The organism is Kitasatospora sp. NPDC101447 (assembly GCF_044767225.1).
GTDB lineage: Bacteria > Actinomycetota > Actinomycetes > Streptomycetales > Streptomycetaceae > Kitasatospora.
Genome location: NZ_JBIWNL010000008.1, coordinates 280,042 through 320,696 on the forward strand (window position 1 = coordinate 280,042; position 40,655 = coordinate 320,696).

Below are 40,655 nucleotides of genomic sequence, written 5' to 3' on the forward strand. Positions count from 1 at the left end.
TGCTGCCCGGCCGAGGAGGTGCCGCGGTTGCGGGCGATCGCGCTGGCCGTGGGGGTGCCCGGGGTGCTGTGGCTGCGCCCGGCCGATCACACCATCCGGCCGGACCGGGTGCGGGAGCTGGTCCACGGCGCGGCGCCGTACCAGCTTCCCCGACTGGTGTACGAGGCGCGCCTGACCGAATCCCCGGACGGCCTGCACCGCAATCTGGCGCTGGTCTGGGATTCTCCTGACGGGCATCCGGAGACCCTCGGGCTGGGCGACCCGCCGGACTGATCCGGCGGCGCGGGCGGGTCGGCGCCGGCCGGGCGAGGACGAGGCACGGACCGATACACGGACGAGGCACGGACGAGGCACGGACCGAGGCACGAACGAGGAGAGGGCGACGATGAGCGGAGCGACGGGACCGGAGCCGGCCACCGCGGCACAGGACGACGGCGGGGACGGTTGGCGGATCTACCGGGGCGACGACGCGGTGGTGCGCGACGAGCCGCTGCCCGCCGCCCCGCCGTGGCGCCGCTTCGGCGCCCTGCCCGGCCCGCGGCCCGCCCCGGCGTACCGGATCGGCCCGCAGGAGGCCGACGTGGTCAACGCCGCACTGCACCTGCGCCGCCCGCTGCTGGTCACCGGGCGTCCCGGCACCGGCAAGTCCTCGCTGGCGGCTTCGTTGGCGCGCGAGCTCGGGCTCGGCCCGGTGCTGCGCTGGCCGGTGAACAGCCGCACCACGCTGCAGGACGGCCTCTACCGCTACGACGCCGTCGGGCGGCTGCGCGACACCGGCCGGTCCCGCGAACTGGCCGCCCCGGAGCCGGACATGGGCAGCTACCTGCGGCTCGGCCCGCTCGGCACCGCGCTCGCCACCGGGCGCCCCGGCCGGCCGCGGGTGCTGCTGGTCGACGAGCTGGACAAGGGCGACCTGGACCTGCCCAACGACCTGCTGGTGGTGTTCGAGGAGGGCGAGTTCGAGATCCCCGAGCTGAGTCGGCTGCCCGACGACCACCCGGACGTACGGGTGATGCTGACCGGCACCCGGGAGCGCCATCCGGTGCACCACGGCCTGATCGGCTGCCAGGAGTTCCCCGTCACCGTCCTGACCAGCAACGGCGAGCGGGACTTCCCGCCGGCGTTCCTGCGCAGGTGTGTGCGTCTCGACCTGCCCGAGCCGGACGAGGCACGGCTGCGCGACATCGTCCGGGCCCACCTGGGCGAGGACGGGCTGCAGGCCGGGGAGGATCTGATCGAGGCCTTCCTGCACCGGCGCGACCACGACCGCGGCGCGCTGGCCACCGACCAGCTGCTCAACGCCGTCCACCTGCGCCTCAGTGGCGTGGAGTTGGGCCGCGAGGGCCTGCTCGGCGCGGTGCTGCGCCCGCTGGAGGAGCCGGAGCCCGGGCTCGGATGATCGACCGACTGCGGACGGTGCTGCAGCCCGCCGCCACCCACCTCACCCCGACCGAGCTGGCCGAGATCCTGTGGCTGGCCCGGCGCATCCCGCCCGGCGGCCTGGCCGGTGCGCCCGGTGCCCCGGCCGCGGCACGGCCCGCCGACGACGGCCGGGAGCGGCCGGGCGGCGCTGCCGGTGCCACGCTGCCCGACGCGACCGAACCCCCCACCCCGGCCGGGCTGTACGCCCACACCCGCGCGGCCTCGCCCGGCACCGCGGCGCGGCCGGTCCTGGTGCCCGCCGGACGCGCGCTGCCGGGCTCGCTGCCGATCGGCCGCGCCCTGCGCCCGCTCCGCCGCACCACCGCGTCGGCGCACCGGCAGCGGCTGGACGAGGCGGCCACCGCCGAACTGATCGCCGAGACCGGGGTGCTGGACGTGGTCCTGCGCCCGGGCCGGGAACGCTGGCTCAGCGCCGCGCTGGTCGTCGACGACGGCCTGTCGATGGAGCTGTGGCAGGAGACCGCCGCCGGCGTCCGGGAGGTGATGGAGCACGTCGGCCACTTCCGCACGGTGCGGTGCTTCGGGCTGGACAGCCGCACCGACGGGCCGCCGGTCCTGCGTGCCCGGCCGTTCACCCGCAGCGCGCCGGTGGTCGCACCGGCGTCGCTGTGCCCGGCCGACGGCCGCGGCACCGTACTGGTGCTCTCCGACGCGATCGGCGCGGGCTGGCACCGGGGACGGGTCGCGCCGCTGCTCGCGTACTGGGCCCGGCGCTGTCCGACCGCCGTCGTCCAGCCGTTGCCGCAGCGGCTCTGGTCGGGCAGCGCGCTGACGGTGGAGCGGCTGCTGCTGCGCGGAAACCGGCCCGGGGCGGCCAATGTCGAGCTCACCGCCACCGACCCGGTGCTGCCCGAACTCCCCGTCCCGGGCACACCGGTGCCGGTGCTGGACCTTCAGCCGGGAGCGTTCGCCGGCTGGGCCGCCCTCGTGGCCGCAGGGCGGCCGACGATCCTGCCCGCCCTCGCCCTGGCCCCGCACGGGGCCGCCGACGACCTCCCTCCGGACGGCCACGGACGCGACGACGCGCCCGCCCACCTGACCGGACGGCTGGCGCACTTCCGCCGGGCCGCCTCCCCGGAGGCGTACCGGCTGGCGGGCCACCTGGCCGCGGTGCGGCCGTTGACCCTGGCGCTGATGCGCCTGGTGCAACGCGCCGTGAACGGCCGGGTCGATCCGGCCCCGCTCGCCGAGGTCCTCCTCGGCGGGCTGCTGCGGCGCCAGCCGGGCCTGGGCGGGCCGGGCCCCGCCGTGTACGACTTCCGTCCGGGGCTGCGCGACCTGCTGCTGGAGACGGTGCCGGTCGGCGACCTCCTCGCCACCACCGACCTGGTCGGCGCCGTGCTGCGCGCCTCGGCGCCGGGCTCCGGCCGGGCGCCCGCGCTGCAGGCCGACCTCGCCGGGCGCAGCGCCCTGGCCCCGGGGGCGAGCGCCTTCGCCCTGTCCGCCGAGCCGCTGCTGCGCCACTTCACCGCCCCGGCTGACCGGCCCTCCCCCGGCCCGGGCACCCCGGACGGCTTCGACCCGCTGGCCGGGCAGGACCGGCGGCTGGCCGCGCTGGTCGCGGCCGGCCGGTGGCGGGCCGCGGTGGAGCGCGGCGAGGAGGTGCTGGACCGGCTGGTCCGGCACCACGGCCCGGACAGCCTGCGGGTGCTGGCCGGCCGCCGGGACCTGGCGGAGTGGATCGGCCGGGCCGGCGCCCCGCAGACCGCGCACCGGCTGGCCCGGGAACTGCACCTGGAGCTGGCACGGCTGCTCGGCCCCGGGGACGACCGCACGCTGGCGACCGCGGCCACCGTCGCCGAATGGGCCGGACGCTCGGGCCGCCCGGCCGAGGCGGTCGACCGCTACCGCTCGGTGCTCGACCACCAGGAGCCCCGGCTCGGCCCCGACCACGCCGACACGGTGGCCTCCTACGGCCGGTTCGCCTACTGGACCGGGGAACTGGGCGACCCGGAGCGCGCGGTCCGGTGCTACGACGAACTCCTCGCCCGGCAACGGCGGCTGCTCGGCGAGGAGCACGTCGCGGTGCTCAACACCCGGGCGAACATCGGGTCCTGGCACGGCCAGGCGGGCCGGACCGGGCTGGCCCTGGAACTGTCCGAGGAACTGCTGCGCGACGTACGGCGGCACGCCCCGGAGGACCACCCGCTGCGCCCGATCACCGAGGCCGAGCACGCCCACTGGAAGGGCGCCGCCGGGGCCCCGGCGGAGGCCGCGGCGACCCTGCGGCTGGTCCTGCCGAGGGTGACCGCCGCACTCGGCCCGGCGCACTCCTACCCGTTCGCGGTGCGCTCGCGCATCGCCCGCTGGACCGGCGCGGCGGGCCACCCGGCACAGGCCCTGGAGCTGATGCGCAGCCTGCTGACGGACGTCAGCTCGGTGCTGATCCCCGAACACGCGATCTTCCTGACCTGCCGGGTCGAGTACGCCCACTGGACGCTGGCGACGGGCGACGTGGAGCAGGCCCGCGCCCTGCTGGCCGAGCTGGCCCCCGAGGTGGAGACGGTACTGGGGCCCGGACACCCGGAGGCCGTACGGGCCCGCGAGCTGCTGGCCGGCCTGCCCGGCCCCGAGGCGGGAAGCGAGCGGTGAGCGGCCACTCCCCGGCGCGGGCCCCGGGGTCGACCGGGGCGCTCGGCACGCGCGGGCTGCCCCCGGCGTTCTGGTGGCTGTGGGCCGGCACCCTGGTGAACCGCCTGGGCACCTTCGCCGTCCCGTTCCTGACGCTCTACCTGACCGTGGAGCGCGGCCGCTCGGCGGCCTTCGCCGGGCTGGTCGCGGCCGCCTTCGCCGTCGGCGGCACGGTCGGCGCGCTGGCCGGCGGCGCGGCGGCGGACCGCTTCGGCTGCCACCGGGCCCTGGTCGGCGCCCATCTGAGCACCGCCGCGGCGACGGCCGTGCTCGGCCTGACCACCGGCGGGTCGGCGCTGTTCGCGGCGGCGTCCGCCCTCGGCTGCACCACCGGCGCGGCCCGACCCGCCACCGCGGCCCTGATGTCCGCACTGCTCGGCCCCGAGGACCGGGTGCGCGCCTTCTCCCTCGACTACTGGGCGATGAACCTGGGCTTCTCGATCTCGGTGCTGCTCGCCGGCCTGGCCGCCCGGACCGGCTACCCGGTGCTCTTCCTGGCCGACGCCACGGCGACCCTGTGCTGCGCGCTGGTGGTGCTCCTGCGCGTCCCGGCCCCGTCCGGCGCCGACGCGGCGGACTGCGCGGCGGGCGCCGTGGGCGGCACCGACGGCGGGCCCGCCCCCGGGGAGGCGTCGGCGCGCGGCCGCCGGGCGCTGCTCGCCGACCGGCCGTTCCTGTGCTGCGTGCTGCTCTTCGCCCTGGTCGCCGCCGTGCTGCAGCAGATGACCACCATGCTGCCGGTCGCGATGGCCGACGACGGTCTGAGCCCGGCGGCCTGCGGCGCCGTCATCGCGCTGAACGGCGTCATCGTCTGCCTGGCCCAGCTCCCGGCGGGGCGCCTGCTCGACGGCCGTTCCCCGTTCCGCCTGCTGGCCCTGGCCGCGGCGCTGTGCGGCACCGGTTTCGGCCTCACCTCCTTCGCCGGCTCCGCGCCCGCGTACGCGCTGACGGTGGTGGTCTGGACGGCCGGCGAGGTGATCAGCGGCCCGGTCAGCCTGGATCTGACCGCCCGCTTCGCCAAGGCCCGAGCCGCCGGCCGCTACCAGGGGGCGAGTGCCTTCGCCTGGTCGGCCGGTGGCGTCCTGGCCGCCGCCGCGGGCGGCTGGACGTACGACCGGCTCGGCTCCGCCGCCCTCTGGTGCGCCTGCGCCCTGACCGGCCTGGCCGCCGCCGCCGGCTTCCTCGCCCTCGCCCGGCACGCCCCGGACTGACGGACGTCGTCGCCCCCGCCGGCCCCCGCCGTCGCCTGCCGGGGCGGCGGGGGCCGACGGGGGCGGCGGGGGCGGCGGGGGTGGCGGGGGCGTGCCCGGTGGGGCCGTCAGTGGTGGAAGCCGACGCGGTCGCGGTCGTGGGGGCGGCCCTGGTCGAGGATCTTGATGGCCCGGCGCATGTCGTCGGCGAGCAGCTCGATCTCGTCGCGGTCGACGCCGTGGCGGACCAGGACGCGCTGGATGACGGTCTCCTGGCGGTCCGGCGGCAGCGGGTAGGAGGGGACCTGCCAGCCGCGCATGCGGAGTTGGTCGGAGAGGTCGTAGAGGCTCCAGCCGACCGAGTCGGGGTCGGTGAGGGTGTACGAGACGGCGGGCAGGGCGCCGACCCCGTCGTAGAGCAGGGTGAAGGGGCCCATCTCGGTGATCTGCCGGCCGAGGTGCTGCGCGGTGTCGGCGCAGGCCTGGTACACCCGGCGGTACCCCTCGCGGCCCAGGCGCAGGAACATGAAGTACTGGGTGACGACCTGGCCGCCCGGGCGGGAGAAGTTGAGGGCGAGGGTCGGCATGTCGCCGCCGAGGTAGTCGACGTGGAAGACCAGCCCGTCCGGCAGCGCGGCCTGGTCCCGCCACAGCGCCCAGCCGACGCCCAGCGGGGCCATCCCGTACTTGTGACCGGAGGCGTTGATCGAGGCGACCCGCGGCAGGCGGAAGTCCCAGACCAGGTCGCGGTGGAGGAACGGCGCGATGAACCCGCCCGACGCCGCGTCCACGTGCAGCGGCACGTCGAGGCCGGTCTCCACCTGCAGGCGGTCCAGCTCGGCCGCGATCTCCCCCACCGGCTCGTAGGTGCAGGTGTACGTCACCCCGAGGATCGCGACCACGCCGATGGTGTTCTCGTCGACGTACTCGCGCAGCTGGTGCGGTTGCAGTCCGGTCGCCCCGGGCTCCACCGGCACCTGGCGCAGCTCCACGTCGAAGTACCGGGCGAACTTCTCCCAGCACACCTGGACCGGGCCGCACACCAGGTTCGGCCGCTCCGTGGACTGGCCCGCCGCCTTCCGGCGGTCCCGCCAGCGCCACTTCAGGGCGAGGCCGCACAGCATCGCCGCCTCGCTGGAGCCGGTGGTCGAGCAGCCGACCGCGTTGGACTCGCCGGAGCCGACCGGGGCGTGCCAGAGGTCGGCGAGGATGTTCACGCACCGCGACTCGATCTCGGCGGTCTGCGGGTACTCGTCCTTGTCGACGATGTTCTTGTCCAGGCAGAGGTCCATCAGCCGGCGGACCTCGTCGTCCGTCCAGGTCGTGCAGAAGGTGGCGAGGTTCTGCGCGGCGTTGCCGTCCAGCAGGAGCTCGTTGCGCAGCAGCTGGAAGACCACCTGCGGCGGCGCCGGGAAGTCCGGCATGGCCCGCTTGGGCAGGGGGTGTTCGCTCAGTGGTGAGGCGAAGATGTCGACGGCCGCATCGGACGCCGGCTCCTGTGCGTTGTGGAGAGCCACCGGTCACCTCTCGTGTCGTCCTCGGATCCTCCGAATCGGACAATACGGGCAGAACCGAGGTCCCGGCCTGCGGGCGTACGCCGTCCGCCGCATCCGCCGCATCCCCTGGGCGACGACCGCCCCCGGTCCGGACTCAGGCCGCGGGCGCTTTCGGCTGCGCCGGCGGCTGCGCGTCCGGCGGCGCCGGAGCGGCGGGGAGCCGGGCGAGCCGGAGCGTGCCGACGTACGAGACCACCACCGCGACGATCACCAGCGGCATCACGGTCAGGCCGGCCTGGCCGAGCAGCAGCGTGGCCAGCAGGACGGCGGTCATCGGCAGCTTCAGCATGGCCACCGTCATCGCGCCGATCCCCACGGCGAATCCGGCGGTGGTGCCCAGGCCGGGAAGGTGGCTGAGGGCGAGGCCGCCGACCGCGCCCGCGAAGACGGCCGGAAAGACCGGGCCGCCGCGGAAGGCGCTCATGGAGGCGCAGTAGGCCAGCGACTTGCACACCAGCAGCACGACGAGGGTGGCGGCCGTGTAGCCCGAGGCGCCGTCCAGCAGCGGCCCGAGCGCGTCCTGCCCGGAGAACAGGACGCCGCTGACCGGCCGGTCGGTGATCTCCGCGTACGCGAAGGCGATCACGCCGACGGCGACGCCCATCAGCACGGTGAGCGGCAGCCGGCGCCGGTCCACCACGCCCTGCAGGGTGAGCGCGGAGCGCCGGATCGCCTCGCCGAGCAGCGCGGCGGCCACCCCCGCGACGACCGCCCAGGCGAACTCGCCGAGGGTCGGCCGGCCCGCGGCCGGCACCTGGTTCAGCGCCAGCGAGTACGTGCCCAGGCCCGTCCAGCTGCCGAGTCCGGTGAGGATCAGCGACCCGACGCCCGCCGAGAGCAGGCCGGGGACCAGCACCACGCCCAGCATCGGCCCGCCCAGCCCGGACGCCTCCATCAGGAGGAAGGCACCGATGAGGGGGGAGCCCAGCAGTTCGCTGATGGCCGCGAAGCTGCCGGCCGCGCCGATCACGGAGACGGCGCTGGGCGGGGCGTCCCGCTTCAGCGCGCGGACGGCACCGACCGCGAGCCCGCCGCCGAGCGCGATCAGCGGGGCCTCCGGGCCGAGGACGACCCCCAGGCTGAGTGAGACGACCGCGGCGATCAGCACTCCGGGCACCGAGGCGAACGACGGCGTGCCACCGGTCTTGAGCCCTTCGGCCGGCCTGTGGCCGCCGCCGCCCGGCAGGTACCGGATCGTCAGGGCGACCAGCACGCCCGCCACCGCGAGCAGCGGGATCGGCCACCAGTCGGGGGTGCCGGCGAAGCCGAGACTCTTCGGCAGGTCGGTGTAGACCAGCGACTGGAGTTCGGTGACCAGCGCGAGGAAGCCGAACGCGCCGGCCGAGACCGGGACACCGAGCAGTGCGGAGATCACCAGCACCGCCACGTACCCGCGGTTGCGGACGATCTCGTACGGGTTCTGCGGCGCTGCCGCGTCCTCGGTCGGCGGTCCGGACGGCATGGGCAATCCCCTCGGGGTCCGGCCCGCCCGGGAAGTCCGGGTCGTACGGGCCTGGGTCTGGTGGCGGCGCGGGCCGGGCCGAGCGGCGGCCGGTGGCCGGTGCGCATCCGTCCTCCGATCATGGCGGGCGCGAGCGGATCCGTCCGGCTGCGGCACGCTCGGACTCGTGGGCTGCGGCTGCGGCTGGGCTGCCGGTCCCGGCGGACGGCCGTCCGCGGTACGGCGTTGCGCTCGGCGGACGGTCCGTCGGGCGGTCTAGTCTCGGCTCGTGGGACGACAGCCCGAGCAGCGCGCCGAAGGCGCGGGACCGTTCACCACCCGGCTCACCTGGCACCCGCCCGGCGGCGGCACCGCCGTGTGGGAGTCACGGCCCGCACGGCGTCGCGGCATCCTCGCCGTCCACCCGCCCGGCGCGACCGCACCCCGGCCCACCAGCGCCGACGACACCGCCCTCGCCCGGCTGCGCCGGCTCAACGCCATCGCCGCCACCGCCTTCGTCATCGGCGGCGCGCTCTTCGCCGCAGGCGCCGCCGTCGCGCAGTTCGGCTCCGGCGACGCGACCACCTGCGCCTCGATCTACTTCGCCGGCGGGCTCTTCTTCAACACCGGCGGCTTCGTCTCGCTCCTCCAGGTCGTCAACGCCCCCCGCCACGTGCCGGGCGGCGAAGGCCGACTGGTCACCCGCCCGTGGCGCTGGTGGAGCTACGAGCCGACGCGGGTCGACTGGCTGAGCGCGTTCGTGCTGTTCACCGGCACCCTCGTGTTCGGCGTCAACCTGGTCTTCTCCTTCCTGCAGGGGCTGAGCGTCCGGCAGGTCAACCGGCTGATCTGGACGCCCGACGTCATCGGCTGCCTGCTCTTCCTGATCGCCGGCCACCTCGCCTTCGCCGAGATCTGCCACGGCCGGCCCTGCATCCGCCGCCGCAGCCTCGGCTGGTGGATCGTCGCCGTGAACCAGCTCGGCTCCGTGCTCTTCATGGTCTCGGCACTCGCCGCCTACACCCGCCCGGCCACCGACAGCCTGGTCAACTCCGACATCGCCAACTGGGGCACCCTCACCGGCGCGCTCTGCTTCTCCCTCGGCGGTGTCCTGCAGTACGTCGAGCGCCCCTGACGCGGCCGGAGCGGAGAAGGGCCGCCCAGGTCGGGCGCCCCGACCGGAGTACCGGCGACGCGTCCGCGCCGGCGGTTTGAGACGTCTCCAGTTCACGTCCAGCGCCGTCCCAAACCGCAGGTCGTCGACGTGAGACACCGTCTCCGGAGGCCGGGCACCGAGCAGAGCCGGCATCAATCGCGCCCGGCGCACGTACATTTGTGCCCATCTCGACGGCCCGTCCGCGTCATCACGGCACGGACACCCGACGAGACGTTCGACAGCCCCCCGCCTGAGCCCTCCCCCTTCACCCGGTCGACGAACGTGTACATGATGACAGCCCTTGGGCGCCACACCGTACCCGACCCCGATCGGAAACTCCCCTGGCAGCCGCCCTACTCCCCGGGCCGGCGGCGCCGGACGAAGGCCAGCAGCAGCGGTACCCATCAATGAGGAAGAACTCATGAAGAAGATCACGGCCGCTCTCGGCCTCGCCGTAACGCTCATTGCCTCCACGCTCGCGCTCGCGCCGACGGCCTCCGCGGCCTCCTGCCCCTGGCCGTACGTGTGCTTCGAGGACGCGAACGGCAACATCCTCACCATGTACAAGGACCAGGGCTGGCAGACCACCGGCTCGCTGACCCGGTCCGCCGCCTACGTCACCAACGCCCGCCACGACGACTGCGCCCTGGTGAAGTACTCCTCCAACTTCATCGACCGGCTCTACCCCGGTCAGGGCTGGTCGCTGGGCTCGCAGGTCGTCGCGATCGACATCCTCAGCGGCTGCTGAGCCGTCGGCCCCAGGGCCGTGACGCACGGACCCGGTTCCACGATCCCGTGGCAGCCGGGTCCGTCTTCGCGTTGCCGTCGACCACGGCGGACCGACGCCTCCGCCCCTTCTCCCCGGACCCCGGCCCCCGGTCCCCCGGTCCGCCGTCGCGCGGGTGAACCGGAGCCTGCGCACCCCACGTGTGGCGTACGAGTGTCCACGAAGCCATCCGCACAGCCCTGGGAGAACACGGTGTCCGTCGTCGACCGGTCGGCCTTCTCGTGGCACCAGCAGTACGCGGCCCCGCAGCTGGTGCACGCCCTGACCGAGTGCACCGACGCCGAGCGGGCCCGGCAGATCGCCGAACAGGCGGCACCGGGCGTCGCCGCGATCGAGAACCCGTACCTGCGGGCCCACGCGCTGGCCGTCCCTGTGGTCGCCCTGGCCGCCCTCGGCGACCCGGCGGGCGCCCGGCGGCTCGTCGCGCAGGGCGAGCCGATCGCCCACGCCGTCGACCACGGCGGCAACCGCGCGACCGCCCTCGCCGGCCTCGGCGCGGCGCTGGCCGCCGCCGGTGACCCGGCCGGCGCCCGACGCCTGCTGGACCTCGCCGAGCGGGCCGCCCTGGCCGCCACCGACTCGGAGGAGCAGGTGAACGCCCTGAACGAGGTGATCACGGCGCTCGCCCGCGTCGGCGACACCGACGCCGCCCTGCGGGTGGCCGCAACGGCCGAACGGATCCTGGCCGGCGAACCGGACGACATCTACCAGTCCCGGGCGCTCTGCGGGCTGTCGGCCGCGCTCGTCGACCTCGGCGAGCTCGCCCGGGCCGAGGACCTGGTGGCCACCGCGCGCCACTCCTACTACCGCTACGGCGCCCACGAGCACCTGGCGCTCGCGCTGGCGAGCCGCGGGCGGGTCGAGCACGCCCGCCGGGTCGTCCGGAGCATCGGCGACCCGGAGCTGACCGAGACCGCGAACCGGGCGCTGGACAAGGCGCTGGCCACCGGCACGTTCCGCGTCGTCCCGCCCATCCCCGGCCTCGACGAGCCGAAGCCGGGCCCCGTTTCCGCCGCGTCCCTCGTCCCCGCCGAGCCCGTGCTCCCGGCACACCCCGTCGTCGAGGCCAGCGCGGCCGTCAAGCCGCGCCCCGCCATCGCCGCCCGGCCGCCCGTACCGCTCGCCGGCCCGGAGTCCGACCGGCACTGAGGACCGACACACCCGGCCCGGCGAGGAGTGACCGTTTGGGCCGGGCCTGTCGGTGGTGGTGGTGTCGCGCTGGGGCCGTCGGCGCCGGGGGCTCAGTGCCGGGGCAGCAGGCCGCGGACGAAGGCCGCCTGGCCGACGTGCTGGAGGTCGTCGGAGATCACGCTGATCAGACGCACCCCCAGGGTGACCGGGGGCTGCCAGGCCTCGTCGACGATCCGGACGAGGGAGCGGTTGTCGAGGCCGCGCACGTAGTCGACGGTCCGTGCGTGGACGGCCTCGTGGTAGCCCAGGAGGAGGTCGGCGGTGGCGATGACCTTCGCGACCTGTGCGGGTCGGTGCCCGTAGCCGGTGGACGCCGCGGCGAACGGCAGCTCGAACCGGCCCGCCCAGCCGTCGGCGGTCCACACCTGTTCGCGGTCGGTCGCGTCGGCGAGGTGGTCGTCCTGCACCCGGGTGAGGTGCCAGACCAGCCAGGCGATCGAGTTGGCCGAGTCCTGCACCCGGAACGCCAGCTGCTCGGGGGTCAGGCCGTCGACCACGTCGGCGACCGTGTCACGGATCCTGTCGAACGCGTCCACGAGTAGATCGGCGCTGGTCACACCGGTCACTGTCGCCTCCTGGTCGAGTACGTCGTCCCACCGGCGGCGTGGCGGGCCACGCGCCGCCCCGACGATTGTGTCCCGCCCGTCGGGCCCCGGCCACCCGGGCCCGGCGGTGTCGGTGCTGGCGCGGGTGCCCCGGCGATCCGATCATGGCCCTGGCGTGGTCGGGACCACCCCGGGTGTGGACTGACGCCTTCGCCCACCAGGGGGTCCGCCGCCCCACCCCGCCGCCCCACCCCGCCGCCCCACCCGTGCCGTCCACACCAGAAGGGCCCCGCCATGGCCGTCTCCCGGACACTCCCCGCCGACCGCCGCCGTTCGGCACTCCGTCGCATGAGCGTGGCCCTCGCGCTCGGCGCCGCCGTCACCCTGACCGGTGCGGGCCCCGCCCCGGTCGGGGCACGGGCGGGCGACGGACCGTTCCCGGTGCCGGTGACGACCGGCCCGGCCGACCAGGTGATCACGGTCAAGGCGGACGGCACCCGCGCCACCGTGACCCTATGGGCCCGCCAGGACGGCCTCTGGCGGTCCCTCGACTCCACCGCCGACGCGCGCATCGGCTCCGGCGGCCTGCACGACGGCGCCACCCGCGTCCAGGGGACCGGCACCACACCGACCGGCACGTACACCCTCACCCAGGCCTTCGGCATCGCCCCGGACCCGGGCACGAGGATGCCCTACCACCACGTCACCCCGCACGACTGGTGGGTCCAGGACCCGTCCTCCGCCTACTACAACCGCATGCGCACCGACACCGAGGGCGGCTTCCACCTCACCGAACAGGGGCCTCTCGGCAGCGAACACCTCGTCAACTACCCCGTCCAGTACGACAACGCCCTGGTCATCGACTTCAACACCGCCCCGGTGGTGAAGGGCCGCGGTGCCGGCATCTTCCTCCACGACCTCGGCCCGCAGGCCGGCGCCACGGCCGGCTGCGTCGCCGTCCCCGCCGCCTTCATGGCCCGGACGATGCAGTGGATCGATCCCGCCGACCACCCCGTCATCGCGATCGGCTAGGCACCCCCGGGGCCGGTTCCCGGAGCGCCGCCGGTACCGCCCCTGCAGGGCCGTGCGCGTCGGCGGGGCCGTGTGCTGTGGCGGCGGGGCCGTGCGAGCCGGTCAGTGCTCTCGGCGGGTCATGTGCATGTGCCAGTTGCTGATCCAGGTCCGGCCGTCGTCCACGGAGAACGCCTGCTCCCAGTGGGCGGCGGTGGCGGTGATCCCGGACCAGATGAAGCGGACCTTCACCTTCCGGCCGTCGTACTCGTCGTCGCCGTGGAAGAGGCCGGTGCCGTCCGGACCGAACCGGCCGGTGACGGGCGGGAGGAGGACGCCGGTGCGCTTGTTCGCCCAGTACAGGGACCACGCGTCGGCGGCCGGGTCGTAGAGCCGCAGGGTCAGGCCCGCGAAGCCCTTGGTCGGGAAGTCGATCTCGTCGAAGCTGGCCCGCCCGTCGAAGTGGGCCGAGGCGCGGCTGAGGCCCGGGAACTCCTCCCAGCGGTCGTCGCCCTCGGCAGGGTCGAGGAAGTCCTTGCGCCAACGATTGACGACGTCGTAGGTGCCGGTGAAAAAGCCGAAGCCGGTGCTGTTGTCCATGCGCCGCAGGCTAGGGGCGCTCCACTGACATCTCCTGTCAGTGGAGTTCTACGGGTTTCCCGCGGGCGCGGAGCGTCCTCAGCCTCGGAGCGTCCTCACCCTTCCCGCAGGTCGCGGACCAGGCGGCTGACGGACTGGTGGAGGGCGAGGCCGTCGTCGCAGAAGTCCGGGATGTAGTACTCGCGGATGGTGCGGGCCACGTCGTAGCCGGCGTCGGCGTCGAAGAGTTCCCAGCGCAGCACCCGCTCGTGGGGAACGATGCGGATCGGGAAGAGCTTGCGGGTCCCGCTCTCGCGCTCGGCCCGTACGGCCCGGCCGATCTCGGTGGCCACCCAGTTGCTGGCCATGCTGGCCTCGGACAGCACGAGGATCATCCGACCGCGCCGCTGGATCTCCTCGGTGACCTGCTCCAGGATCGTGCGGCCGCCGCGGATGTCGTGCGGGGCGAACCAGGTGTCCACACCGTTGGCCTCCAGCTGGTCGCGCAGCTCGGTGGCGAAGGACTCGTCGGCCGCGCTGTAGCTGATGAAGACGCTGGGGCGGGCCGGCTCGCGGGCGCCGCGGGCGGTGTCGCGGTAGGCGCGCACGGTGTCCGGGTCGGCCCCGGCCCGGACGAAGAACCGTTCCAGCCCGGCGAGGTCGCGCGTCAGCTCCCGGGCCGCCCGGTCGTCGTGAAGTTGCTCGCGGGCCACGTCCAGGGCCCGGCTGTTGAGGATGAAGGAGGTGGAGATGGTGCGCTCGTCGATCCGGCAGAGCCCGTCGACGACCACCGGGTCCAGGGTGGTGGCGACGAGTTTGGCGTCGGAGAAGACGTTGAACCCGAAGTGGGCGTCGTCGAAACGGGCGCCGAGGAAGGTGACCTCGTCGAAGACGGCCTGGACGAAGAAGGCCTCGCGGTAGTTGCCGCCGAAGCTCCCGCCGCGGAAGGTGGCCTTGAAGAAGTCGGCGGTGCGGAAGGCCGCCTCTTCGAGGTCGCAGTGCAGGAACCGGGCCTCGATGAAGGAGGCCTGGATGGCGTTGATGCGGCGCAGGCGGCAGCCCCGGAACTCGCAGCGGTCGAAGGCACCCAGGGCGAGGATGCAGTCGTCGAACTCGCAGTCGACGAAGACGGCGTCGCTGAGGTTCTCCTGGCCGAGGCGCAGCCCGGTGAACGTCCGGCCGGTGAACTCGCGGGCTCCGGCGGCGTATTCGGCGAGCAGGGCTCGGGTGGCCTGCTCGCGGGCGCGGTCGGCAGCGTCGCGGTCGGTGTCGGCATCGCGGTCGGCGCCGGCGTCGGTCATGGGTGGCCCCCGAGGTTCCTGCGGACTGCGAGCCGGACAGCTTGAACATAGCACCGGGGCAAGGCAGTTCGGCACGGATCGGGTCGACCGGGAGCGGGCCCTCGACCGTTCCCGCGGAACCGGGCCCCGGGCGCGGGCGTCCGTCCGTCACGACGGCGGCCGGTAGTCCGCCCCCAGGCCCATCCGGTCCATCAGGTCCCGCATCAGCATCTCGAACATCGGCTCCTGGTCGACGATCAGCGGCGCGAAGTGCGCGAAGACCTCCAGCGCCACCTGGCCGTAGATCGAACGCCAGCAGGAGAGCATCACGACCAGCGCGCCGAGCGGCATGTCCACTCCGGTCGCCGCGCGGTACGCCGCCATCTGCTGCCGCAGCAGCGGCTCCAGTTCGTCGTCGGCCAGGACCGGATAGGGGCGGGCGTTCCAGAGCTGCACGAACACCGGGCCCCAGACATCGGAGAGCCGACGGACCCAGTCGCTGCTCATCTCCGTCTGCGCGTCCGCCGCCGCGGCCGTCGGCGTCCCGAACAGCAGGTTGAACTCCTGGCGGTGGGCCAGTGCCCAGTGGCGGAAAGCCCGGGTGGGGCCGATCAGCCGGGCCGCGAAGTCGGTCTCGGACTCCGCGTCGACCGCCGCCTGCAGATCGAGCGCGAGGTCGGCGACGATGTCACGGGCCGCGTGCCGGACGACGTCCGCCAGGTTCTCGAAGTGCCGGTAGAGCGCCGCCGGGGTGACGCTCACCCGTCGCGCGATCTCCGCGAGACTGAGGGCGTCCACCCCTCGCGTCGCAATGATGTCCCGGGCAACGGCCCTGACGTCCTCCGACATCTGGAGGCGGAGCCGGTCGCGTCGCGTCAGCGTGTTCATCTTCCCGCTCTTCCCAGGCCCAGACGATTGCACGTTCGAATGCGTCGTATGGTACCGACCCGGGATCGTGTCCACTTCAGCACGGTAGCGGACCCGGGCCCGGGCGCGCCGCCGCCCGGCCCCACCGTCAGGCCAGGTTCACCGCCACGGCACCGGCGGTGACGTAGAAGAGCAGGAACAGCACCGGGATCCACAGCTCCACCAGCGTGAGCGGGAGGTACTGTCGGATCGTCTTCCCGTCCCCGAGCTCCACCCACTCGGCATCGTAGGCGCGGGCCGGAAGCCGCTGCTCCAGTGCACCGATGACCCGGTACTTGGCCCGGTTGAGCTGCCGGTAGGAGGCGATGAGGAGGATCCAGGCCGCACACTGGCCCACTGCCACCAGCCCGGCCACCACCAGCCCCCAGGTCGGCAGCCCGTGCAGGACGTCGGCGCGGACGGTGCCGACCGCAGTCAGCAGGGCCGCGTTGACGGTCAGGAAGAAGGTGTTGGTCAGGCTCCGGCGGGCACTGATCCGGTCCGCCATCTCCACGTACAGTTTGTACTGCTCCAAGACGGCCGCCTGGTACTTCTCGCCCGCCGAAGCGTAGTCCTGCACGCCGACGCGGCTGTTCCACAGCCTCGCGTCCAGCGGGGTCGGGGCGACGGGCGGCGCCTGGCCGGGGATCACCACGCCGACGCCTCCGCCACCGTCCCGCTCTCCGGCGGCAGTTCGCTCTCCACCTCGCGGACCCGGATGTCGGTCCGGCCCGGCTTGGTGCGCGAGGGGCCGACCTCCTCGACGTCGACCACGACCCGACGCCCCTCCGTCACCCGGCCCGCCTCCAGGTCCTCGCGCAGCGACGGCGACATCCGCCGCGCGTGCAGCAGGGCCAGTGTCGGCAGCTCGGGGTGATCGTCCAACGTCACCAGAACGAAGGACTCGTTGACGACGGTGACGGTGGCGCCCTGTCGCTCGCCCGGCCTGGGATAGTCGTCCAGCGACGGGGTCGGTCCCGGAACGGCAGCGGTCGCGGGCTGGTTCGCGGCACCGATCTCGATCCGCTGGCGCACCCGGTCGACCCACCGGATCACCACCGGCACCTCGTCGTTCTCCTTCAGCCCGACCGCTTCGTGCTGTCGCAGCCGGGAGCGGCCGCCGCCGGGCAACTCGACCCAGACGCCCGCGTTGTTCACCAGGTGGACCCGCGCGGTGAACACGGAACCGCGCTGGTAGGTCCGCTCCCAGGTGTCCCAGGGGTCCTCGCCCTCCTGCTGGGTGAAGACCAGCACGTTGTCCCGGTACACGAAGAAGCCGGGGATGTCCCGGCCGACGTGGTAGCGCTGCGACATCTGGTCCGGAATGGTCTCGTGGTAGCCGACGTCCCGCTTGTGCATCTCGGCGATCCGTCGCGGGTTGCGGACGTCGCGGACCCTGATGTGGTCCTCGCCGACCTCCTCGACCTTGGCCCTGGCGCGCTGGCGGTCCTCCGGCATGTACGGCCGCAGGTCCATCTCCGGCTCACGGCGCTGCCGGCGCAGGGCTTCGATCTCCGACTGCAGGCTGGTGCGCAGCTCGAACAGGCCCCGCACGCTCCACTCGTACCACACCACCCGGAACTGCCCCAGTGCGTTGCTGGGGACCAGGGCACCCTTGTGCGCGATCACCACCAACCGCTTGCGCAGGCACAGCGCCCAGGCCAGCTCCATGGCCACGGACGTCGACGGAACGGACAGGTCGGCCACCACGATCCCGGCCCGGTCGATCCCGGACCAGGCGACGTCCATCGCACTCTCGGTGGTCCCGGCGACCTTGTCGGCGCGCTCGGCGCGGAGGTCCCAGTTCCTGATCCAGTCCTCGAAGTGTCCTTCGTACAGGTCGTCGAAGTTCTCCGTGTTGCCGTTGGGCAACTCCTTGTCCCCGTACGGCATCGCGAAGAAGACCATGTCCTCCTCGACAGACCCATGACGTCTCAGGTCCAGCGTCAACGTCCCCTCCTCTTCGGTTTCCTGACGATGAATTACAAAGTAATGGGTATTTACACCCGGCGGCACGGGTCGCGCAATGCGGACGACGGGAGTCCGCTGCACACCGCCCAGCTGCGCGCGGGGGCGCGTGCGCGGGGGCGCGTACGCGGTGGACGAAACCGGGGGACGAAACCGGGGGGCGAGCGCTCCCGGAGTGCGCGGATCCGCCCCTGGCGCCTCGTCAACCTCCCGAACTTGGGCTGTACATGCCGATTGGTGTACGTTCTGGCCAGGCAAGATCCACTGGTTCCGTCCCGGGGGCCCGAAGCCTGGTCGACGGCGGATCTCGACCTTCTTCAGCCCGGCCCCCTCCACCTCCTCCGGCAGTCGGCCGGGGTTGTCGCGTCCGGGTGGAGCTTGCCGACGCCGCCCAGGGCATGCGCCCAAGATCCGCGCATGCCGGCGGTCCTCCCTGTCCGCCTGACACCGAAGGTGATCCTCCGTTTGTCCATGCGCACCCGCACTCTGCCCGTACTCACCGCATCCGCCGTGCTGCTGCTCAGCGCGTGCGACCACACGACACCGGCAGCCCCGCCCGCCGACCCCGCCGCGGCGGCGGCCCCGGCCCTGCTCGCCCCGACCGACGCGGCGGCGCCGCTCTCCCCGTCACCCGCCGATGACCCGAAGGTCACGCTGGTGACCCCGGCCGCCGACCGTGCGTCGGCGGGCCCGTCGGTCGCCCCGGCCACACCCGTCCCGAAGTCGGAACCGAAGTCGGCACCGAAGTCGGCGCCGACGAGCGTCTCGCCACAGAACGGGCCCGCCCCTTCGCCCGCGAGTCCGTCCCCGGCCGGCACGCCGGTCGTGGCCGGTACGGCCGGCGCACCCGTCGTGGCCGGTACGGCCGGCGCGGACGGTGCGCCCGGCCTCAAGCTCGACTCGTACGACAAGGGCACCGGCAAGGCCGTGCTCGCCGTCGCCGACACCGGCAGGAACGCCCCGAGCCCGACCGCCAGTGCCGCCGCCACAGCCGCCGTCCGGGTCGGCCAGGTCATCGACAGCCCGCCGTCGGCCGCCGCGCCGCAGGGTGCGCTGCTGGCGATCACCGAGGTCAAGTCCGTCGGCGCCGGGAAGGTGGCGGTCAGCACCCGCCCGGCCACCATCTCCGAACTCCTCGGCGACACCTGGGCCAACGTCAAGAGCGCCCTCGACCCGCGCAAGATCCAGATCACCCCGCGGGTCAAGGACCTCAAGGCCTCCTACGTCCCGAAGGCCGACGGCGGCCAGGGCTCGGCGTCAGCAGCACTTCAACTGAACGCGAGCGACAGCATCGCGCTGCCCGGTGGGGCCAAGGCCGCCCTGACCGGCTCGATCGAACTCGACCCCAGCGTCGAGTTCTCCTACCAGGGCTCCCGGGGCATCCTCCGCCCCGAGCAGGCCAGGATCGGCTTCGACCTCGGCGCGCACGCGGACTGGCACCTCACGGCGAGCCTCACCGGCTCCACCGGCCCGGTCAGGATGCCGATCGCCACACTCACCGCCGCCCCCACCGTGATGGTCGGCCCGGTCCCGGTCGTGATCACCCTCAATGTCACGGTGTACGCCGCGATCAGCGCCGACGGCAGTGTCACCGTCGACACCACCCAGAGCATCGACGGCGCGTGGGCCGTCCACTCCGACTACACCAGGGCGGGTGGCTGGACCAGCACCACGGAGCCCGTCAGCACCAAGGTCACCCCGGTCAAGGCCACGTTCTCCGGCCGTGCCGACGTCCGCGCCGGCCTGGTCGCCGAGGGCTCGGTCGCCCTCTACGACACGGTGGGCGTGAAGGCCAGCGTCGAACCGTACCTGCGGGCGTCGGTGGACGGTTCGGTCACCGTCGACAGCAGTGGCGCCAAGCCGGTCGTCGAGGGCACGGCCGGCCTCTACGGCGGGCTCGACGTGAACGGAGCCTTGATGGCACGCATCGCCGTCTTCGGCACCCCGCTGCTGGAGAAGGACCTGCCGTTCAAGATCTACCACAACGAATGGCCCATCGCTGCCGGTTCGTACCGCAGCGGCAACCCGATGGGCTGACGTTCGGTCATAGCGCTGGCCCTGGGCGGGGATTGGTCCCCGCCCAGGGTCCGGGCGGAGCGGTCAGGGCGGAGCGGTCAGGGCGGAGCGAGGCCCTTCCGTCGTGGCCCACGGTGCTCACAATGGTGCTCCGTCAGGCCGGGACGTTCTTGATGACGGCATCGGTCAACGGCGAGAGCTGCTGCACCAGTTTGTCGAAGTCCGCGGTCCGGCCGTCGGACCACTGGGCCGAGCCGACGAGCAAGCCGTGCCCGTAGGACGCGAAGTCCTGCACGAAGCCGCTGTCGGCCGGCAGCCGGGGCAGGCCCGAGTCCTTGGGCGGGATGTGGACGCCGACTTCGCGGGCCTCGGGGTGGGCGCCCAGCTGGGTGACCAGGTGCAGGCTGTCGAGCGGGTCCTTCATGGTGAACAGCGCCAGGTTGTACTGGTTGCCCTCGGCGTCCCTGTACAGCACCAGGTTGACGCCGAGACAGCCGTGGCCCTGGGTGATCCACCCGGCGAGGGTCGGCGCCACGGTGTTCGCGCCGGTGCAGGTGGGGTGCGCCACGGCCGCGACCAGCGTGTACCCCTGCACCTGCGCCGGGAAGACGGTCAGCGGGATGGCCGAGGCCGGAGCGTCGGCCGCCGCCGAGGCCGCCGCCAAGGGGGTGACGGTCGGCGGCGGCGTCGCCGACGGTGCCGAGGGCGCGGACGACACCGGGGCGGGCGCAGGCGCGGGTGCGGCCGCGGCCGGCGCCGGGTCCGACGGCCGGAGCAGGTACGCCGCGGTGCCTGCGGCTGCCAGCAGGACGGCGGCCACCGGAAGCAGCAGCCGACGCCGCGAGCGTCGACGCTCCGGCTGCGGGGCCCGTTCGGCGGCGCTCGGCTCCCGCGCGGCCTTGTTCTTCTCGAAGTCCTTGACGAACTCGTCCCACAGATCGTCACCGGATTCACGCATGCTCACAGCTTCCACACCTTAGTGATCATCACCACCGCTGGAAAGGTGAGCCCCTGTGCCGGGGATCACTCGGGGGACCGACGGCCGGAGTGCCGAACGGAGCGGTCGTGGAAGAGGGGACGGACGGCCGGCCCACGATAGGAGTCGGTGCCGGCCGTCCTGTGCCTTCCCGGCCCCGGGCCCTTCAACAAGCCCATATGAGGAAGGCGCTGCACGCCATGCTAGACGAGGGGACCGACACGCTCCCGTTGCCGACGGTCCGAGGGCGGTCCGACGGCGGTCCGACGGCGGTCCGGCCGAGTGCGGCGAGGGCGGCGAGGGCGCCCGGGGCTACGGCTCGCCGGGGGCGCCGTCGTCCCCGGGGCGGACTGCGGTGCCGAACCGCCACGACTCGATGTCGCGGTAGTGGATCGGCCCCGGCCCGCGGCCGATGTTGCTGCCGACCAGGTGGAGGCGCTCGCTGAGCCACGGTCGGCCCACGAAGTCGGTGAGCCCGGCGGCGACCTCGGGCACGCTGGTGGGATCGTCGCGGCGGGCCCGTGCGAGCGTCAGATGGGGCCGCAGCGGTCGCCCGCCGAACTCGATCCCGCAGGACCGGACCAGCTCCCGGACGTCGGCGGCGAGCAGGTGCAGTCCCTCCAGGTCCCCGCCGATGCCGCTCCACAGCAGTCGGTCGTCGAACTGGCCGCCCCCGCGCAGGCTCAGCTGCAGGGCAGGGTGCGAGGCGGCCCGGCCCGCCAGTACCGAACGCAGCAACGGCACTGCGGTGGACGGGAGTTCGCCGAGGAAGGCCAGGGTGATGTGCCAGTCCTCGATCCGGTTCCACCGCAGCCGCGGGTACCTCTCGTACGCGGGCTGCAGGACGCGGGCCAACTCGTCCTTGGCGTCGTCGGGCGGAGCCAGCGCCACGAAGACGCGCAGGGTCGAGGGCTCGGGGTGATCGTCCACCAGGGATTTCTAGCACCCCGTACGCAGCCCGGTGCAGGCGGATCCGTGAGGAACCGCTCCGACCGGGGTTCCGTGAACGGACCGGACCGGACCGGGCTCGACGACGCAGCGACCGGCGCCGGGCGACGGGCGGCCGGCTGCTGGTTGACTGTCCGACGTGACCGAACTGATCGACATACCGGACGCCGAGGACGGCTGGGAGCCCGCGTCATCGACCCGGCCGGACCGACGCAATCCGGCGTGGCAGTCCTCGATGTTCCAGAACGCCACCTGGCCGTTGAATGCGCTGGCCTTGCTCTGGGTGGACCTGGACGCGGTGGCCCGGCGGCTCAGGCTGACCCTCGAAACCTCGTGGGACGGGCACGGGCAGCTGCGGGCGGCGTTCTTCGTGCTGGACGGAACGGACTTCGTCGTCACCCACCACGAGGGCGATGCGCCCGGAACGCACGTCTGGACCAGGAAGGGCGGGCCGACAGGTTCGGCCGAGCGCGTGGCCCGTCTCCTCGCGGCGCTCGGGGTGGGACCGGAGGCGGTCTCGTACTCCACCTGGGGCGCAGGCACCGACCTCTCCCGGCTGCCGGACGCCTGGTGGCGGGGCCGGACGAAGCCGGTGTCCTCGCGACAGGAGTTCTGGGACAGTTTCAAGAAGCGTCCGGGCATGTACGTCGGCCGCGTCTCCTTCGGGACGGTGACCGCGTTCCTCACCGGCTACGACTTCGCCGCCGGAGGAGTCCTGTTGGACGGGTTCCGGGACTGGCTCGCCGGCCGGCTGGGATCGGGGTGGAACGTGGTCTACCCGGCCCTGGTCGTGGACGTGGCCTTTCCCGACGGCCGCCCGGCGGAGCCGTGGTCGGAGGAGGAGGACCAGCACGCCGTGCGTGAACTCTTCCGCCTGCTCGACGAGTTCTTCGAGCACCTCGCCGGAACCCCGCTCGCCGGCCCCGGGCCGGCCGGGTGACCGCGTGGTCGCGTCAGGGCTTCGCCCGGGCGATCGCCTGGATGGTGATCTCGCGCATCCGGTCGAAGGCCTGCTGCGGATCGTCGTAGGAGCGCCAGGGGCCGGCCACCTCGGGGCCCATCAGCCGGAACAGCTCCAGCGCCTGCGCCACCCGGAGGTTCATGGTCAGCGACCAGGCTGCCCAGCCGCGGGCGGACTGGAGCTGCGGGTGCGCCGGGTCGGCCTGCGCCAGGTCGGCCAGCAGGGCGTCCACGGCCGCGGTGAACTCCGGGGTCCGGTAGGCGGCCGCCCCCGTCTTGTCGCGGGTGATCTGTTCGAAGCACGCCCGCACCTTCAGCACGGTGAGCAGGCTGCCGGCCGGTGCGTCGGCGAGCGCGGTGTCGACGAAGGCGTGCATCAGCTCGTCGCTGCCGTGCCACTTGGCGCACCAGTACTGCAGCGCTCCCTCGTGCGCCCGCAGGTGGTGCGGGTCACGGGCCACCACCTCGGCCCAGAGCGCGCGGAAGTCCTCGTGCGACCAGCCCAGCCCCATGGCGACGGCGATCTGCGCCACCCAGGGGTTGGGGTCCCCGGCCGGCGCCAGCTCGACGGCCTCCAGCGCGACCTGCTCGGCCTCGCGCAGGACCCGGTGGAACCCGCGCGCCTGCTCCTGCGACACCTCGGAGGCGTACAGGTCGGAGCGGATCTCCCAGGCGAGCTGCACCAGCGCGTCGGTCTGCACCAGGACGGCCGTCGCGTTGCGCGGCTCCTCCTCGCGCCACGCCCGCAGCCAGTGGTCCTCCTTCGCCGCCGCCGCGCTCAGCGGCGCCATCCGCATCCAGCGCCGGTACGCGTCGCCGTCACCGTCGGCCTCGGCCAGGTACGCGGCCACCGGGCGCCAGTCACCGGCCCCGGCCGCGTCGAGCACGGCCGCCAACTCGGCGGACGGCTGATCGCCGTACAGCACCAGCTGGTCGCGGGGGACGAGGCTGCGCCGCAGCTCGGCCTCCCGGCGGGTCCGCCGGGCCCGGGAGATCCGCGAGGTGACGACCTTGCCCGCGACGAGCGCGAGCACGGCGAGGAGCACGTAGAGCATGAACTGCTTTCCTGGCGTGGGGGGTGAGGGGAGCTCGGGCGAGGCCGGAGGGCCCCACCCCCGGGAAACGGCCTGGTCGGGGGGTGGGGTTCCGGACGACGTGCGGGCTGCAGCCGTACGCGGTGCAGCCGTGCGGGTTGCGGCTAGCCGAGGCCGCGGGCGTCCTGCTTCAACGCGGTGTCGACGGTCAGCGCGGTCGCCACGACGAGGCTGAGCAGCGGGTCGGCGAGCGGGCGGTGGATCTGGAGCACGTAGTTGTCGGCCGTGGTGAACATCGTCTTCGCCAGGCCCTCCCACGTCTTGGTGATCCGGGCGATCTCGGTGTCCGTCTCGTCGACGATGGAGAAGTTCCAGGCCCGCCAGTTCTCCGCCTTGATGGCGCCGACCTTCCGGCCGCCGACCTCCAGCGCGAAGTTGATCTTCCCGATGACGTTCTGCTGGATGATCTGGCCGACCTCCTGGCCGTCCGGACGCTGCACGATCACCCGCGACTTGATGAGCTTCGCCGGGCGGGTGAGCAGCAGCACCGGGGTGCCCTGCGCGTCACGGATCTCCAGCTTGTGGGTCAGGTACTGGTCGAGGGAGGTGAGCAGCCGTATCAGCTTGCGCAGACCGCTCTGACCGACCTGGACCACCGAGCCCAGCGTGCCGCCGTTCTGGTCGAGGACCGCGTACTCGTTGGTCAGCTCGATCAGCTTGGCCTTCTGGTTCACCACCAGGACCGGCTCGGAGAAGAGGGTGCCGCCGCCACCGTGGACCGGTCCGACGCCGGCCTGCTGCTGCACCTGACGCTGGATCCGGGCGGAGTCGCCGGCCGGAGCGCCCGGCTGCCCGGGGAAGCCGGGAGTGTTCGTGTTCTGGGACATGGCGGGCAGGCTAGGGCCAATCCTCGGTTGGTAGCCAGATCGTTTCGGACGGCGCCGGGGCCCGCCCGGGACCTCGCGTTGTGAATGTGGCCTGCAGGTATGGGTTTTGCAAAGAAAAACTGATGGACACTCAATGTGGCGAGTGTGACTGATGTCACAGCTGATGATCGTGCGTAACCGGACATGTCTGACCGCCGCGCATCCGATGCGGCCTCAGGCCGTGGGCGCGCCGGGGGGGGCGGGCGGGGTTTCGGCAGATGGCGGGCGGCGGTTGTGGCGGCCGACCGGGCGGCCGGGTGGGGCGCCGCCCGGTCGGTGCGTCAGTCGTCGAGGTCCTCCTCCGTCAGGTCGTGGTCGGCCAGGAAGGCGGCGAGTTCGTCGCCGGCGCCGCGGGCTCGCAGGGCCTTGGCGATGACGAACAGCTCCTCCCAGGCGTCGTCGGGATCGTCCAGCAGGGCGAGGGCGGCGCGGGCGGCCTCCTCGGCCGCGACCGGGTCACCGAGGTCCAGGTGGACGGCGCCGAGTTCGGTGAGCACGGCGCCCCGCCGGATCCCCGCGTCCGTGCCCGTGTAGGCGTCCCCGTCCGTGCCCGTGCCCGTGTCCGCGTCGTTTTCGGTGTCGACGGCTGCATCCGAGCCGACGCCCGGCGCCGCGAGCGCGTCGAGCAGGGCGCATGCCGTGCGCAGCCGGTCGGCCGCCTCCGCCGGGCGGCCGGTGACGCGCAGTCGGCGGGCGTAGGCGAACAGCAGGCCGACGGTCGCGGTGGCAGGAGCCGCGGAGTCGGCCGGGCCCTCGCCGGGCACACGGCCGAGGGCGGCTTCGGTCTCCTTGAGGATCTCGGCGAGCAGGCCGTCGGCGGCCTCCTGCCCGGCCCACGGAAGCCGGTTCAGGGCCGACGCGAGCGCGGTCAGCGCGTCCTCCTGCCGGGCGGCGGCCTCGAAGCCGCGGGCCGCGGCGAGGAACCGAGCGGCGGCCGCGGGCCCGTAGCCGAGCCAGTCGCCGAGGGTGGATTCGAGCTCCGGGCGCGGCGGCAACGACGCCGGGCCCTCGGTCGACTGCACCAGCGGGCCCTCGGCGGGCCGCCCCCACTCCCCCGAGTCCAGGAGTTCGCCCAGCACCCGGCCGGCCTCCTCCCCCTGACCGTCCGCCCGGTAGGCGCGGGCCAGCAGCCACCGGCACGCGGCGAGGTCCGCCGTCAGGTCGAGCCGGTCGAGTTCGCGGACGGCCTCCTCGGCCGCCTCCACCGCTTCGGCGTGCCGCTCCTCGGCCAACAGCGCCTCCGCGACGGCGGCCCTGGCCCGGGCGGCGGAGGTCAGATCGCCCGCCGCGGTCCGGGCCGCGACCTGCTCGGCCAGGCGGTGGATGCGTTCGCCGCTGCGCGAGCGCAGGTCCCGCTCGAAGACCGACAGCGGCGTGGGCTCGCCGATCGGGCCGGCGGCCATCCACTCCTCCATCCGCGAGCTCTGGAAGGTGTTGCCGTTGCGCGCGTCGAACCGTTCGGCGACGGCCAGGGCGCGCTCGCGCAGCTCCACGGCGAGGTCGGCCACCCGCGCGTCCGGGCGGCGCCTGCCCTCCACGGTGGGGAAGCGCAGGACCGTCCCGGCCTCCTGCTCCCGGGCCCGCGACAGGACGGCGACGGCCGCTGCCGCGAACTCCATCTCCGTCAGCGGTGTACGGGCCCGGTCGAGCCAGGACAGGTGGCGCTCGATCAGGTCGAGCCCGCGGCCGACGTTCCCGCTGCGCACGCAGAACAGCAGGTTCAGCGCCAACTCCCCCAGGTGGTGCGGGTTGTCGCGGATCCGGCGGTAGGCGGTACGGTGCGCCTCGACGGCGCGCGCACCCTGGCCGGTGCGCACGAGGGGCAGCAGCAACTCGGAGTTGATCCACTGCGGCTGCTCGGTGCAACCGGAGCGGACGGCCGGCTCCCCGACCCGGATCGCCTCGTCGTCCCGGCCGAGCGCCACCAGCGTCCGCACCTGGCTGCTGGGCACGCAGCCCGAGCAGTCGGAGAGGCCGTCCCGGCGGGTGAGCGCCATCCGCTCGTAGAAGTCCTGCGCCTCGTCGAGTTCGCCGATGCTCTCCGCGACCAGACCGCGGTGCTGGAGGACGGCGTGCATGCTGTGCCCGCCGCGGCGGTAGCGCCGCTCCATGTCGTCCACCAGGTCCCTCGCCCGCTGCAACGGGATCTCCGGGAACTGGTGGACGTTGTAGACCATCCACTTGAAGTGCCACAGCAGGCTGCGCTCGTGCCCGGGGGCGAAGCGCTCGGGCTCCCGGTCGTAGGCCGCGAGGCACCAGGAGAAGGTGAGGAAGGACTTCGCCGGCGCCCAGCTGTGCTGGTACGTCCGCGTCGCCGACATCCTGACGTCGAAGGCGAACTCGACCAGTCCGAGCGCGTCGGCGTGCCGGATCACCTCCTCCAGGGCGGCGAACTTCGCCGCACCGGTGGGCATCCCATGGGTGCCGGCGAAGAGCTGCCGGAGTTCCTGCTCGGTGCGGCTCATCGTGCGCCTCCCGCGACGGCGCGGCCGATCAGGCCGAGGAAGGACTGGTTGAGGGCCGCGGTGTCGGCCGGGCGCAGCGGGTGGTGGCCGAGCAGCAGCGCCTGGGCGTAGAGCCCCTCCAGACACATCGCCTGGAGCTCCGGATCGGCCAGCGCGAGGACCTGACGGGCGAGCGGGTTGCGGTGGTTGAGCACCAGTCGGGGCCGGGGCGCGGTGGCGGACTGGAAGCTGCCGAGGATCGCCGACCAGGTGTCGTCGACCTGCTCCCGGGTGCCCCGGACGTCCAGTTGGAAGGCCGTGTCCTCGTCCAGGAGGTAGAGCGCGGGCAGCCCGGACGGTTCGAAGGAGCGGACCAGCAGGTCGCAGCCGAGCCGGTCGAGCACCCGGTCGGCGACGGCCAGGAACGGGGCGATCGCCTGCTCGTCGGCCGCGTCCAGGCGCTGCAGGTGGGTGGTGAGGTCGGCGGCGCGCAGCTGCTCGACCTCCAGGGTGCGGTCTGCCGAGGCGAGCCGGTCGATGATCTCCGCGTCGTAGACGTAGCCGGCGTTGAGGACGGCCAGGCCCTGCGCGGCGGCCACCGGGGCGAGCTGGCGGAACTCGTCCAGCAGCGGGGTGAAGCGCAGCAGGCCGTAGCGCTCGCCGAACTCGGCGAGGGTCAGCGGGCCGACGTTGGTCTCCATCGGCCAGAACTCGGCGACCAGGCGCAGCATGTCGTCGTCGTGCAGGGCGAGGGCCTTGACGCCCAGGTGGTGGACGCGCAGGAAGGCGCGCAGCCGGGCCGGCTCCTGCCGGCTCAACCGTACGAGCCAGCCGCGCAGTCGGTCGCCGAGGGTGTCGCGGGTCGCCTCCAGGAGGGAGTCCTCGTAGAGCGCCTCGCGGCTGGCGGTGGGCCGCAGCTCGGTGGTGTCGACGACGCAGCGCACGAAGAAGGCCCACTCGGGCAGCAGGCGTTCGGCTCCTTCGGAGAGCAGCATCTGCTTGAGGTAGACCCGGTGCGCGGCCGGGACGGCGGGGTTGGCGGGCATCGGCAGGACGAAGGCGACGCCGCGCAGGCCCGCCTCGGCGGTGGCCACGTCGATCACGTCGAAGGGCGCGAAGCCGAAGACCTCCTCGCAGTACGCCTCCAGACGGGCGCGTCGGGCGGCCTCGGTCTCGTCCTCGGGGCGGTCCCAGGGGGCGGGGCCGCCGGTGGCCGGCTCGCCGTCCACCGTGATCGGGTACGGCAGCCGGGCGCCGTAGTGCTCGACCAGGCCGGTCACGGCGCGGCGGGTCAGCAGGTGCTCGCACCCGGGCCGAGGGCGCAGGGTGACGGTGGTTCCGGTCTCCTCGCGCTGCCGGTCGGCGGGCGCGAGTTCCACCGCGTAGGCGCCGTCCGAGAAGCCGTGCCACAGCACGGTGGGCTCGCCGGCCCTGCGGGTGGTGACCTCGATCGCGTCGGACACCATGAAGCAGGACAGCAGCCCGATGCCGAACTGGCCCATGAACTCGTGCCGGGCGAAGCCCAGGTCGTCCCGCTTCGAGCTGCGGCCGATCGTCGCCAGCAGCTCGTGCACCTGTGCCTCGCTAAGGCCGATGCCGTTGTCGCTGATGGTCAGGGAGCCGTCGCCGGTCGTGTCACTGGAGGCGATCACGATCCGCGGGGCGGCGTCGGCCGTATCGCCCGCGTGCGTGGTGTGCGCATGCGTGGCGTCCGCGTGCGTGTCGCCGGTCCGGCGCGCCGTGATGGCGTCCACGGCGTTCTGCAGCAGCTCGCGGGCGTAGACCTGCGGGCTGGTGTAGAGGTGATGGCTCAGAAGGTCGACGATCCCGCGCAGGTCGACGCGAAAGGTTTGGCTCAACGGGTTCTCCCAGGTCGTGTCGGGAGCACCTTAGAACGGGAGTACGACAGCGGGCAGTCGAATATCCGCGCCGGCCTCGGGCGGGGTCCCGGCGCGCCCCCGGACCTCTTTGGCGCAACCAAAGGTTGCTCATTTCGGCGGAGCGGCCTATCGGGCGTCCCCTCCGCCCTCGCCGCATCTCACTCGAACCGGCTCCGGAGCCATCCGACGGGCGGCTCGGCACGGATCCCGGCCGCCGCGAAGGAGACGTGTTTGCCCCGCCCGGAGAGCACGACTCTCCTGCCCGTGAGCGTGGCGCGGGTCGTGGGCCAGCCCGACCACGCGTCCACCGCGAAGTCCGTCACGCCGGTGCAGACCAGCACGAACTCGACCGCATTGTGGCCGCGCTCCCGCCACAGCTCCGCGGGCCCCGCCGGGACGACGAAGGCGGAGAACCTCAAGGTGACGGACGCTTCGCGTTCGTCGACGAGGACGGAGTCCAGGTCGTAGTCGCTCAGCGGGGGCGGCGGTGCGCCCAGCACCTCGCGGACCGTCCCGGGGTTCACCACCTCCGCGGACCAGTCGCGGTCACCCTGCCGGTCGCGGTCACTCATAGAACATCTTCGCGGTCGTGGGCGGCAGCGCGCTGCCGTACAGGCGCCGGTCGAGCGGGCTCACGAACCACCGCTCGGCCGCGTACGGTCCGGCGTCGCGGGAACAGTAGACGTTGAGGTGTCCCACCTTGAGCGCGGCGTGCGCCGTGAAGTCCAGCGAGAACCCGCGACCGCTCACCCCGACCGCGATCCGCCGCTCCCACTCCCGCAGGAACGGGCTCAACCCGATGTCGACCACGGTGCCGTCGGGAACGCCCCGCATCCGCAGGTCCTCCTCGACGCCCATGAACTCGACCTGCGCCTCGAACCGGTCGCACCCCGCGTCCGTCCAGGCCTGCGGGGCGAGATCGGGAAAGCGGGGGAACTCGACCCGCAAGGTGACGCCGGCCCCGCGCGGGTCGAGCTGCACCGAACGGAGGACCAGGCCCTCCAGGGGCGGCAGTTCGGTGTACAGCGCGGTCAACTGCCCGGAGTGCGTCAGGAGCTCCGACCACGCGCCGCCCGCCATGCGCCCGCCCTTCCCTTCCGGATGCCTCACACACCGTCCTGACCTGGGATGGTACTGCGCGGTCACCGCTCGTCCCGGCCGCGGCTCCCACGATTCCGCACGGAGGCGTCAGGCGCGTCAGGCGCGTCAGGGGCGTCAGGGGCGTCAGGAGCGTCAGGAGCGTCAGGAGCGTCAGGGGCGGAACGTGCGGCGGTGGGTGTTCAGGCCCGCAAGGGAGGCTGTCAGCTGACGGCGATCGTGAAGTACCTGACGGTGAGCACGCTCGGTTCGTGCGTCACGTTGTCGAGCACGATCTTCTCCACGAACGCGCCACCGAAGTTGTACCGCTTGACGATGTTGCCGGCGTAGTCGCAGATGCCGATGGTCATGGTCTTGAGGCGGCCCTCGCGCCCGGCGATCGCGTCGTCGATCCAGCGCTGGACGATGGGGCTGTGGAACGAGCCGCGGGACAGGGTCACCGCATGGTTGGCGGGGTCGAGACTGCTGACCTCCGAGATGAACTCGACTGATTGGCCGTCGAGTTGCATGATGAAGTTGTGGGCCGTGAGGATGTCGCCCGGGTTGATTCCACCGTCGTCCGGGAGCGCGGCGCGCACCGCCACGGCGGGGGCGGCCGTGGCGGGGACGGCCGTTCCCACTGCGGCGCCGGTCATGGCGAGGAGGGCGGTGCCGACGACACCGGCCGCGCGAACCGCCCTGCGTCCACCGAGAAGCCTGCTCATGTCGATCCCTTCCTGGGGAAGATGTGCAATGGCATGCCCACACCAACACGGATGGGTCAAGCCGTCCACGGGGGTCCGAAAGATTGGCCGGACCCTGCCGTATGCGATCCGCCGCTCCCGCACGGGCACCACGGCCCGACGGGTGTTACTGGCTGGTAATTTGGCTGATCATCATCTCCTCTGAGTGTTCATCAGATCGCTACGCTCCGGCAGTCGAGCAGTTCGAGCACAGATGGAGCACGTGATGGAACGACCCACCCCCAGCCGTGGACGCCGGACGGCGAGTGCCGTCCTCGCGGCGGCGCTCACCGTCGGCGGGGCCGCCGTCGCACAACCCGCCGTCGCACAACCCGCCGTGGCACGACCCGCGGTCGCACAGGCGCCGTCCTCGGCCGCAACGGGTACGGGATCGTTCCGCCTGGCCGACGTCCCGATGGGCGACGGCGTCGTCCTCAAGGCCGACGTGTTCACCCCCGCTCCCGGCGCGCCGGGAGCAGGTCCGCAGGGGCGCCACCCGCTGCTGGTGCAGCCGGCCAGCTGGGGGCAGAACGACCTGGAGTACGTCGCCCAGGGCCGTGCGCTCGCCGCCGACGGGTACGTCGTCGTCACCTACACGGTGCGGGGCTTCTGGGGCTCCGGCGGGGAGGTCGACGTCGCCGGGCCCAAGGACGTCGCGGACATCTCCACGGTGATCGACTGGGCGCTCGCACACACCCCGGCGGACCCGGACCGGATCGGCATGGTGGGGCTCTCGCTGGGCGGCGGCCTGACCCTGCTCGGCGCCGCCGCCGACCCGCGGATCAAGGCCGTCGCCTCGCTCAGCGGCTGGGCCGACCTCACCGACTCGCTCTACAGCGGACAGACCCGGCACCTGCAGGCCGCGGCCGTGCTCGCCGGCATCCAGGCCCCGACCGGCCGCAAGAGCCCCGAGTTCGCCAAGGTACTGGACGACCTCTTCGCCGACCGCGACCTCCCCGAGGTCATCCGCTGGGCGGACACCCGCTCCCCGGCGCGCTACCTGGACCGGATCAACGCGAACGGCACCGCCGTCCTGATGGCCAACGCCTGGGGCGACAGCTTCTTCAACCCCAGCCAGGTCACCGACTTCTACCAGCGGCTGACCGTCCCCAAGAGCCTCGAACTGCGCCCGGGCGACCACGCCAGCCAGGAGTTCACCGGACTGCTCGGACTGGACAACGCCACCTGGAACAGCGCGCGCTCGTGGCTCGACCGGTACGTCAAGGGAGCCCCGGCCCCGGACACCGCCCCGGACACCACCCCGGGCACGGCCCCGGGCAGCCGGACGCAACCGGTCCACCTCGAAGTGCGCCCCTCCGGCACACCCGAGGACCACGCCGACTGGCAGTCCGTCAGCTCCCGCACCGAACACCTCACGGTCGGCGCCGACACGCTCAACGCCGACACGCTCGGGGCCGACACGGCCGGGGACCAGGTGTCGGCGGACTGGCGGACCACCGTGCTCGGCAACACCCCCTCCGGCGCGAGCGGCGGGGTCGCCCTGCTGTCCGGGATGGTCGAGCAGGCGGTGCACCAGCCGCCGACCGTGGTCGTGCCGCTGCTGGCCCGTCCGGCCGCCGTCGTCCGGCAGTCCCGGCCGTACCCGCAGGGCCTGTCGCTGCGCGGCGTCGCCCGGGTGCACACCACGGTCACCTCGACGGCCCCGCAGGGCACGGTCGTCGCCTACCTCTACGACGTGGACGCGCTCGGCGTCGGCCGGCTGATCTCGCACGCGCCGCAGAGCTGGTCCGGCCGCACGCCCGGGCAGCCGTTCACGATGGACGTCCCGCTCTTCGCCACGGCCTACGACCTGCCGGCCGGCCACCGACTGGCGCTGGTGCTGGGCACCCGGGACGCCCTGTACGGCGGGGAGACCCCGCTCGGCTCCCGCGTGACCTTCGGCTCCACCACGGCCGACCCGGCCACGCTGACGCTGCCGGTGCGCTGAGCCTTCCCCCGGCCCGTTCGTACCGACCCCGACGACCGCGGGACGGCGACCCCGGAACGCGGTGGGGCCCGGAGCCGCCGTGGTGGCGGCTCCGGGCGCGGCGGAGGTACGGCTGTCAGAGGTTCAGAGGTGCGGCCGTCAGGCGCTCGGCGGGGTGACGTAGCCCGCGACGCGCAGGTCGTCGGCGCCACCGCGGGCGGTCCGGGGGTTGAGGTGGGTGCGGAGGGTGACCTTGTCGCTGTAGTTGCCCTCGACGGTGTCGAGGGTGCCGTCGCCGTGCACGGCGACCACGACGCCGACGTGGCCACCCGGGGTCTCCTTGGCCGGCTCGCCGTAGACCACCAGGTCACCGGGCTGCGGGTGGGCCGAGCCGACGGGGTGCCACAGGCCGTGCTGCTTGCCCCAGTAGCCGACACCGCGGCCGGTCAGGTCGCTCGGCACCTCCTTGACGCCCGCCTCGCGCCAGGTCCACTCGACGAACGCCGCGCACCACCCGGTCTTGCAGGTGTGGCTCTTGTTCGGGAAGTACTTGTTGCACTCCGCGGTGCCCTCCCGCACCCCGATCTCACCCCGGGCGACCGAGACGATCCGGTCGCGGAGCGCGGCGGCGGTCCGCGTGGCGGGGGCGTCGGCGACGGTCCGTTCGCTGCGCTGGCCGGCGGACGGGAGGGTCGCCGCACCGGCCGCGCCGGCGCCGAGAGCACCGGTGACGACGAGGGCGGCGGTGAGCGCGGCGCCGGTGCGGGCGGCCGCGTGGGACCAGGAGGTGCGGGCAGTGCGGGACTTGGCGGCGACGGGCAGGGCGCGGCGGTGGCTCGGGTTCACGGGAGCTCACTCCTTCGGATGATGCGCCGATCCGGGCATGACGAGGAAACCCCGGACGGGGCTGGGAACTTGGCGACTGTCGGCGAGTGCCGACGGCAATCACGATCTCATCGGTCCGGGCCCGTCGGTAGCCTGGGCCCGTCCCAGTTGTCCCATTGCCCGACGGGCTGTCCCACACGCCCATGACCTGCGGAAACGCAGGGATTGTGGGACAGCCCGGGCCGCCGAGGAGGAGGCAGATGACCGGCCCCAGGCCCACGCGCGGGCGAGCCATCCCGGTGCCGCACCCGCCGGACGTCCAGGACTGGACGCAGCTGATGACCACCCTGACGACGGAGCTGGACCTCCAGGGCCGCGCCCTGCAGAACAGGTCCGCCAAGGCCGGTACTCCGATCGGGAAGAGCACCTGGCACCGCGTGCTGTCCGGCCACACCCTGCCCTCGGCGTCCGTCCTCGATCTGATGGTCGGCAGCGGCAGGTTCACACCGGAGCAGCGCCGCGAACTGGTGGCGGCCTGGGAGAAGGCCGCCGACTACCTGGACCGGATCGACGCCACCCGACGGTCCGGCACGACGGCGCCTCGCGGCCCGGAAGGAGGAGAGGCGGACCGGCCCTCCGGGCCGCCGGAGGACGAACCGGATCCGGCCCCTGCGGAGCTGCCGGCGCCGACCCCGGGGCGCGCCCGACGCTCGGCCGGCCGGATCACGGGGCTGGCCTCGATCGCGGTGGCCTGTGCCGCCCTCACCGTCTACCTGGCCGGCAACGGCATCGACCCCACCACCGCGAAGGACTCCGCCGACGCCGCCAGTACGACGACTACGGCGAGCCCGCCGGCCGTGCGGGGCGCAGCCGGCGGATCAACCGCAGTCGGCGCGACGGCCTCCGCGAGCGCGATCGCGTCCGCGAGCGCCCCGCCCTTGCCGAGCACACCGGCCGTAGCAGGCACGCCCGTTGCCGCCGGCCCACCCGCCGACCCGGCCTCGCAGCCGCCGCTGAGCCAACCCGCGCCGCCGACCGAGCGCCCCGGCATCGAGAAGGGCTCGCTGGGCGCGGACAGCCGCTGCAGCGCCCCGTTCCCGGGGCCCGAGGTCGTCACCTGGCGGGTCTGCGTGCGGGTGGAGGCCGACCGCGTCTCCATCGCCCTCAAGGTGACGAACCGGGCGAGCCTGCCCACCAGGGCCAAGGTGCGGCTGGAGTTCGCCCGCGCCGGGAAGGTCTACCCCTGCCCCGGAGTGCCCGGCGCCCATGTCATCGACCTCGACGCCGGGACGACCGTGATCACCCCGCCGGCCGACTGCGCCACCGTCCGCGAGCCCATCCCCCTCGCGTACCAGGGCCTCGGCCGGGTGGTCGCGGCCGACGCCACCGACGCCGCCTACAACGTCTCCCCCACCGCGAACGTGTACCCGGACCGGCCCACCATCTGGCGGCCCGACCTCATCGAATAGCGGGACGGCCGGTGAGCGCCCGCGGAGGCTCGTTGTCAGTGGCCGAGGGGACACTGGCGTCGTGATGACGTTCTCCTCCTCCGACGCCACCGCCACCGCCACCGCCACCAACGACGCGGCCGGCAACGACGCGGCCGCGGCCGCCGGCTCACCCGGACCGCTCCTCTGGGTCGAGTCGATGGGCGGCCCGCTGATAGCCGTTCCGGTGTCCGCACTGGCCCGGTGGCACGGTTGCACGGAGTCGGGCATGGTCATCGGCGACGGGGACGACCCCGACGACTACGACCGTGCCTGCGAGGTGGCGGGTCTGGCCGGGGTGATCGCCGTCGGTGGGGAGGACGTCCGCGGGCTCGTCCTCGCGGACGAGCCCGCCACCAGCTGCTACCTGCCGGAACACCACGCCTTCGTCCGCTGGCTGGGTGCCGGCAGCGAGGCGGATCTGATCGCCGCGGCCCGGGCGGTGCTCGCCGACCCGACCACCGCGTGGGAGGAGTGCGGCGTCTGGGAGACCGACGGCCCGGCGGTGCTCATGGACTCGGTGACGGCCGGGGCCGAGCTGGGTGTCGAGTTCCCGGGCGGCGGAGGAAGGCCCGAGCAGGCCCCCGTCCCGCTCCGGCCCGGCAGTTGGACGGTCCGCGCCGTCCACGCCTCACCGAACGAGGACACGTCGGTGGGCGTGGTCCGGCTCCTGCCCCGGTCGACGTCGACGGACTGACCGGGCTGCCCCCGCCTGCGTGCAGGTCGGGCGCCGGGCCGGGTGGCCGCCCGTCGGCCTGGTCAACGCCGGTGCCAGACCGCCCAGTTCTGTCCGGTGTCGGCGCGCTCGACGTACCAGTCGGCGGGGTGGCCGGGCCAGTACTCCTCGGGTTGCTGCCCCGGCGCCGGCAGCGGGGTGACCACGACGGTCGCCGCCGCGGGGACGGGCTGCCACCGCGGGTCGAGGTACCAGACCCGGCCGCGGTAGACCTCGAAGGCCTGGGTGGCGCGCAGCGACCAGTCGAGGTCCCAGGCGAACACCACGTTGTCGTCCGGCTTCAGTCCGGCGGCGCGGGTGAACCCGGTGGCCTGGGCCTTGCGCCACTTCGCGTGCGGCTGGGTGACCTGGGCGGTGATCGTCGAGGTGGCGAAGGCGGCGAACAGGGCCAGCGAGAGGCCGACCGCCCAGAGCACCGGGCGGCCCCCGGTGGCCCGGATCAGCACGACCGCGCCGAGGATGACGAGGGCGGCGGCGCTGGACCGGAACAGGGCGAGCCGGCCCCAGTCGGTGGACAGGAACGACACGTCCGGCATGCCCCAGAGCACGAAGACCTGGGTCCGCAGCTTGCTGCCGGCCGACAGGACCACCAGCTCGGCGAGGACCAGCGTGAGGCCGGCCGTCGCCGCCGCCGTCCGGCCGAGGGCGCGGCGGCCGAACCTGACGAGGACCGCGGAGCCGGTGACGAAGGCCGCCGGGACGAGGTAGGAGGTGTAGCGGGCGTAGACCCAGTTGTCGATCCGGCCGTCGTCCGGCAGGGCGGCCGCCGCCGCCAGCGCCGTCCCGACCAGCAGCGCCACCAGCACGCCGCCGGTGATCCGCAGCGCCCGCGGGAAGCGGCGGCTGAACACCGCGAACAGGCAGACGGTGACGGCCAGTCCGCCGATGCCCCAGGTGGAGACGATGAAGCACCAGATCTGGCCGGCGGTCCGGGTGAGGGTCCGCTGGGCGGCCTCCGGGTCGGTGAGGCCCCGCCAGAGGAACCCGCCGACGTCGCTGTTCTGGACGGTGAACTGGGCGTGCAGCCAGGCGGACAGCAGTTCGGCGCCCAGTACGCCGAGGCCGAGCGCCCCGAGGCCGGCCGCGGTCGCGCGCCACGGGGCCCAGCGCAGCAGGAGGACCCCGACGAACACCACGGCGGTCAGGGCGACCACCACGCCGCCGCGGTCGTGCGTGGCCATCGCGTAACCGGCGGCCGCGCCCGCCCCGACGGCGTGCCAGGCGCGGCGCCGCAGCGGGCCGTCGGCGAGCCAGCCGTGCAGGCAGAGCAGCCAGGCGAGGATCAGCGCGGGCAGGACGGCGTCGGTCAGCACGAACTGCGAGTAGAAGACCACCGGCGGCAGCAGCGCGGTCACCGCGCCGAAGACGTAGGAGAGTTGCCGGCGCAGGCCGAGGCGGCGGAGGGCGACGTAGGCGAGCGGGAAGACCAGTGAGCTGATCAGGGCGTTGATCCCCATGATCAGGTGGTACGCGGTCACCGGGTCGTCGGCCAGGCGCAGTGCGGGTGAGATCAGCAGCGGGTAGCCGCCGGGGATGACCACGCCGACCGGGATCTCGGTCGTCGACCGGCCGGCGAGGACGCGGGCCAGGACGAGGTAGGAGTCCTCGTCGGGGTGGACGGACGGGTAGCTCAGGTGCCGGGCGAGGACGAGCCGGAAGAGCAGCTCGGCGACGTACCCGGCGGTCAGGGCGGCGGGCCAGAACCAGGGGCGCAGGCGCAGCTCCCCGAAGTGCCGTACCGCCCGGGCGGCGAGCCGGTCGGTGAGGCCGCCGGTGGGACGGCCGTTGGGGCTGTCGACGGGACGGCCGGCGGGTCGGTCGGCGCGGGTGGTCGGTGGTGAGACGGCGGTGGCGGCCGGAGCTCCGCTCGGCTGTTCGGTCGTGCTGGGTGCGCTGTGTTGCTGCATCGAACTCTGTTTCCTCCCCTGATGGTTCGGCTCCGCCGGGATGCCCGGGCACCCGGGCGTCCCGGCGCCCGGGGCGTCGGAAGGCGTGCCGAACCGCGGCGCGGCCCGTGCCGGGACGCACCCTCGTGTCGTGTGACTATATATACAGGTGATCTACATATGCAGCTGATCTGAGTCAGCTGGGAAGGATCTGGTGAGATCGGACATGGTTCCCCCCGGAACACGGCTGCGGGCATGCCGCAGCCACCTCTGGCGATGACTGTGGAAGAGAAGCGCGCCCCGGCGGCCCCGGCCGTCCGGGCACCGTCGTCAGGGCGGCTGCACTGCGACGCGAACGGGGGAAACCGGCTGTCGGCCCCGCCGCTCACTAACGAAGACGTGCGGCGGGCCACGAGGTTGCAGGGGCGGCGCAAAAGATTTTCCGGACGCCCCGATCAGCGGCCGCCCGCTCGCGCGGTGCCGCATCACGGACCGGGAAGGGCGGTTCCACCGATCCCGGTGTGATCGGCATACTTCCGCGCATGGACATCGTGGAGAACGACCCCCGGCCGCACCACTACCAGTTCGCGCACCGGGTGCTCGCGGGCCTCGCCCGGGACCTCGGGCCGAAGATGCTGGCCCACGAACCCGACCACGGCTTCAGCGCCGGGTTCGCCTCCCTCTGGAACGACGTCGGCGGGCGGCTGCCCGACGGACAGCAGCTGCCCAGTGACGGCCTGAAGGCGGAGCTGATCACGCTGGGCCCGCACCGGCTGCTGGTGGTCGTGATGCCGCGGCCCATCGCACCCGCGGAGGCGTACTACACCGCCGTGGTCCAGCCGGGCGGCGCGGACCACTGCCGCTACTTCACCCTGGAACACGCCATGAACCCGTTCACCGGGGAGCCCTACACCGTGCTCGGCGAGTGGGCGAACGGCAGCCACCTCAACCTCGGTTCGGGCCCGGCACCGGACCTGTCCGCCTTCCTGAGTGCGGTGGTGACGCTGCTGACCGAAGCGGAGCCCGTCCACGCGGCCTCCCACCCGGCCCCGAGCGGCCCCGGGCAGGACAAGCCCGAACGCCGCGGCCTGCGACGGCTGTTCGGCCGCTGACCCGAGGCCGGAACCGGAGTCGGCACCGGCGCCGGAGCCCGAGGCGACTCCGGTTCCGGCTCCGGCCCAGACCCCGGAACCGGTGACCCCCGGCGCGAAGGAGGCAGACCCCCGTTCCTCAACCGTCCTGGGAGCGCGGCCCGGTGGCGGTCATGGTGAGCCGGTCGCCGAGCGTGCTCCTCCGTCTCCCCCGGCGCGGGGGCGGCGCGGTGGGGCTGGCCGCCCTGACGCTCGGCACGCTGCTCCTCGACACCGCGATGCAGTCCGGCATGGTCGCCAACCAGGTCCGCGTCTACGCCGTGCGCGGCGACGCCCGCAGCAGGCTCAACACCGCCTACATGACCTGCGCCTACCTGGGTGGCAGCACGGGTTCCTGGCTCGGGGTACGCGTCTGGGGCCGGGCGGGCTGGTGGGGCGTCTGCGGGCTCGTCGCCGTACTCGCCGCGCTCGCGCTGGCCCGCCACCTCCTGGCGCTGTACACGTCCGCGGAAGGAGCACCGCGCCGGGCGGCTTGACCGGCCGGGGCCGACCGGTCAGGCGCGACCGGCCAGGCGCGACGGGTCACGCGTGACGCAGGTCCAGCATGGCGAACACCTTGTCGTACCGGCGCTCCCCGACCGCGACGTAGTCCGGCAACCGCCCGTACTCGGTGAAGCCGAGGGAGAAGTAGAGGTGCAGCGCGTCGGCGTTGTCGCCGCGGGCGTCCAGGGTGAGCACCTCGATGCCCGCCGCCCGCGCGTCCGCGATCAGCGCCGCGGTGAGCGCCCGCCCGATGCCGCGGCCCTGGGCGGCGGCGGAGACCGCCAGCTTCTCCAGGTCCGCGTGCGGGCGGTGGGTCGGGCGCCGGTGGCGCAGCCAGTAGCCGAAGCCGGCCAACTGCCCGTCCACGTAAGCCGCCCGCAGTGCTCCGTCCCCGGCCCGCGACCGCGCCAGCACCTGATCGACCAGGCCCGCGACCTCCTGCGCCGACGGCGGCTCCAACCACCCCAGCGCGGCACCCGCCGCCACCAGCTCCGCCAGGATCCGGTGCGCAGCGGCCGCGAACTCCCCGTCCGCGCCCGCCCGTTCGGCCACCGCCGCGGAGTCGAGGAGGACCAGTTCTCCTGAGGTCGGTGCAGCAGTCGCGTTCCGGATCATGCCCGGCAGCCTATCCTTCGCGGCAACTCGCCGAGCTCCGCGGACGTTCGCGGACGTTCGTGAACGTTCGTGGACGTTCGCGCACGACGGCGCTGACTCGCCGTCGTCCGACCCGGTGCCCACTCCGCACCACGGTGCCGCTCGGCGCGCCCGGCCGGCGCGGTGGCAGACTCGGTCCATGACCTCCTCGCTGCCCGAGCCCGACAAGCAACTGTCCGACCCGACCACGCTGTTGCTGGACTACCTGGACTACTACCGGTCCGTGATCAGCGCCAAGGTCGAGGGCATGTCCGACCCGGAGCTGCGGACCAGCCGGCTCCCCTCCAGGTGGACCCTGCTCGAACTGCTGAAGCACCTCGTCCACATGGAGCAGCGCTGGCTGCGCTGGGGCTTCCGGGGCGAGCAGGTCGAGGCGCCCTGGGGCGACTGGGGCCCGGCGGACCGCTGGCACGTCGGCCCCGAGGAGACGGCCGCCGACTTGCTCGCCGCGCTGCACACGGGTGGCGAGCACACCCGGGACATCGTGTCGGGGACGCCGCTGTCGACCGTCGCCGCGGCCGGCGGCCGTTTCCCGGACGACGGCACCCCCCGGCCCACCCTGGGCTGGATCCTCTTCCACGTCCTCCAGGAGTACGCCCGTCACGCGGGACACCTGGACATCGTCCGTGAGCTCACCGACGGCGCCACCGGCTGAGAAAGTGTTGGGTAATTGATCAACTTCATGGCGTGATCCACTGGTGGTGATCTTTGCGTTGCCCTGTTCGCGAAGATCACCGCCATGTGTGTCTGTGCGTGCAAGCCGTCCTATGACTCGTCGTTGACGGATGCTCAGTGGGCGGTGATCGAGCCGCTGCTGC

36 protein-coding genes (1 of these 36 running past the window's edge) are annotated in these 40,655 nt (G+C 73.6%); 16 read left to right on the top strand and 20 right to left on the bottom strand.

Annotated elements, in window-relative coordinates; all coding sequences use genetic code 11:
- From ACIRST_RS15385 to ACIRST_RS15400, 4 genes are all read left to right on the top strand, one after another.
- Positions 1–273 carry the 3' end of a trypsin-like peptidase domain-containing protein gene (locus ACIRST_RS15385; protein ID WP_402802711.1) on the top strand. 1,887 nt of this gene lie to the left of the window's left edge, so only the last 273 of its 2,160 coding nucleotides appear in the window; its start codon lies off the left edge, out of view; its stop codon occupies positions 271–273.
- Positions 274–385: 112 nt separating this feature from the next.
- Positions 386–1,399: a MoxR family ATPase gene (locus ACIRST_RS15390; protein ID WP_350520590.1), complete on the top strand. Its 1,014-nt coding sequence runs from the start codon at positions 386–388 to the stop codon at positions 1,397–1,399.
- Complete coding sequence (locus tag ACIRST_RS15395) at positions 1,396–4,035, top strand: SAV_2336 N-terminal domain-related protein (protein ID WP_402802712.1); 2,640 nt, start codon at positions 1,396–1,398, stop codon at positions 4,033–4,035. The genes ACIRST_RS15390 and ACIRST_RS15395 overlap by 4 nt, the downstream gene beginning before the upstream one ends.
- Positions 4,032–5,285 (top strand): MFS transporter, encoded by a 1,254-nt coding sequence (locus ACIRST_RS15400; RefSeq protein ID WP_350520588.1) that lies wholly within the window; start codon positions 4,032–4,034, stop codon positions 5,283–5,285. The genes ACIRST_RS15395 and ACIRST_RS15400 overlap by 4 nt, the downstream gene beginning before the upstream one ends.
- A gap of 107 nt (positions 5,286–5,392) precedes the next feature.
- Here the strand turns inward: ACIRST_RS15400 and ACIRST_RS15405 are convergent, their stop codons facing one another.
- Positions 5,393–6,781 (bottom strand): glutamate decarboxylase, encoded by a 1,389-nt coding sequence (locus tag ACIRST_RS15405; RefSeq protein ID WP_350520587.1) that lies wholly within the window; start codon positions 6,779–6,781, stop codon positions 5,393–5,395.
- Positions 6,782–6,914: 133 nt separating this feature from the next.
- Positions 6,915–8,282: a chloride channel protein gene (locus tag ACIRST_RS15410; RefSeq protein ID WP_402802713.1), complete on the bottom strand. Its 1,368-nt coding sequence runs from the start codon at positions 8,280–8,282 to the stop codon at positions 6,915–6,917.
- A 268-nt stretch (positions 8,283–8,550) separates the two neighbouring features.
- Here ACIRST_RS15410 and ACIRST_RS15415 point away from each other — a divergent pair, with 268 nt between their 5' ends.
- From ACIRST_RS15415 to ACIRST_RS15425, 3 genes are all read left to right on the top strand, one after another.
- On the top strand, positions 8,551–9,396 hold the full coding sequence (locus ACIRST_RS15415; RefSeq protein WP_402802714.1) for a hypothetical protein: 846 nt from the start codon (positions 8,551–8,553) through the stop codon (positions 9,394–9,396).
- 442 nt (positions 9,397–9,838) lie between these two features.
- Positions 9,839–10,165, top strand: a complete 327-nt coding sequence (locus tag ACIRST_RS15420; protein WP_402802715.1) for a hypothetical protein — start codon at positions 9,839–9,841, stop codon at positions 10,163–10,165.
- A 231-nt stretch (positions 10,166–10,396) separates the two neighbouring features.
- The gene (locus tag ACIRST_RS15425; RefSeq protein WP_402802716.1) at positions 10,397–11,353 is read left to right on the top strand and encodes a hypothetical protein; all 957 of its coding nucleotides are present in this window, start codon (positions 10,397–10,399) and stop codon (positions 11,351–11,353) included.
- A gap of 92 nt (positions 11,354–11,445) precedes the next feature.
- On the opposite strand, the gene ACIRST_RS15430 is transcribed toward ACIRST_RS15425, so the two are convergent.
- Positions 11,446–11,952 (bottom strand): DUF664 domain-containing protein, encoded by a 507-nt coding sequence (locus ACIRST_RS15430; RefSeq protein ID WP_402802717.1) that lies wholly within the window; start codon positions 11,950–11,952, stop codon positions 11,446–11,448.
- A 336-nt stretch (positions 11,953–12,288) separates the two neighbouring features.
- Here ACIRST_RS15430 and ACIRST_RS15435 point away from each other — a divergent pair, with 336 nt between their 5' ends.
- Complete coding sequence (locus tag ACIRST_RS15435; RefSeq protein ID WP_402802718.1) at positions 12,289–12,972, top strand: L,D-transpeptidase family protein; 684 nt, start codon at positions 12,289–12,291, stop codon at positions 12,970–12,972.
- 102 nt (positions 12,973–13,074) lie between these two features.
- Here the strand turns inward: ACIRST_RS15435 and ACIRST_RS15440 are convergent, their stop codons facing one another.
- From ACIRST_RS15440 to ACIRST_RS15460, 5 genes are all read right to left on the bottom strand, one after another.
- The gene (locus ACIRST_RS15440) at positions 13,075–13,551 is read right to left on the bottom strand and encodes a hypothetical protein (protein ID WP_402802720.1); all 477 of its coding nucleotides are present in this window, start codon (positions 13,549–13,551) and stop codon (positions 13,075–13,077) included.
- 95 nt (positions 13,552–13,646) lie between these two features.
- On the bottom strand, positions 13,647–14,831 hold the full coding sequence (locus tag ACIRST_RS15445; protein ID WP_402802722.1) for a toll/interleukin-1 receptor domain-containing protein: 1,185 nt from the start codon (positions 14,829–14,831) through the stop codon (positions 13,647–13,649).
- Positions 14,832–14,978: 147 nt separating this feature from the next.
- The gene (locus tag ACIRST_RS15450; protein ID WP_402802724.1) at positions 14,979–15,698 is read right to left on the bottom strand and encodes a TetR/AcrR family transcriptional regulator; all 720 of its coding nucleotides are present in this window, start codon (positions 15,696–15,698) and stop codon (positions 14,979–14,981) included.
- Between the two features lie 127 nt (positions 15,699–15,825).
- Positions 15,826–16,371, bottom strand: coding sequence for a hypothetical protein (locus ACIRST_RS15455; RefSeq protein WP_350520577.1), 546 nt, complete (start codon positions 16,369–16,371; stop codon positions 15,826–15,828).
- Positions 16,365–17,666, bottom strand: a complete 1,302-nt coding sequence (locus tag ACIRST_RS15460) for a hypothetical protein (protein WP_402802726.1) — start codon at positions 17,664–17,666, stop codon at positions 16,365–16,367. The genes ACIRST_RS15455 and ACIRST_RS15460 overlap by 7 nt, the downstream gene beginning before the upstream one ends.
- Positions 17,667–18,155: 489 nt before the next feature.
- On the opposite strand from ACIRST_RS15460, the gene ACIRST_RS15465 reads away from it, so the two are divergent.
- The gene (locus ACIRST_RS15465) at positions 18,156–19,721 is read left to right on the top strand and encodes a hypothetical protein (protein WP_402802727.1); all 1,566 of its coding nucleotides are present in this window, start codon (positions 18,156–18,158) and stop codon (positions 19,719–19,721) included.
- A 133-nt stretch (positions 19,722–19,854) separates the two neighbouring features.
- Here ACIRST_RS15465 and ACIRST_RS15470 read toward each other — a convergent pair whose 3' ends face one another.
- Positions 19,855–20,664: a hypothetical protein gene (locus ACIRST_RS15470; protein WP_402802728.1), complete on the bottom strand. Its 810-nt coding sequence runs from the start codon at positions 20,662–20,664 to the stop codon at positions 19,855–19,857.
- 324 nt (positions 20,665–20,988) lie between these two features.
- Complete coding sequence (gene thpR, locus ACIRST_RS15475; RefSeq protein WP_402802729.1) at positions 20,989–21,606, bottom strand: RNA 2',3'-cyclic phosphodiesterase; 618 nt, start codon at positions 21,604–21,606, stop codon at positions 20,989–20,991.
- Between the two features lie 157 nt (positions 21,607–21,763).
- Here thpR and ACIRST_RS15480 point away from each other — a divergent pair, with 157 nt between their 5' ends.
- Entirely contained in the window at positions 21,764–22,564 is an 801-nt protein-coding gene (locus tag ACIRST_RS15480) for a hypothetical protein (protein WP_402802731.1), read from the top strand.
- A gap of 13 nt (positions 22,565–22,577) precedes the next feature.
- Here ACIRST_RS15480 and ACIRST_RS15485 read toward each other — a convergent pair whose 3' ends face one another.
- From ACIRST_RS15485 to ACIRST_RS15515, 7 genes are all read right to left on the bottom strand, one after another.
- Entirely contained in the window at positions 22,578–23,639 is a 1,062-nt protein-coding gene (locus ACIRST_RS15485; RefSeq protein WP_402802732.1) for a hypothetical protein, read from the bottom strand.
- A 143-nt stretch (positions 23,640–23,782) separates the two neighbouring features.
- Positions 23,783–24,526 (bottom strand): LURP-one-related/scramblase family protein, encoded by a 744-nt coding sequence (locus ACIRST_RS15490; protein WP_396545756.1) that lies wholly within the window; start codon positions 24,524–24,526, stop codon positions 23,783–23,785.
- Between the two features lie 299 nt (positions 24,527–24,825).
- Entirely contained in the window at positions 24,826–27,009 is a 2,184-nt protein-coding gene (locus tag ACIRST_RS15495) for a hypothetical protein (protein WP_402802733.1), read from the bottom strand.
- On the bottom strand, positions 27,006–28,847 hold the full coding sequence (locus tag ACIRST_RS15500) for an HSP90 family protein (RefSeq protein ID WP_402802734.1): 1,842 nt from the start codon (positions 28,845–28,847) through the stop codon (positions 27,006–27,008). The genes ACIRST_RS15495 and ACIRST_RS15500 overlap by 4 nt, the downstream gene beginning before the upstream one ends.
- Positions 28,848–29,026: 179 nt before the next feature.
- Entirely contained in the window at positions 29,027–29,440 is a 414-nt protein-coding gene (locus tag ACIRST_RS15505) for an Imm50 family immunity protein (RefSeq protein ID WP_402802736.1), read from the bottom strand.
- A complete protein-coding gene (locus tag ACIRST_RS15510; RefSeq protein WP_402802737.1) occupies positions 29,433–29,948 on the bottom strand; it encodes an Imm50 family immunity protein in 516 nt (171 codons plus the stop codon). The genes ACIRST_RS15505 and ACIRST_RS15510 overlap by 8 nt, the downstream gene beginning before the upstream one ends.
- A 221-nt stretch (positions 29,949–30,169) precedes the next feature.
- Positions 30,170–30,670, bottom strand: coding sequence for a hypothetical protein (locus ACIRST_RS15515; RefSeq protein WP_402802738.1), 501 nt, complete (start codon positions 30,668–30,670; stop codon positions 30,170–30,172).
- Between the two features lie 244 nt (positions 30,671–30,914).
- Here ACIRST_RS15515 and ACIRST_RS15520 point away from each other — a divergent pair, with 244 nt between their 5' ends.
- Positions 30,915–32,636 (top strand): CocE/NonD family hydrolase, encoded by a 1,722-nt coding sequence (locus ACIRST_RS15520; protein WP_402802739.1) that lies wholly within the window; start codon positions 30,915–30,917, stop codon positions 32,634–32,636.
- A gap of 138 nt (positions 32,637–32,774) precedes the next feature.
- Here ACIRST_RS15520 and ACIRST_RS15525 read toward each other — a convergent pair whose 3' ends face one another.
- On the bottom strand, positions 32,775–33,461 hold the full coding sequence (locus ACIRST_RS15525; protein WP_402802740.1) for a CHAP domain-containing protein: 687 nt from the start codon (positions 33,459–33,461) through the stop codon (positions 32,775–32,777).
- A 239-nt stretch (positions 33,462–33,700) separates the two neighbouring features.
- Between ACIRST_RS15525 and ACIRST_RS15530 the strand changes: the two genes are divergently transcribed.
- Positions 33,701–34,909: a hypothetical protein gene (locus ACIRST_RS15530; protein WP_402802741.1), complete on the top strand. Its 1,209-nt coding sequence runs from the start codon at positions 33,701–33,703 to the stop codon at positions 34,907–34,909.
- 64 nt (positions 34,910–34,973) lie between these two features.
- The gene (locus ACIRST_RS15535; protein WP_402802758.1) at positions 34,974–35,624 is read left to right on the top strand and encodes an Imm21 family immunity protein; all 651 of its coding nucleotides are present in this window, start codon (positions 34,974–34,976) and stop codon (positions 35,622–35,624) included.
- Between the two features lie 62 nt (positions 35,625–35,686).
- On the opposite strand, the gene ACIRST_RS15540 is transcribed toward ACIRST_RS15535, so the two are convergent.
- On the bottom strand, positions 35,687–37,570 hold the full coding sequence (locus tag ACIRST_RS15540) for a phospholipid carrier-dependent glycosyltransferase (protein WP_402802742.1): 1,884 nt from the start codon (positions 37,568–37,570) through the stop codon (positions 35,687–35,689).
- A gap of 521 nt (positions 37,571–38,091) precedes the next feature.
- Here ACIRST_RS15540 and ACIRST_RS15545 point away from each other — a divergent pair.
- Together ACIRST_RS15545 and ACIRST_RS15550 are read left to right on the top strand one after the other, a co-directional pair.
- Positions 38,092–38,661 (top strand): hypothetical protein, encoded by a 570-nt coding sequence (locus ACIRST_RS15545; RefSeq protein WP_402802743.1) that lies wholly within the window; start codon positions 38,092–38,094, stop codon positions 38,659–38,661.
- A 173-nt stretch (positions 38,662–38,834) separates the two neighbouring features.
- On the top strand, positions 38,835–39,176 hold the full coding sequence (locus tag ACIRST_RS15550) for a hypothetical protein (RefSeq protein WP_402802744.1): 342 nt from the start codon (positions 38,835–38,837) through the stop codon (positions 39,174–39,176).
- A gap of 46 nt (positions 39,177–39,222) precedes the next feature.
- Here the strand turns inward: ACIRST_RS15550 and ACIRST_RS15555 are convergent, their stop codons facing one another.
- Positions 39,223–39,798, bottom strand: coding sequence for a GNAT family N-acetyltransferase (locus ACIRST_RS15555; protein ID WP_402802745.1), 576 nt, complete (start codon positions 39,796–39,798; stop codon positions 39,223–39,225).
- Between the two features lie 178 nt (positions 39,799–39,976).
- Here ACIRST_RS15555 and ACIRST_RS15560 point away from each other — a divergent pair, with 178 nt between their 5' ends.
- A complete protein-coding gene (locus ACIRST_RS15560; RefSeq protein ID WP_402802746.1) occupies positions 39,977–40,492 on the top strand; it encodes a DinB family protein in 516 nt (171 codons plus the stop codon).
- Positions 40,493–40,655 lie beyond the last annotated feature (163 nt).

Bases quoted from the DNA above. Each gene is read 5' to 3' on its own strand.
- ACIRST_RS15390 (WP_350520590.1), top strand. From the start codon at position 386: ATGAGCGGAGCGACGGGACCGGAGCCGGCCACCGCGGCACAGGACGAC.
- ACIRST_RS15395 (WP_402802712.1), top strand. From the start codon at position 1,396: ATGATCGACCGACTGCGGACGGTGCTGCAGCCCGCCGCCACCCACCTC.
- ACIRST_RS15410 (WP_402802713.1), bottom strand. From the start codon at position 8,282: ATGCCGTCCGGACCGCCGACCGAGGACGCGGCAGCGCCGCAGAACCCG.
- ACIRST_RS15420 (WP_402802715.1), top strand. From the start codon at position 9,839: ATGAAGAAGATCACGGCCGCTCTCGGCCTCGCCGTAACGCTCATTGCC.
- ACIRST_RS15435 (WP_402802718.1), top strand. From the start codon at position 12,289: ATGAGCGTGGCCCTCGCGCTCGGCGCCGCCGTCACCCTGACCGGTGCG.
- ACIRST_RS15440 (WP_402802720.1), bottom strand. From the start codon at position 13,551: ATGGACAACAGCACCGGCTTCGGCTTTTTCACCGGCACCTACGACGTC.
- ACIRST_RS15445 (WP_402802722.1), bottom strand. From the start codon at position 14,831: ATGACCGACGCCGGCGCCGACCGCGATGCCGACACCGACCGCGACGCT.
- ACIRST_RS15450 (WP_402802724.1), bottom strand. From the start codon at position 15,698: ATGAACACGCTGACGCGACGCGACCGGCTCCGCCTCCAGATGTCGGAG.
- ACIRST_RS15465 (WP_402802727.1), top strand. From the start codon at position 18,156: ATGCGCACCCGCACTCTGCCCGTACTCACCGCATCCGCCGTGCTGCTG.
- ACIRST_RS15485 (WP_402802732.1), bottom strand. From the start codon at position 23,639: ATGCTCTACGTGCTCCTCGCCGTGCTCGCGCTCGTCGCGGGCAAGGTC.
- ACIRST_RS15495 (WP_402802733.1), bottom strand. From the start codon at position 27,009: ATGAGCCGCACCGAGCAGGAACTCCGGCAGCTCTTCGCCGGCACCCAT.
- ACIRST_RS15505 (WP_402802736.1), bottom strand. From the start codon at position 29,440: ATGAGTGACCGCGACCGGCAGGGTGACCGCGACTGGTCCGCGGAGGTG.
- ACIRST_RS15510 (WP_402802737.1), bottom strand. From the start codon at position 29,948: ATGGCGGGCGGCGCGTGGTCGGAGCTCCTGACGCACTCCGGGCAGTTG.
- ACIRST_RS15515 (WP_402802738.1), bottom strand. From the start codon at position 30,670: ATGAGCAGGCTTCTCGGTGGACGCAGGGCGGTTCGCGCGGCCGGTGTC.
- ACIRST_RS15520 (WP_402802739.1), top strand. From the start codon at position 30,915: ATGGAACGACCCACCCCCAGCCGTGGACGCCGGACGGCGAGTGCCGTC.
- ACIRST_RS15530 (WP_402802741.1), top strand. From the start codon at position 33,701: ATGACCGGCCCCAGGCCCACGCGCGGGCGAGCCATCCCGGTGCCGCAC.
- ACIRST_RS15535 (WP_402802758.1), top strand. From the start codon at position 34,974: ATGACGTTCTCCTCCTCCGACGCCACCGCCACCGCCACCGCCACCAAC.
- ACIRST_RS15540 (WP_402802742.1), bottom strand. From the start codon at position 37,570: ATGCAGCAACACAGCGCACCCAGCACGACCGAACAGCCGAGCGGAGCT.
- ACIRST_RS15545 (WP_402802743.1), top strand. From the start codon at position 38,092: ATGGACATCGTGGAGAACGACCCCCGGCCGCACCACTACCAGTTCGCG.
- ACIRST_RS15555 (WP_402802745.1), bottom strand. From the start codon at position 39,798: ATGATCCGGAACGCGACTGCTGCACCGACCTCAGGAGAACTGGTCCTC.
- ACIRST_RS15560 (WP_402802746.1), top strand. From the start codon at position 39,977: ATGACCTCCTCGCTGCCCGAGCCCGACAAGCAACTGTCCGACCCGACC.